The organism is Streptomyces sp. NBC_01463, from assembly GCA_036227345.1.
Taxonomy (GTDB): Bacteria; Actinomycetota; Actinomycetes; order Streptomycetales; family Streptomycetaceae; genus Streptomyces.
Genome location: CP109468.1, coordinates 1555868 through 1612524, shown reverse-complemented (window position 1 = coordinate 1612524; position 56657 = coordinate 1555868). Strand labels below are relative to the sequence as shown.

At 71.7% G+C, this 56657-nt stretch carries 50 protein-coding genes and 1 pseudogene (1 of these 51 cut by a window edge); 28 read left to right on the top strand and 23 right to left on the bottom strand.

Annotation, left to right across the window (positions count from 1 at the left end):
- On the bottom strand, positions 1-66 hold the 5' end (the start) of the coding sequence (locus tag OG521_06960; protein WUW20544.1) for a MarR family winged helix-turn-helix transcriptional regulator. It extends 417 nt beyond the left edge of the window; 66 of the gene's 483 nt are visible here — the first part of the coding sequence; it begins with the start codon at positions 64-66; its stop codon lies off the left edge, out of view.
- Between the two features lie 135 nt (positions 67-201).
- Between OG521_06960 and OG521_06955 the strand changes: the two genes are divergently transcribed.
- The gene (locus OG521_06955) at positions 202-1161 is read left to right on the top strand and encodes a zinc-binding alcohol dehydrogenase family protein (GenBank protein ID WUW20543.1); all 960 of its coding nucleotides are present in this window, start codon (positions 202-204) and stop codon (positions 1159-1161) included.
- A 23-nt stretch (positions 1162-1184) separates the two neighbouring features.
- Here OG521_06955 and OG521_06950 read toward each other — a convergent pair whose 3' ends face one another.
- Entirely contained in the window at positions 1185-2249 is a 1065-nt protein-coding gene (locus OG521_06950; protein ID WUW26597.1) for a lipoate--protein ligase family protein, read from the bottom strand.
- A 508-nt stretch (positions 2250-2757) separates the two neighbouring features.
- Between OG521_06950 and OG521_06945 the strand changes: the two genes are divergently transcribed.
- The 11 genes from OG521_06945 (at position 2758) to OG521_06895 (ending at position 17714) form a co-directional block, all read left to right on the top strand.
- Positions 2758-4041 carry a family 16 glycosylhydrolase gene (locus OG521_06945; protein WUW20542.1) on the top strand — a complete coding sequence of 428 codons (1284 nt, stop codon included), beginning with the start codon at positions 2758-2760 and terminating at the stop codon, positions 4039-4041.
- Complete coding sequence (locus tag OG521_06940) at positions 4041-5438, top strand: ricin-type beta-trefoil lectin domain protein (protein ID WUW20541.1); 1398 nt, start codon at positions 4041-4043, stop codon at positions 5436-5438. The genes OG521_06945 and OG521_06940 overlap by 1 nt, the downstream gene beginning before the upstream one ends.
- A gap of 159 nt (positions 5439-5597) precedes the next feature.
- Positions 5598-7745, top strand: coding sequence for an RICIN domain-containing protein (locus OG521_06935; protein WUW26596.1), 2148 nt, complete (start codon positions 5598-5600; stop codon positions 7743-7745).
- Positions 7746-7836: 91 nt separating this feature from the next.
- Entirely contained in the window at positions 7837-9144 is a 1308-nt protein-coding gene (locus OG521_06930; GenBank protein WUW20540.1) for a ThuA domain-containing protein, read from the top strand.
- Between the two features lie 186 nt (positions 9145-9330).
- Positions 9331-10914 (top strand): ABC transporter substrate-binding protein, encoded by a 1584-nt coding sequence (locus OG521_06925; protein ID WUW20539.1) that lies wholly within the window; start codon positions 9331-9333, stop codon positions 10912-10914.
- The gene (locus tag OG521_06920; GenBank protein WUW20538.1) at positions 10911-11864 is read left to right on the top strand and encodes an ABC transporter permease; all 954 of its coding nucleotides are present in this window, start codon (positions 10911-10913) and stop codon (positions 11862-11864) included. The genes OG521_06925 and OG521_06920 overlap by 4 nt, the downstream gene beginning before the upstream one ends.
- 74 nt (positions 11865-11938) lie before the next feature.
- Positions 11939-12751, top strand: a complete 813-nt coding sequence (locus OG521_06915; GenBank protein WUW26595.1) for an ABC transporter permease — start codon at positions 11939-11941, stop codon at positions 12749-12751.
- On the top strand, positions 12748-13833 hold the full coding sequence (locus OG521_06910; GenBank protein WUW20537.1) for an ABC transporter ATP-binding protein: 1086 nt from the start codon (positions 12748-12750) through the stop codon (positions 13831-13833). The genes OG521_06915 and OG521_06910 overlap by 4 nt, the downstream gene beginning before the upstream one ends.
- 83 nt (positions 13834-13916) lie before the next feature.
- The gene (locus OG521_06905; GenBank protein ID WUW26594.1) at positions 13917-14873 is read left to right on the top strand and encodes an ATP-binding cassette domain-containing protein; all 957 of its coding nucleotides are present in this window, start codon (positions 13917-13919) and stop codon (positions 14871-14873) included.
- 103 nt (positions 14874-14976) lie between these two features.
- Positions 14977-16812, top strand: coding sequence for a gamma-glutamyltransferase (locus OG521_06900; GenBank protein ID WUW20536.1), 1836 nt, complete (start codon positions 14977-14979; stop codon positions 16810-16812).
- A gap of 74 nt (positions 16813-16886) precedes the next feature.
- On the top strand, positions 16887-17714 hold the full coding sequence (locus OG521_06895) for a fructose-bisphosphatase class II (protein ID WUW20535.1): 828 nt from the start codon (positions 16887-16889) through the stop codon (positions 17712-17714).
- Between the two features lie 12 nt (positions 17715-17726).
- Here the strand turns inward: OG521_06895 and OG521_06890 are convergent, their stop codons facing one another.
- Positions 17727-18581, bottom strand: coding sequence for an SDR family NAD(P)-dependent oxidoreductase (locus OG521_06890; GenBank protein WUW20534.1), 855 nt, complete (start codon positions 18579-18581; stop codon positions 17727-17729).
- A 108-nt stretch (positions 18582-18689) separates the two neighbouring features.
- Between OG521_06890 and OG521_06885 the strand changes: the two genes are divergently transcribed.
- Positions 18690-19121 carry a MarR family transcriptional regulator gene (locus OG521_06885; GenBank protein ID WUW20533.1) on the top strand — a complete coding sequence of 144 codons (432 nt, stop codon included), beginning with the start codon at positions 18690-18692 and terminating at the stop codon, positions 19119-19121.
- Between the two features lie 28 nt (positions 19122-19149).
- On the opposite strand, the gene OG521_06880 is transcribed toward OG521_06885, so the two are convergent.
- Positions 19150-19545: a VOC family protein gene (locus OG521_06880; GenBank protein WUW20532.1), complete on the bottom strand. Its 396-nt coding sequence runs from the start codon at positions 19543-19545 to the stop codon at positions 19150-19152.
- A 97-nt stretch (positions 19546-19642) separates the two neighbouring features.
- Positions 19643-20428, bottom strand: coding sequence for a nucleotidyltransferase domain-containing protein (locus tag OG521_06875; protein ID WUW26593.1), 786 nt, complete (start codon positions 20426-20428; stop codon positions 19643-19645).
- A 185-nt stretch (positions 20429-20613) separates the two neighbouring features.
- Here OG521_06875 and OG521_06870 point away from each other — a divergent pair, with 185 nt between their 5' ends.
- Positions 20614-22047 carry an NAD(P)/FAD-dependent oxidoreductase gene (locus OG521_06870; GenBank protein WUW20531.1) on the top strand — a complete coding sequence of 478 codons (1434 nt, stop codon included), beginning with the start codon at positions 20614-20616 and terminating at the stop codon, positions 22045-22047.
- A 58-nt stretch (positions 22048-22105) separates the two neighbouring features.
- Positions 22106-22642 (top strand): O-acetyl-ADP-ribose deacetylase, encoded by a 537-nt coding sequence (locus tag OG521_06865; protein WUW20530.1) that lies wholly within the window; start codon positions 22106-22108, stop codon positions 22640-22642.
- A gap of 16 nt (positions 22643-22658) precedes the next feature.
- Here the strand turns inward: OG521_06865 and OG521_06860 are convergent, their stop codons facing one another.
- Positions 22659-22967: a UBP-type zinc finger domain-containing protein gene (locus OG521_06860; GenBank protein ID WUW20529.1), complete on the bottom strand. Its 309-nt coding sequence runs from the start codon at positions 22965-22967 to the stop codon at positions 22659-22661.
- A 180-nt stretch (positions 22968-23147) separates the two neighbouring features.
- Between OG521_06860 and OG521_06855 the strand changes: the two genes are divergently transcribed.
- Complete coding sequence (locus OG521_06855; protein ID WUW20528.1) at positions 23148-24635, top strand: helix-turn-helix domain-containing protein; 1488 nt, start codon at positions 23148-23150, stop codon at positions 24633-24635.
- A 5-nt stretch (positions 24636-24640) separates the two neighbouring features.
- Positions 24641-25165, top strand: a complete 525-nt coding sequence (locus OG521_06850) for a methylated-DNA--[protein]-cysteine S-methyltransferase (GenBank protein WUW26592.1) — start codon at positions 24641-24643, stop codon at positions 25163-25165.
- Between the two features lie 77 nt (positions 25166-25242).
- Here OG521_06850 and OG521_06845 read toward each other — a convergent pair whose 3' ends face one another.
- Entirely contained in the window at positions 25243-25827 is a 585-nt protein-coding gene (locus OG521_06845) for a TMEM165/GDT1 family protein (GenBank protein WUW20527.1), read from the bottom strand.
- Between the two features lie 236 nt (positions 25828-26063).
- Positions 26064-27008: an alpha/beta hydrolase gene (locus OG521_06840; GenBank protein WUW20526.1), complete on the bottom strand. Its 945-nt coding sequence runs from the start codon at positions 27006-27008 to the stop codon at positions 26064-26066.
- A gap of 86 nt (positions 27009-27094) precedes the next feature.
- On the opposite strand from OG521_06840, the gene OG521_06835 reads away from it, so the two are divergent.
- Positions 27095-27688, top strand: a complete 594-nt coding sequence (locus OG521_06835; protein ID WUW20525.1) for a CGNR zinc finger domain-containing protein — start codon at positions 27095-27097, stop codon at positions 27686-27688.
- 38 nt (positions 27689-27726) lie between these two features.
- Here the strand turns inward: OG521_06835 and OG521_06830 are convergent, their stop codons facing one another.
- Complete coding sequence (locus OG521_06830; protein WUW20524.1) at positions 27727-28218, bottom strand: NUDIX hydrolase; 492 nt, start codon at positions 28216-28218, stop codon at positions 27727-27729.
- 140 nt (positions 28219-28358) lie between these two features.
- Here OG521_06830 and OG521_06825 point away from each other — a divergent pair, with 140 nt between their 5' ends.
- On the top strand, positions 28359-29474 hold the full coding sequence (locus OG521_06825; GenBank protein ID WUW20523.1) for a glycerate kinase: 1116 nt from the start codon (positions 28359-28361) through the stop codon (positions 29472-29474).
- Positions 29475-29567: 93 nt separating this feature from the next.
- On the opposite strand, the gene OG521_06820 is transcribed toward OG521_06825, so the two are convergent.
- On the bottom strand, positions 29568-30293 hold the full coding sequence (locus OG521_06820; GenBank protein WUW20522.1) for a helix-turn-helix domain-containing protein: 726 nt from the start codon (positions 30291-30293) through the stop codon (positions 29568-29570).
- A 346-nt stretch (positions 30294-30639) separates the two neighbouring features.
- Between OG521_06820 and OG521_06815 the strand changes: the two genes are divergently transcribed.
- Genes OG521_06815 through OG521_06795 form a run of 5 tightly spaced genes read left to right on the top strand, consistent with a single transcriptional unit; the run spans position 30640 to position 35464 of the window.
- Positions 30640-31437: an ABC transporter ATP-binding protein gene (locus OG521_06815; protein ID WUW20521.1), complete on the top strand. Its 798-nt coding sequence runs from the start codon at positions 30640-30642 to the stop codon at positions 31435-31437.
- Positions 31434-32237, top strand: coding sequence for an ABC transporter ATP-binding protein (locus OG521_06810; GenBank protein ID WUW20520.1), 804 nt, complete (start codon positions 31434-31436; stop codon positions 32235-32237). The genes OG521_06815 and OG521_06810 overlap by 4 nt, the downstream gene beginning before the upstream one ends.
- Positions 32234-33124 carry a branched-chain amino acid ABC transporter permease gene (locus OG521_06805; GenBank protein WUW20519.1) on the top strand — a complete coding sequence of 297 codons (891 nt, stop codon included), beginning with the start codon at positions 32234-32236 and terminating at the stop codon, positions 33122-33124. The genes OG521_06810 and OG521_06805 overlap by 4 nt, the downstream gene beginning before the upstream one ends.
- Positions 33117-34217 (top strand): branched-chain amino acid ABC transporter permease, encoded by a 1101-nt coding sequence (locus tag OG521_06800; protein WUW20518.1) that lies wholly within the window; start codon positions 33117-33119, stop codon positions 34215-34217. The genes OG521_06805 and OG521_06800 overlap by 8 nt, the downstream gene beginning before the upstream one ends.
- Positions 34214-35464, top strand: a complete 1251-nt coding sequence (locus OG521_06795) for an ABC transporter substrate-binding protein (GenBank protein WUW20517.1) — start codon at positions 34214-34216, stop codon at positions 35462-35464. Before OG521_06800 ends, OG521_06795 begins: the two co-directional genes overlap by 4 nt.
- Before the next feature lie 73 nt (positions 35465-35537).
- On the opposite strand, the gene OG521_06790 is transcribed toward OG521_06795, so the two are convergent.
- From OG521_06790 to OG521_06780, 3 genes and pseudogenes are all read right to left on the bottom strand, one after another.
- Positions 35538-37910: a discoidin domain-containing protein gene (locus tag OG521_06790; protein WUW20516.1), complete on the bottom strand. Its 2373-nt coding sequence runs from the start codon at positions 37908-37910 to the stop codon at positions 35538-35540.
- A 227-nt stretch (positions 37911-38137) separates the two neighbouring features.
- Positions 38138-40285 (bottom strand): bifunctional serine/threonine-protein kinase/ABC transporter substrate-binding protein, encoded by a 2148-nt coding sequence (locus tag OG521_06785; protein ID WUW20515.1) that lies wholly within the window; start codon positions 40283-40285, stop codon positions 38138-38140.
- A 45-nt stretch (positions 40286-40330) separates the two neighbouring features.
- Positions 40331-41170, bottom strand: a pseudogene (locus OG521_06780) (hypothetical protein).
- 274 nt (positions 41171-41444) lie between these two features.
- Here OG521_06780 and OG521_06775 point away from each other — a divergent pair.
- Genes OG521_06775 through OG521_06765 form a run of 3 tightly spaced genes read left to right on the top strand, consistent with a single transcriptional unit; the run spans position 41445 to position 42792 of the window.
- On the top strand, positions 41445-41867 hold the full coding sequence (locus OG521_06775) for a hypothetical protein (protein ID WUW20514.1): 423 nt from the start codon (positions 41445-41447) through the stop codon (positions 41865-41867).
- Complete coding sequence (locus OG521_06770) at positions 41867-42562, top strand: DUF6338 family protein (GenBank protein ID WUW20513.1); 696 nt, start codon at positions 41867-41869, stop codon at positions 42560-42562. The genes OG521_06775 and OG521_06770 overlap by 1 nt, the downstream gene beginning before the upstream one ends.
- Positions 42559-42792, top strand: coding sequence for a hypothetical protein (locus OG521_06765; GenBank protein WUW20512.1), 234 nt, complete (start codon positions 42559-42561; stop codon positions 42790-42792). Before OG521_06770 ends, OG521_06765 begins: the two co-directional genes overlap by 4 nt.
- Before the next feature lie 30 nt (positions 42793-42822).
- On the opposite strand, the gene OG521_06760 is transcribed toward OG521_06765, so the two are convergent.
- From OG521_06760 to OG521_06720, 9 genes are all read right to left on the bottom strand, one after another.
- Positions 42823-45687, bottom strand: coding sequence for a CHAT domain-containing protein (locus OG521_06760; protein ID WUW20511.1), 2865 nt, complete (start codon positions 45685-45687; stop codon positions 42823-42825).
- A 181-nt stretch (positions 45688-45868) separates the two neighbouring features.
- Positions 45869-46687 carry a CDP-diacylglycerol--serine O-phosphatidyltransferase gene (pssA, locus tag OG521_06755; protein ID WUW26591.1) on the bottom strand — a complete coding sequence of 273 codons (819 nt, stop codon included), beginning with the start codon at positions 46685-46687 and terminating at the stop codon, positions 45869-45871.
- 22 nt (positions 46688-46709) lie between these two features.
- A complete protein-coding gene (locus OG521_06750) occupies positions 46710-47357 on the bottom strand; it encodes a phosphatidylserine decarboxylase (GenBank protein ID WUW20510.1) in 648 nt (215 codons plus the stop codon).
- A gap of 180 nt (positions 47358-47537) precedes the next feature.
- Entirely contained in the window at positions 47538-48743 is a 1206-nt protein-coding gene (locus tag OG521_06745) for an acyl-CoA dehydrogenase family protein (protein WUW20509.1), read from the bottom strand.
- A 2-nt stretch (positions 48744-48745) separates the two neighbouring features.
- On the bottom strand, positions 48746-49273 hold the full coding sequence (locus tag OG521_06740) for a MaoC family dehydratase (GenBank protein WUW20508.1): 528 nt from the start codon (positions 49271-49273) through the stop codon (positions 48746-48748).
- A 2-nt stretch (positions 49274-49275) separates the two neighbouring features.
- On the bottom strand, positions 49276-50241 hold the full coding sequence (locus tag OG521_06735) for a CoA ester lyase (GenBank protein WUW20507.1): 966 nt from the start codon (positions 50239-50241) through the stop codon (positions 49276-49278).
- On the bottom strand, positions 50238-52250 hold the full coding sequence (locus tag OG521_06730) for a protein meaA (protein WUW20506.1): 2013 nt from the start codon (positions 52248-52250) through the stop codon (positions 50238-50240). The genes OG521_06735 and OG521_06730 overlap by 4 nt, the downstream gene beginning before the upstream one ends.
- Before the next feature lies 1 nt (position 52251).
- Complete coding sequence (ccrA, locus tag OG521_06725) at positions 52252-53589, bottom strand: crotonyl-CoA carboxylase/reductase (protein ID WUW20505.1); 1338 nt, start codon at positions 53587-53589, stop codon at positions 52252-52254.
- A gap of 377 nt (positions 53590-53966) precedes the next feature.
- Positions 53967-54776, bottom strand: a complete 810-nt coding sequence (locus OG521_06720; protein ID WUW20504.1) for a GNAT family N-acetyltransferase — start codon at positions 54774-54776, stop codon at positions 53967-53969.
- Between the two features lie 129 nt (positions 54777-54905).
- Here OG521_06720 and OG521_06715 point away from each other — a divergent pair, with 129 nt between their 5' ends.
- On the top strand, positions 54906-55724 hold the full coding sequence (locus tag OG521_06715) for a restriction endonuclease (GenBank protein ID WUW20503.1): 819 nt from the start codon (positions 54906-54908) through the stop codon (positions 55722-55724).
- Between the two features lie 91 nt (positions 55725-55815).
- Here the strand turns inward: OG521_06715 and OG521_06710 are convergent, their stop codons facing one another.
- Positions 55816-56631: a TetR family transcriptional regulator gene (locus OG521_06710; protein WUW20502.1), complete on the bottom strand. Its 816-nt coding sequence runs from the start codon at positions 56629-56631 to the stop codon at positions 55816-55818.
- Positions 56632-56657 lie beyond the last annotated feature (26 nt).

Genomic DNA, 56657 nt, shown 5'->3' with positions numbered 1-56657 from the left:
CAGGGCATCCACCGTGTCGAGGGGCTGGTCGTCGGCGAGGCCCGCGGGGGTGGGTTCGGTGGTCATGGAGGCGAGTCTAGTTGACTTGGTACGTGGCGCAAACTACTTTTGAAAGTAGTACGTGCCGCAAACCAGATGGTGGCGGCAGTCGCACCCTCGTGCCCCGGCCCCCAGTGCCGAGGGCCGGACGGGAGAACCCTCATGCATGCCGCAGTCGTCCACTCCTTCGACGCACCGCCCCGCTACGACACCGTCCCCGACCCCGTCGCCTCCGGGGAGCACCAGGTCCTCGTCGACGTGCTGGCGGCGGGACTGCACCCCCGGGTGCGCTCGGCCGCCGACGGCAGCCACTACACCTCCGACGGCACCCTGCCGCTCGTCCCCGGCATCGACGCCGTCGGCCGCACGCCGGACGGTGAACTGCTCTACTTCGTCGCCGCGGACTCCGCGCCGGGCACCATGGCCGAGCGGGCCGTCGTCGACCGGCGCCGGGCCGTCGCCCTGCCGGCCGGAACCGACCCGGCCGCCGTCGCGGCGGCCATGAACCCCGGCATGTCCTCCTGGGTCGCGCTGCGCCGCCGGGTCTCCTTCCGCCCCGGCGGCACCGTCCTGGTCATGGGCGCCACCGGCAACGCCGGACAGCTCGCCGTCCGGATCGCCCGGCACCTCGGCGCCGCCCGCGTCATCGGTGCGGGCCGCGACCCGGGGCGGCTCGCCCTGCTGAAGGGGCTCGGGGCGGACGAGGTGGTCGCGCTCGACGGCGACGACCGGGACGTGGCCGACCGGCTCGGCCGCGCCGCCGCCGATGCCGATGTGGTGCTGGACTACCTGTGGGGTCCGCCCGCGGTCCTGGCCATGACCGCGCTGCTCACCGCCCGGAGCGACCGCGCCAAGGCCCTGGCCTGGATCCAGATCGGCTCCATGGCCGGCCAGGAGATCACCCTGCCGTCGTTCCTGCTGCGCGCGGGGAACCTGAACATCATGGGCAGCGGCCAGGGTTCGCTGACCACCGCCGGCATTCTCGCCGAACTGCCCTCCCTGGCCCAGGAGATCGCCGCCGGAACGCTGGCCGTGGACGTCCTTCCGGTGCCGCTGGACCAGGTCGAACAGGCCTGGAACACCCCGGTCGACCCGGGCCGGCGGGTGGTCCTGACGCCGTAGTGGCCCGGGGCGGACCACCGGTCCTACGGCACCCGGGCGGTCCACTCGGCCGTGCCGAACTTGGTGCGGACGAGCTCCTCGGCCAGGGCCAGCTCCTCAGGGGTCACCGCGCCGCGGCTGAGACCGTGCCGGTTGCGGAACGACTCGATCATCCGCTCGATGACGGTCCGCCGGGGAAGCCCCGTCTGCCGGCGCAGGGGGTCGACGCGCTTCTTGGCGCTCTTCGTGCCCTTGTCGGACATCTTCTCCTTGCCGATGCGCAGGACGTCGAGCATCTTGTCGGCGTCGATGTCGTACGACATCGTCACGTGGTGCAGCACCGCCCCGGGCCCCCCGTCCGGCCCCACCACACGCTTCTGCGCCGCACCGGCGATCTTCCCGACCTCGGTCGCGATGTCGTTCAGGGGCTGGTACCAGGCCTTGATGCCCATGTCGCCCAGCGCTTCCAGCACCCAGTCGTCGAGGTAGGCGTAACTGTCGGCGAAGGACAGCCCGGAGACGAGGGACTGGGGCACCGCCAGCGAGTACGTGATGGTGCTGCTCGGCTCCGCGAACATCGCGCCGCCCCCGGAGACGCGCCGCACCACCGTGACCCCGTGCCGCTCGACTCCGGCCGGGTCGACCTCGTTGCGCAGCGACTGGAAGCTGCCGATGATCACCGCGGGGGAGTCCCACTCCCACACCCGCAGCGTCGGCGGCCGACGGCCCGCGGCGACCTCGGCCGTGATGACCTCGTCGAGAGCCATGTGGAGGGCGGGGGACTGCGGCGCGTCATGGATGAGCTGCCAGTCGTAGTCGCTCCACCCCGTGGCGTGCGCCAGCGCCCGGCGTACGGCGACGGCCACGCCCTCCGAGGTGAGACCCAGCATCACCGTCGAGGCGGGGAGGGCCGCGTCGACCCGGGCCGCCAGCCCCACCGTGTCCGTGGTGGCCGGAGCCCCCTCCAGCGCCGCGTCGATCGCGAGGATCGCCTCGTCCGGCTCCAGGAAGAAGTCGCCCGCCACCCGTACGTCCCGCAGTGCCCCGCCCCGGACATCCAGGTCCACCACGACCAGTTTGCCGCCGGGGACCTTGTACTCACCGTGCACAGCCATGCCTCCAGTTCAGCCCGGTGCCCATGCCTACGAATCGGCTCCGGCCAGTCATAACGTCACCGCCGCGACATTTAGTCCGCCGGCGGCGTGCGGAACGGGGCGTTCCGGCGGTGGCGCCGTCCCGTGGACATTCCGCGAAAGTCTGCAGGCCGGGGCGGCTCCAGCCGGTTCCGTCACTTCGACTCTTGGTCGGTGGGTCCGCCCTCCGGCCGGGTGAAACCGGAGGAGTGCGGGCGTTTTCGCACTCCGGGGGCGCATCTCGGGTGGTCGGCCAGTGGTATGTACCAAGGTCTTGACACCCGCATAGTTCACTTCTTAAATCACGTAGTGAACTAAGCGGCCTCGCCGTCGCACCACCCCGCACGCGTTACTTCACACGGCACCCCCACCTCGGTCGGCGCAGCTCTCGCACGTCCCCCGCGCCCTGTGTCTGTCATGTATGTGGATGTCATATGCATGACAGATTCCCCTTCCTCCCCCTCACGCACCGGAAGGGAGAGTCATGGACTCCCCACGCCGTACGCGGCGCCTGCTGCACTCCGTACTCTCGGTTCTCACCCTCGCCCTGGTCACGACGGCTCTCACGGGCGGCGGCGGTCCGGCTCCCGCCTCCGCCGCCCCGATGTCCGGGACGGCGGCCGCGGCCGCGGTCACGACGTTCTCGGACGAGTTCGACGGCGCCGCCGGTTCGGCGGTGAACGGCAGCAAGTGGCAGACAGAGACCGGCGACAACGTCAACAACCACGAGCGGCAGTACTACACGGCGGGCAACAGCAACGCCGCGCTGGACGGCCAGGGTCACCTGGTCATCACCGCGCGCAAGGAGAACCCGAACAACTACCAGTGCTGGTACGGAAGTTGCCAGTACACCTCGGCCCGCCTGAACACCTCGGGGAAGTTCACCCAGACCTACGGCCATGTCGAGGCGCGGATGAAGATCCCGCGTGGCCAGGGCATGTGGCCGGCGTTCTGGATGCTCGGTGACGACATCGGGCAGGTCGGCTGGCCCAACTCCGGCGAGATCGACATCATGGAGAACGTCGGCTTCGAGCCCTCCACCGTCCACGGCACCCTGCACGGTCCCGGTTACTCCGGATCGGCCGGCATCGGCGCCGGATACACCCTCCCCAGCGGCCAGGCCTTCGCCGACGCCTTCCACACCTTCGCCATCGACTGGGCCCCGAACTCGGTGACCTGGTCCGTCGACGGCAACGTCTACCAGCACCGCACGCCCGCCGACACCGGCGGCAACACCTGGGCCTTCAACAAGCCCTTCTTCCTCATCCTCAACCTCGCGGTCGGCGGCTACTGGCCGGGCGACCCCGACGGCAACACCACCTTCCCCCAGCAGCTCGTCGTCGACCACGTGCGCGTCACCACCAGTGACACGCAGCAGCCCGAGACGGGTGGCCGGATCACCGGTCTGGCCGGCAAGTGCGTGGACGTCGCCGCGGCGAACAGCGCCAACGGCACCCCGGTCCAGCTCTACGACTGCAACGGCAGCAACGCCCAGAAGTGGAGCGTGAACGCGGACGGCACCATCCGGGCGCTCGGCAAGTGCCTCGACGTCGCCTCGGGCGGCACGGCGAACGGCACCACCGTCCAGCTGTGGGACTGCAACGGATCGGCGGCCCAGCGCTGGGCGGTCAGCGGCGCGCGCGACATCGTCAATCCGCAGGCGGACAAGTGCCTGGACGTCGTCGGGAACAGTTCGGCCAACGGAGCGCGGCTGCAGATCTGGACCTGCACCGGCGCCGCCAACCAGAAGTGGACGGTGAGCAACTGATGGGCAGTCACTTCGTACGCAGACACGCACCCGCCCTCCGGGGCGTGCTCGGTGCCGGGGCGGCCGCCGCCCTGCTGGCGGGCCTGACCGGATCACCCGCCCTGGGCGCCGCCGCGGCGACCGGACAGATCACCGGTCTGGCCGGCAAGTGTATGGACGTCGCCGCCGCGAGCAGCGCCAACGGCACCCCGGTGCAGCTCTACGACTGCAACGGCAGCAACGCCCAGAAGTGGGACGTGGGTTCGGACGGGAGCATCAAGGCGCTCGGCAAGTGCCTGGACGTGACCTCGGCCGGTACGGCGAACGGCAGCACGGTCCAGCTGTGGGACTGCAACGGATCGGCGGCCCAGCGCTGGACCGTCACCGCCGCGCGCGACATCGTCAATCCGCAGGCCGACAAGTGCCTGGACGCCACCGGCAACAGCTCCGCCAACGGCACCCGGCTCCAGATCTGGACCTGCACGGGAACCGCCAACCAGAAGTGGACCGCGCCCACCGGCGGGGGAGACCCGACGACGCCGCCCGCCGGGGCGATGGCCGTCGCCCCGTACCTCTACAACGGCTGGGGCAGCCCGCCCAGTCCGACCACCGTCATGAACGCCACCGGCGTCAAGTGGTTCACCCTCGCCTTCGTCCTCAGCAACGGGTACTGCAACCCGCAGTGGGACGGCGGCAGGCCGCTGGCCGGCGGCGTCGACCAGCAGACCATCAACACCGTCCGGGGCGCGGGCGGCGACGTCATCCCGTCCTTCGGCGGCTGGAGCGGCAACAAGCTGGAGAGCTCCTGCTCCAGCGCGGGTGAGCTGGCCGCCGCGTACCAGAAGGTCATCAACGCCTACGGGCTCAAGGCGATCGACATCGACATCGAGGCCGCGGCCTACGACAGCCCGGCCGTCCAGCAGCGCACGGTCGACGCGCTGAAGACGGTCAAGGCCAACAACCCGGGGATCAAGGTGTACGTCACCTTCGGCACCGGGCAGAACGGCCCCGACGACAGCCTGATCCGCAAGGCGTCCGCGTCCGGGCTGACCGTGGACAGCTGGACGATCATGCCGTTCAACTTCGGCGGTGCGGGCCAGAACATGGGCAACCTCACCGTCAGCGCGGCCGAGGGGCTGAAGAACACGGTCAAGAGCGCCTACGGCTACACGGACGACCAGGCGTACCGGCACACCGGCATCTCCTCGATGAACGGCATCACGGACAACAACGAGACCATCACGGTCGCGGACTTCCGCACCATCCTCGGGTACGCGCAGCAGCGGCACCTCGCCCGGCTGACCTTCTGGTCGGTCAACCGCGACCGACCGTGCACCGGCGGCGGCGCCGACACCTGCTCGGGCGTCGCCCAGCAGCCCTGGGACTTCACGAAGGTGTTCGCCCAGTACGCCGGCTGACCGTCCCGCCACCCACCGAGCCGTCTCACCCGCACAGGAGAACCCGTGCTCAGAACTGTCCGAAGAAGACCCAGCGGGGGCCCGTCCGGCTCCTCCCCGAGCCGCCGACGGCGGGCGCTGACCGCGGTGTTCGCGGCCGGCGCCCTCGCCGGGTCGGTCCTGGCCGCCACGCCCGCCCCGGCCGCCACCCCGGCGGCCGCGGCGGCTCCGCGCGCCGCCGCGGCCCTGCCGTCCGGCTGGGCGACCGTCGTCAACAGCGGCAGCGGCAAATGCCTGGACGCCCGGGCCGCCGCGACCGTCAACGGCACCGCCGTCCAGCAGTACACGTGCAACAGCTCCACCGCACAGCAGTGGAGCCTGACCGCCACCAGCGGCGGCTACGTCCGCATCAACAACCGCAACGATCCGGCCCAGGTCGCGGACGTCAGCAACGTGTCCACCGCCGACAGCGCCGCCGTGCACCTGTGGGCGTACGGGGGCGGCACCAACCAGCAGTGGCAGCCCGTCGACGAGGGAGGCGGCGCCTATCACTTCGTCAACCGCAACAGCGGCAAGTGCCTGGACGTGCCCGCCGCCTCCACGGCGGACAGCACCCAGCTGGTCCAGTACACGTGCAACAACTCCGCGGCCCAGCGGTTCCAGGTGACCCCGGTGAGCACCGCGCCGGGCGATGCCGACCTCGGTCCCAACGTGGTGGTCTTCGACCCGTCGATGCCGTCGGCCACCATCCAGGGCCGGCTGGACTCGATCTTCCGGCAGCAGGAGACCAACCAGTTCGGCAGCCAGCGGTACGCGGTGATGTTCAAGCCGGGCACGTACAGCAACGACGTCAACGTGGGCTTCTACACCCAGGTCCTCGGGCTCGGCCAGTCGCCCGACTCGGTGACGATCAACGGCGCCGTGCACGCCGAGGCGGACTGGTTCCCGCCGCAGAACGCCACCCAGAACTTCTGGCGCGGCGCCGAGAACCTCTCGGTGAACCCGACGGGCGGTACCGACCGCTGGGCCGTCTCGCAGGCGGCCCCGTACCGGCGCATGCACGTGCGCGGCAATCTGGCCCTGGACGACGGCGGCTGGGCCAGCGGCGGATTCATGGCCGACACCAAGATCGACGGCCAGGTCCGCTCCGGTACGCAGCAGCAGTGGATCACCCGTAACTCCACCCTCGGCAGCTGGACCGGCTCCAACTGGAACATGGTTTTCGTCGGCAGCCAGGGCGTCCCGGCCACCAGCTTCCCCAACCCTCCCTACACCACGGTGAACCAGGCGCCCGTGGTCCGCGAGAAGCCCTTCCTGTACGTGGACGGCGCCGGCGCCTACCAGGTGTTCGTGCCGTCCGTCCGCAGCAACGCCTCGGGCACCACCTGGGCCGGCGGCAACGCGGCGGGCACCTCGATCGGCATGGACAAGTTCTTCGTCGTGAAGGCGGGAGCCACGGCCGCGCAGATCAACGCCGCCCTCGCCGAGGGCAAGAACCTCCTGGTCACCCCGGGGGTCTACCACCTCGACCAGACCCTGAAGGTGACCAGGCCCGACACCGTCGTCCTGGGCCTCGGCCTCGCCACGTTCATCCCGGACAACGGCGTCACCGCCATGACGGTCGCCGACGTCGACGGGGTCAAGGTCGCGGGCATCCTCTTCGACGCCGGCACGACGAACTCGTCGACCCTGATGGAGGTCGGCCCGGCCGGCTCCGCCGCCTCGCACGCGGCGAACCCGACCTCGCTGCACGACGTCTTCTTCCGGGTCGGCGGCGCCGCCGTGGGACGGGCCACCACGAGCCTGGTGGTCAACAGCGACCACGTCATCGGCGACCACATGTGGATCTGGCGCGGCGACCACGGCAGCGGCATCGGCTGGAACAGCAACCGGGCCGACACCGGACTCGTGGTCAACGGCGACGACGTGACGATGTACGGACTGTTCGTCGAGCACTACCAGAAGCACCAGACGATCTGGAACGGCAACGGCGGGCGCACGTACTTCTACCAGAACGAGATGCCGTACGACGTACCCGACCAGGCGTCCTGGATGAACGGCTCCACCCAGGGCTACGCCGCCTACAAGGTCGCCGACTCGGTCACCAGCCACCAGGCGTACGGACTCGGCAGCTACTGCTTCTTCAGCTCCAACCCGGGCGTGACCGCCGAGCACGCCTTCGAGGTCCCGGACAACCCGAACGTGCGGTTCCAGAGCATGGTGACCGTCTCGCTCGGCGGCACCGGAACCATCCGCCACGTCATCAACGGACGCGGCGGCCCCTCCAACTCCTCGTCGAACGTCGCCAACCTCGTCAGCCACCCCTGACCGGCGCGACCTCACCGGAACACACCGGGCCGGATCAGGCTTCCGCCGGATCCGGCCCGGCCCCCACCCGGTCCGGAAAGGACGGTCCCGCATGACCACGACCAGGACGGGAGCCCCCGTCGCGGGAGGCATCGGCCGGCTCTGCCGGTGGCTGCTCCTGCTGCCCGCCTTACTGCTGGGGCTCACCCCGGCCCCCGCGCACGCCGCCCCGCAGGCCCCCGCCTTCCACGTCATCGCCTTCTACAACGGCACCTGGGACGCGGCCCACATCAGCTTCGTCCAGGAGGCCAACCGCTGGTTCCCCGCCACGGCGGCGGCCAACAACTTCTCCTACACCTCCACCAACGACTGGGGACGGCTCAGCAGCATCACGCCGGACCAGTACCAGGTGGTGCTGTTCCTCGACGACGCCCCGCAGACCGCCTCCCAGCGCACCGGATTCGAGCGCTACATGCGCGCGGGCGGTGCCTGGATGGGCTTCCACGTCTCGGCGTTCACCACCGAGGCCCAGCAATGGCCCTGGTACTACGACGAGTTCCTCGGCAGCGGCAACTTCAGGTCCAACACCTGGGGGCCCACCACCGCGACCCTGCGGACCGAGGACCGCACGCACCCCTCGACCACCTCACTGCCCGCCACCTTCACCTCGTCGGTCAGCGAGTGGTACGCCTGGCAGAACAACCTCCGCGCCGACCCGGACATCAAGGTCCTGGCCTCCGTGGACCCGGTGAGCTTCCCGCTGGGGACGGATCCGAACCAGTCCTGGTACAGCGGCGACTATCCGATCCTGTGGACCAACACCCACTACCGGATGCTCTACGCCAACTTCGGCCACAACGCCATGGACTACGGCTCGGGCACGACCCTGTCCTCGACCTTCGCCAGTGAGACGCAGAACCGGTTCGTGGTGGACGGGCTGAAGTGGCTGGGCGGCGGCGGGGGAGCGCCCGACCCCGAGGACCCGGTCTCCGGCACCTCCGCGTACACGCTCGTCTCCGGGGCGAACGGGAACTGCGCCGACGCGCGCGCCGCCGCCACCGCCAACGGCACGGCGATCCAGCAGTACACCTGTAACGGCACCGCCGCCCAGCGCTACCGGTTCACGGCCGCGGACGGCGGCTACGCCCGGATCTCCCCGGCGGCCGACACCCGCCAGGCGCTCGACGTGGTGGACGTGTCCACCGCCGACGGGGCCCCGGTGCAGCTGTGGGCCTACGGGGGCGGCGCGAACCAGCAGTGGAAGCCGGTACGGGAGGCCTCCGGCCGGTACCACCTCGTCGCCCGGCACAGCGGCAAGTGCCTGAGCACGCCCGCGTCCGCCGCCCCGGGCGTCCAGCTGGTGCAGCGGTCCTGCGACGGCTCGGCGGCGCAGAGTTTCGGACTCGTCGCGCAGAGCTGACCACCGGGGGTGCGGACAGGCGTCTTCACGCCTTCTGCACCCCCGTTATCCGATCGTCAGTAAAAACCGTCCGCTATGTGGGCACCCCTCTTGCCTGCGGACTGTATGCGAAATACGGTCTGCGATATCCCTTGATCACCCCCTGGCGGGAGGTAGGCCCTCGTGCGCCGAAAAGCGGTTGCCCTGGTGGCGGTTGCATTGGTGTCCCTCACCTCGGGCTGCGCGTCGCTGCAGTCCTCGGCGACCGAAGTCGGCGGTGTACGCAAAACCGACGACCGGTCCGTCCGTGACGGCGGGACACTCACCGTCGCCCTCAACTCGGACCCGGACAAACTGGACCCGACGCTCGCCCAGACCCTCGTCGGCCGCACGGTCTTCGCGGGCATGTGCGAGAAGCTCTACGACATCGACGAGGACGGCGTCGTCGTGCCGCAGCTCGCTGCCGCACTGCCCGTCACCTCGGCCGACGGCCGCACGGTCACGCTGAAGGTGCGCCACGGCCTGAAGTTCAGCGACGGCACCCGGCTCGGCGCCGCGGCCGTCGTCACCTCACTGCTGCGCCACCGCGACCTGCCCGGATCCGCCCGCGGCACCGAGCTCGCCCCGGTCACCTCCATCGAGGCCACCGGCCCCGACACGGTACGGATGCGGCTGAAGCAGCCCTACGTACCGCTGACCGGTGTCCTCGCCGACCGGGCCGGGATGGTGATGTCACCGGCCGCGCTCAAGAAGTACGGGAAGAACTTCACCAACCACCCCTCCTGTGTCGGACCCTTCCGCTTCGTCGAGCGGGTCGGCGGCGACCGGATCGTGCTGAAGAAGGACCCGAACTACTACGACGCGGACAAGGTCCACCTCGACGGGGTCGTCTACAAGCCCATCCCCGACGGCAACGTCCGGCTCGCCAACCTGCGCTCCGGCGACCTCCAGGTCGGTGACCAGATGGGCCCCGTCGACGTACAGAGCGCCCTCACCGAGCCGAAACTCCAGCTCTTCAACTCGCCGTCGCTCGGCTACCAGGGCATCGGCCTCAACGTCGGCAACGTGAAGGGCCTCGGTCAGCCGCCCGGCAAGCTCGACACCCCGATCGCCCGGGACGTCCGGGTCCGCGAGGCCTTCGAGCTCGCCATCGACCGCGACACCCTCAACAAGGTCGTCTTCCAGGGCATGTACGAACCGGCCTGCGGCCCCATCTCCCCGCAGTCCGCCATCGCCCCCGGAACCAAGCCCGAGGACTGTCCGAAGCGCGACGTCGCCAAGGCGAGGAAGCTGCTGAAGGAGGCCGGGGTGAAGACCCCGCTGAAGATCGAGCTGAAGACCTCCACCACCCCCGAACAGGGACGGGTCGGCCAGGTCCTCCAGGCCATGGTCAAGGAGGCCGGCTTCGACCTCTCACTGCGGCCCACCGAGTACGCCACCATGCTCTCCGAGACCGACGCCGGGAACTACGACGTCTTCACCAGCGGCTGGTCCGGCCGGCTCGACCCGGACGGCAACGTCTCCAACTTCCTCAAGACCGCCGGCGCCATGAACGCCTACGGCCTCGGCGACCCCGGGATCGACAGGCTCATCGCCGAGGGCCGCACCGTCGCCGACCCGGCCCGGCGCACCGAGATCTACGACGAACTCACCGAACGCGTGCAGGACGCCCACACGATGATCTACCTCTACCGGCAGAAGAACTACGTCGTCGCCACCAAGGACGTCGCGGGCATCCGCGTCTACGGCGACGGACTGGTCCGGGTCACGACTGCGGGGTACACCCGATGACGAAGTACCTCCTGACGCGGCTGCGCCAGTCCCTCATCACGCTCCTCCTGGTCTCCGTCGTGGTGTTCGCCGGCATCCGGGCACTGCCCGGCGACCCGGCGCTCGCCCTGGCCGGCGAGGAGCGCAGCCCCGAGGCGCTCGCCGCGATCCGTGAGGCGTACGGCCTCGACGACAACATCGTCGTGCAGTACGCCCGCTTCATCGGACACGCCCTCACCGGGGACCTCGGCACCTCGTCGCGGACCGGACTGCCGGTCGCCGACGCCATCGGGCAGGCCCTCCCCGTCACCCTGGAACTGGCCGCGCTCTCCCTGCTGCTGGCCGTGGTCCTCGGCATCGGCGCCGGAGTCGTCGCCGCCGTGCGGCGCGGGAAGCCCGAGGAGTGGATCGCCAACGTCATCGCGCTGATCGGGCTCTCCATCCCCACCTTCTGGCTCGGCATCGTGCTGGTCCTCGGATTCGCCATCGCCGTCCCGGTGTTCGCCGCCTCCGGCTACGTACCCTTCGGCACCGACCCGGTCGACAACCTGCGCCGCATGGTGCTCCCCGCGATCGTCCTCGGCTCCGGTCTCGCCGCCGTCGTGATGCGCCAGACCCGGGCCGCGATGCTCGACTCGCTCTCCGCCGACTACGTGCGCACCGCCCGCGCCAAAGGGCTGTCCAAGCGGTCCGTCGTCGGCGGGCACGCCCTGCGGAACTCGCTGGTCACCGTCGTCACCGTACTCGGGCTCCAGCTCGGCCACCTGATCTCCGGCGCCGTCGTCACCGAGCAGATCTTCGTCCTGCCCGGCTTCGGCAAGCTCACCATCGACGCCGTCTTCACCCGTGACTACGCGACGCTCCAGGCCGTGGTGCTCTGCACCTCCGCCGCGTACATCCTCATCAACCTGCTGGTCGACGTGGTCTATTCGGTCATCGACCCGCGCATCCGGCTCGGAGGTGCCCGGTGACCACAGCGACCCCAGCGATCCCCACCGTCCCGCAGACCGCGAAGAGGCGGACCGGCAACGGACGGCTCCGCGCCCTGCGCAGGAACCGGCTGGCCATGACCGGCGGCATCATCGCCGCCGTCTTCATCCTGGTCGCGCTCCTCGCCCCGCTGATCGCCCCGTACGACCCCTCCCGGCCGGACTTCGGGAACGTCCTGGCGGAACCGGGCGCGGCCCACTGGCTCGGCACCGACGACCTGGGACGCGACCAGCTCTCCCGCATCGTGTTCGGGGCGCGCGCCTCCATGCAGGTCGGCCTCGTCGCCGTCGTGCTGGCGTTCGTGATCGGCGTCCCGCTGGGACTGGTCGGCGGCTACTACGGGAAGTTCGCCGACGGCGCCATCTCCCGGCTCACCGACACCATGCTCGCCTTCCCGTTCCTGGTGCTCGCCGTCGGACTGGCCGCGATCCTCGGCCCGTCGCTGACCAACGCGACCATCGCCATCGGGATCTCGCAGATCCCCGCCGTCATCCGCATCACCCGGGCCGAGACGCTGCGGCTCAAGCACGTCGACTACGTCGGCGCGGCGATCGTCAACGGCGGCGGCGACGGCACCGTGCTCTTCCGGCACATCCTGCCCAACGCCACCTCCGCGCTGATCGTCCAGGCGACCGTCGGCATCCCCGCCGCCATCATCGGCGAGGCGCTCCTCAGCTTCCTCGGCCTCGGCGTCCAGCCCCCGGACCCGTCGCTCGGCGTGATGCTCTCCGGCGCCCAGTCCTTCCTGGCCCCCGCGCCCTGGCTCGCCGTCTTCCCCGGCCTGGCGATCGTCGCGGCGACCCTGGCCTTCAACCTGCTCGGCGACGGACTGCGGGACGTCCTCGACCCCCGTGGAGGGACCCGATGACCGAGACCGTGCTCGAATCCGTGCGGGGACCGGTGCGCGAACCCGTCCTCAGCGTCCGCGACCTGTCGGTGTCCTTCCGCTCCGACACCCGCACCGTGCACGCCGTCGACGGCGTCTCCTGGGACCTGTACCCGGGTGAAGTCCTCGCCGTCGTGGGCGAGTCGGGCTGCGGCAAGTCCGTCACCTCGATGGCCGTCATGGGACTGCTCCCGCCCACGGCGCACATCGGCGGCTCCATCGGCCTCGGCGGACGCGAACTGGTCGGCGCACCCGAGAAGGAGCTCCAGAAGATCCGCGGCAAGGACATCGCGATGATCTTCCAGGAGCCGATGACCTCGCTGAACCCGGTCCTGACCATCGGCCGGCAGATCGGTGAGGTGCTGCGCAGGCACCAGGGGCTGAGCCGGAAGGAGGCCAGGGAGCGGTCCGTCGACCTCCTCGACCTCGTCGGAATCCCCGCCCCGCGCAGCCGCATCGACGAGTACCCGCACCAGCTCTCCGGCGGCATGCGCCAGCGCGTGATGATCGCGATCGCCGTGGCCTGCGACCCCTCCGTCCTCATAGCCGACGAACCGACCACCGCGCTCGACGTGACCGTGCAGGCCGGCATCCTGGAGGTCCTCCAGTCCCTGCGCGAACGGCTCGGCACCGCGATCGTCCTGGTCACCCACGACCTCGGCGTCGTCGCCGACGCGGCCGACCGGGTGCTGGTGATGTACGCCGGACGCTCCGTCGAACAGGCCCCCGTCCACGACCTGTTCGCCACCGCCCGGCACCCCTACACCCGCGGCCTGCTCGGCGCCGTCCTGCGCCCCGGCGGCGAGGGCAAGCGGCGGCTCCCCGAGATCCCCGGCCTGGTGCCGAGCCTCGACAGCCAGCCCGACGCCTGCACCTTCGCCCCCCGGTGCGGGCGCGCCGACGACACCTGCACCGGTGGCCGTCCCGGATTCGTCTCCGTCGACCCCGGGACGGGAACGGACGCGGCCCACCGGGCGGCGTGCTGGCACCCGTACGCCGCCGACGAGGCGTCCGACACCCCCGCGGCCCAGCCCGCGCGAGCCGACCAGGAGGCCGGAAAGTGACCGCAGCACAGACCGTCCCCGCCCCGCGCGACAGCGCCCGGGGCGCCGGGGACCCGCAGCCGCCCGTGCTGCGGATCGACTCCATGGAACGGCACTTCGCCGCCTCCGGCGGCGGCACCGTCCGCGCGGTCGACGGGGTGTCGATCACCATCGGACGCGGCGAGGTCGTCGGCCTCGTCGGCGAGTCCGGCAGCGGCAAGTCGACCGTCGGACGCTGCGCCGTCCGCCTCGACGAGCCCACCGGCGGTGCCGTCCACATCAACGGCACCGACATCACCCACCTGTCCCGCCGCGCCCTGCGCCCGCTGCGCAAGGACTTCCACCTGGTCTTCCAGGACCCCTCGTCCTCGCTCGACCCGCGCATGACGATCGGCCAGATCATCGGCGAGCCCCTCAAACTGCACGGCCGGGCCCGCGGCGCAGCCGTCCGCGAACGCGTCGAGGAACTGCTCGCCCAGGTCGGACTGCGCCCCGAGCACGCCGAGCGGCACCCGCACGAGCTCTCCGGAGGCCAGCGCCAGCGCATCTCCATCGCCCGCGCACTCTCCTGCGACCCCGATCTCGTCGTCGCGGACGAGCCGACCTCGGCACTCGACGTCTCCGTGCAGGCCTCCGTCCTCAACCTGCTCGCCGACCTCCAGCGCGACCGCGGCTTCGGCTGCCTGTTCATCACCCACGACCTGGCCGCCGTCGAGTTCCTCGCCGACCGGATCGCCGTGATGTACCTCGGCCAGATCGTCGAACAGGCCCCCACCGCCGAACTGTTCGCCGCCCCCAAGCACCCCTACACCCAGGCGCTGCTCTCCGCCGCGCCCGTCCCCGACCCGGAGCAGCAGCGCTCCCGCGAACGCATCGTGCTCCACGGCGAACTGCCCAGCCCACTGGACCCGCCGCCCGGCTGCCGCTTCCACACCCGCTGCCCGCTCGCCACCGAGCGGTGCCGCACCGAGGTCCCCGTCCTGCGCGAACTGCCCGGCGGCCGGCAGGTCTCCTGCCACCTCGTCGGCGACGACGGAACGGCCCCGGACGCGGCCGCCTGACCCCTCCCGTCCCGGAGTCCGGACCCCGCCCCGGGCGCCCGGCTCCCGTACGTACGATCCACCGACGACGAACAACAGAACGCCGCAGCAAGGAGCCGCACCCGTGTTCACCACCCGGCCCACCCTCCAGGGCACCTTCGGCATGGTGTCGTCCACCCACTGGCTCGCCTCGCAGTCCGCGATGGCGGTCCTGGAGGACGGCGGCAACGCCTATGACGCTGCCGTCGCCGCCGGATTTGTCCTGCACGTCGTCGAACCGCACCTCAACGGTCCGGCCGGCGAGGTGCCGATGATCCTGGCGCCCCGCGACGGCGAGGTGCAGGTCCTCTGCGGCCAGGGCCCCGCCCCCGCCGGAGCCACGGTCGCCCACTACCGCGGACTCGGCCTCGACCTGGTCCCCGGCACCGGACCGCTCGCCGCCGCCGTGCCGGGCGCCTTCGACGCCTGGATGCTGCTCCTGCGCGACCACGGCACCAGGACCGTCGCCCAGGTGCTGCGGTACGCCATCGGCTACGCCGAGGACGGGCACGCACCCGTCGAGCGCGTCGGCCAGACTGTCGAGACCGTCCGCGAGCTCTTCGAGACCGAGTGGCAGTCCTCCGCCGAGGTGTACCTCCCCGGCGGAAAGTCCCCCAGGCCCGGCGAGCTCTTCCGCAACCCGGCACTGGCCGCGACCTGGCGGCGGCTGATCGCCGAGGCCGAGGAGACCGGCGGCGACGACCGCACCGCGCAGATCGAGGCCGCCCGCGCGATCTGGCGCGAGGGCTTCATCGCCGAGGCGATCGTCCGCCAGTCCGCCGTCCCCACCATGGACACCAGCGGCACCCGGCACACCGGCACCCTCACCGCCGCCGACCTGGCCGGCTGGTCCGCGGGGTACGAGGCGCCCGCGACGTACGACTGGAACGGCTGGACGCTCGCCAAGGCCGGCGGCTGGAGCCAGGGCCCCGCCTTCCTCCAGCAGCTCGCCCTGCTCCCCGCCGAACTGCCGCGGTACGGCTCCGCCGAATACGTCCACCTGCTCATCGAGGGCTGCAAGCTCGCCATGGCCGACCGCGAGGCCTGGTACGGCGACGCCGCCGACGTGCCGCTCGGCACGCTGCTCTCCGAGCCGTACAACGCCGCCCGGCGCGCCCTGATCACCGGCGAGGCCTCGCACGAGCTCCGCCCCGGCAGCCCCGACGGCCGCACCCCTGTCCTCAGCGAGCACGCCCACGCCGTCTCCGTCGGTGAGTCCGGCTTCGACGCCATGGGCATACCCGCCGCCGGTGTCGGCGAGCCGACGGTGGCGAAGGACGGTGCGGGCGAGCCGACCGTGGCGAAGGACGGTGCCACCCGCGGTGACACCTGCCACGTCGACGTCGTGGACCGCTGGGGCAACATGGTCTCCGCGACCCCCAGCGGCGGCTGGCTCCAGTCCAACCCGGTCGTGCCCGAGCTCGGCTTCCCGCTCGGCACCCGCCTCCAGATGGCCTGGCTCGACGAGGGCCTGCCGAACTCCCTCACCCCCGGCCGGCGGCCCCGCACCACCCTCACCCCGTCCCTCGCCCTGCGCGACGGCGTCCCGGTGATGGCGTTCGGCACCCCCGGCGGCGACCAGCAGGACCAGTGGCAGCTGCACTTCTTCCTCGCCGTCGCCCTGCGCGCCGAGGTCCGCGGCGGCCTCGACCTCCAGGGCGCCATCGACGCACCGAACTGGCACAACGACAGCTTCCCCGGCTCGTTCTTCCCGCGCGGGATGCGCCCGGGCAGCGTCACCGTCGAAGGGCGGATGGACCCGGAGGTCGTCGGGGAACTGCGCCGGCGCGGTCACGACGTCACGGTCGGCGACGCCTGGTCCGAGGGCCGGATGTGCGCGGTCGCCCGCGACCCGCAGACCGGAGTGCTGTCCGCGGCGGCGAACCCGCGTGGCATGCAGGGGTACGCGGTCGGGCGCTGAGGGCCACCGGGCCGCCACCTCCCCGTCATGACCGGGTCGTCGGCGTCCCGGCCGCCCGTGCTTAGCTGGGGGACATGATCGATGACTTCCTTGCCGGGGACCTGACCGAGGTCGAGGCGGCGGTCCGCGCAGCGGCCGCCGCCGAGATCATGCCGCGCTACCGGCAGCTCGCCGCTCACGAGATCGTCGAGAAGAACGGCCCGCACGACCTCGTCACCACCGCGGACCGGCTCGCCGAGGAACACCTCACCGCCTCCCTGAGCCGGCTGCTGCCCGGTTCCGTGGTCGTCGGCGAGGAGGCGGTCCACGCCGATCCGAAGGTGTACGACGCGCTGGGCGGCGAGGCGCCGGTGTGGATCGTCGACCCGGTCGACGGCACCCGCCAGTTCGTGCGCGGCGAGGCGGGTTTCTGCACCCTGGTCGCGCTGGCGCACCGCGGCGAACTGCTGGCCTCCTGGACGTACGCCGCCGCCCTGGACGAGATGGCCGTCGCCGTCCGCGGCCGGGGTGCCACGCTCGACGGCGCCCCGATACGGGCGGGCTCGCCCGCGCCCGACGCCGTGCTGCGGGTGGCGATGTCGCACCCCGACTACACCACCGAGGCGCAGAAGAAGGCCCTCGTCGGGCTGCGCACCGAAGGCATCGACGCCCGCCCCTGCGGTTCGGCCGGCCTGGAGTACCTCGCCGTCGCCCGCGGCGACCTGGACGCCCTCGCCTTCAACTGGGAGTACGCGTGGGACCACGCGGCGGGGCTTCTCCTGGTCACCGAGGCCGGCGGCACCCAGGCCACGCTGTCCGGTGCGCGGTTCCGCATCACCGGCGGCAACGACCTGCCCTTCACGGCGGCCAGAGACCGTGCGACGGCCGAACGCATCCTGGCCGCGCTGCGCGGCGCGGTCTGACGGGACGGGTCCTCAGGCAAGCAGGGTGCGGGTCAGCGCGGCGAGCCGCTCGCGGGCACGGGGGTCGTACGCCTGCTCATGGGCGGCCGTCTCCGTGAAGCGGTCGAAGTAGCGGCCGCTGACGTCCGCCAGTGCGGGGTCGGTGATCAGCCGTACCGTCGGACGGACTCCCTCCTCCACCGGAACCGCCGGAGTCAGTCCGTACGCCCGCACTCCTTCGGTGTCCATCAGATGGGCCGGGTGCAGGGCGTTGAAGGTGACCCCGCTGCCGGGCGTCTGCGCGGCGGCCAGGTCGAACGTCGACATGATCATCGCGAGTTTGCTCCGGCAGTAGGCCTCCAGCCCCTCGTACCCGCGCTCCATCATGACGTCGTCGAAGTCGACGGGCGACTGCCCCACCGAGGCCACCTGGACGACGCGCGCCGGAGCCGACGCGGTCAGCAGCGGAAGCAGCTCTCTGATCAGCAGGCAGGGTGCCAGATGGTTGACGGCGAAACGGAGTTCATGACCCTGTGCGCTCAACTCGCGGCGCAGGGGCTCGGCGCCCCCACCGGCCACCGCGTTGTTGACCAGCACGTCGAGCCGGGGCTCGGCCGCCCGGACGGCCGCGGCCAGGGACCGGACCTGGTCCAGGTCGGAGAGATCGGCGAGATAGGTGCGAACCTCCGCCCGGCAGGCCGAGACCGCCCGGACTTCGGCGGCGGCCCGGTCGAGCCGTTCCCGGTTCCGGCCGTGCAGAAGCACGGTCGCGCCGCGGCCGGCCAGATCGCGGGCGAGGTGGAGGCCGAGGCCCTGAGTGGCGCCCGTGATGAGGACGGTCCTGTCGAAGGTGGCGGGCGCGGTGCTGTGCACGTCTTGAGTGTTCATTCATTGAGTTATATCAAGACCTTGATTCAAGTTCCATGCTTGTTGACTGCCCGATTCCTGATACCTGTCCGATCCCTGCCGTATGCCCGGGGCTGTACGCTCGCGAGCATGGGAATGACCGCCGGCGACCGCCTCGGCGCGGACATCAAACGTGCAGAGCAAGCCCTCATGGCAGCCAAGAGCGCCGCCCTGAAGGGGGCCGGCCTGAGCGTCGCGCAGTACGCGGCGCTGTTCGCGCTCGCCGACAACCCCGGGATGTCGGGGGCGGCTCTGGCGAGGGCCTGTCTGGTGACACCGCAGGCGATGGCGGCGGTGCTCAAGCACCTGGAGGAACGCGGGCTGATCGCCAGGTCCGTGCATCCGTGGCACCAGAAGATGCTGGAGACCCGTCTGACGGAGGCCGGTACCCAGGTGCTGCGTGAGGCCGACGAGCAGGCGGTGCGGATCGAACGCCGCATCGCGGACGAGTTCACCCCGCAGGAGCGCGACGCCCTGCGCGAGCTGCTCGCCCGCTGCGTCACGGCCATTCAGCGGGACTGAGTTTCCCCTTCGGCCGGACCGGGCCCCTTCAGGAAGGGCCGGCACCGTGCTTGACCAGGCAGAACGGATGTCCGGCCGGATCCGCGTAGATACGCCACGGGCGGTCGGTCCCGGCCCCGTCGTCCAGTGCGGTCGCGCCGGCCGCCAATACCTCCCGCCCGGCCGCGGCCAGGTCGGGCACGCCGAAGTCCAGATGGAACTGCTGGGGGTGCTCCGGATCGGGCCATCGTGGCGGCCGGTGGCCGGCCACCCGCTGGAACGCGAGCACGGGCCCGGCCGCGGTGTGCAGCGTCGCCCAGTCGTCCCCCAAGGCCCACCGGCGGTCCGCCCGGTTCACGTCCCCGCCGAGGAGCGAGCGGTAGAACTCCGCGAGACGCGACGGGTCGGGACAGTCCAGCACCACACACTGCAGTTCGGCGATCATGGCGGGATTCTAGAGCGGGACTCCGGAGCGGGATTCCAGGACGGACTCCAGGATTTCGCGCCCGGAAGCGGAGCATGTCCAGCAGTGGCACCTGCGATCAGGCCGGGCCCTTCCGCAGGACCTCCCGCACGTCCCGTACGACGACCGAGGCCGTCTCCACCGCCGCGGCGTCCAGCCCCGCCAGCGCCTCACCGGCCCGCTCGGCGAAGTCCGCGGGAGTCTCCGGCAGGGCGGCGGCCGCGGCCAGCGCGCCCTTCTCGTTGAGGCACCAGGTGCGGTGGTGGGCGTGCAGCGACTGGGCGAGGATGCCGAACGCCCGGGACAGGCAGAGCGAGACATGGAGCCGGTCGCCGGACGGTGCCGACTTGCGGGCCGAATCGACCGAGAACTCCGCCTCCCAGGCCGCGTCGGCCAGCGCCTTGCGCAGCGGCTCCGGATAGTCGGAGACCTGTTGCTGAAGGTCCGTCAACTCACCGTGCGGATCGGCGATGACACGGGCGAGGGCGACCTCGCCCGGATAGGCCGGGGACCAGAAGCCGAGGGGATGCCCGGGCTGGGTCCCCACCTCGTAGCGGCCCAGCCGGCAGTCGGACCAGACCGCCTCGACCCGGTCCAGATCGCGCAGGATCCAGTCGACGGGGACGCCGTCCACCTTCAGCCAGCCCCCGGCGTTCACCCATGGCCCCCAGCCGCCCGGACCGGTCACCTCGACCGGAGAGCCCTGGAACGCGGACGCCAGCGCGGACAGTGCGGCGACGTCGGGCGTGCCGCGGTAGTAGAGGCCCAGATCCCAGTCGGAGTCCGGACGGTGGGTGCCCCGGGCCCGGCTGCCGCCGAGGGCGACGGCGCGGATGCCGGGCACGGCGGTCAACCGCCGAGCCATCTCGTCGATCCGTCGACCCGGCCCGGAATCGTCCGGGAGCGCGGGAGTGGCGGGCGGCGGGCCGGGGTGCGGCTGCGGGGTGCCGTCGGGAGGAGTCATCGGACGGGGACCCTACCCGGGCCCGGACTGTCGGCGCCTGCGAATATCCTGGTGTTCAGACCGTCGGCTGACAAAGGAGTCCGAAGGTGCCGTCGATGCTCGATGCCGTCGTCGTGGGGGCAGGCCCCAACGGACTGACCGCCGCAGCCGAACTGGCCCGCCGTGGCTTCGCCGTGGAGGTCTTCGAAGCCGGACCGGCCGTCGGCGGCGGAGCCCGTACGGAGGAACTGACCCTGCCGGGCTTCCGGCACGACCCCTGCTCGGCGGTCCACCCGCTGGGCATCGGATCGCCCGCCTTCGACGCGATGCCGCTCGCCCGGCACGGCCTGGAGTGGCTGCAGCCGCGGCTCGCCCTGGCCCACCCCTTCCCGGACGGCTCCGCCGCCGTGCTGGCCACCTCGGTGGGGGAGACGGCGATGGCGCTCGGACCGCAGGACGCGGGGGCCTACCGCAGACTCGTCGCCCCCTTCGTCGGCCACTGGGACAGCCTCGCCCAGGACTTCCTGCGCACCCCGTGGGACGGACTGCCCCGCGACGCGTACCGCTGGGTGCGCTTCGGGCTCGACGCGATCCAGCCCGCCACGCTCCTGTCCCGCCGCTTCCGGAGCGAGAAGGCGCGCGGCCTCTTCGCCGGACTGGCCGCCCACGCCATAGCCCCCACCAGCGGTCTCGCCACGGGCGGAATCGCCCTGCTCTTCGCCCTCGCCGCCCATGAGAAGGGCTGGCCGGTGCCGCGCGGCGGCTCCCAGGCCATCTCCGACGCCCTCGCCTCGTTCCTCCGGGAACAGGGCGGTGTCATCCGGACGGGTACGGAGGTCAAGCGGCTGGACGAGCTGCCGCCCGCCCGCGCCTACGTCTTCGACACCTCACCCACCGCCCTGGCCAGGATCGCCGGGCTGGGCCACGCCTACCGGGGCTACCGGTACGGCGCCTCCTGCTTCAAGATCGACTACGCGCTGTCGGAGCCCGTCCCCTGGACCGCGGAGGAGGCCCGCCGGGCCGGCACGGTCCACATCGGCCCCACGGCCGGTGAGATCGACTCCGCCCTGCGCGCCGCCGTCACGGGCCGTGACCCGGACGTGCCGTTCCTGATCACCGCCCAGCCCAGCCTCACCGACCCCTCCCGCGCCCCCGAGGGCAAGCACGTCTTCTGGGTGTACGGACACGTCCCGGCGGGCTGGGAGGGCGACGCCACCGAGGTCATCGAACGCCAACTGGAGCGCTTCGCCCCCGGGTTCCGTGACGTGGTGCTGGCCCGTGCGGTGTCGGGCCCGCCCCAACTCGCCGTGCGCAACGAGAACTACGTCGACGGCGACATCGCCTGCGGCGCGTTCTCCGGGCTGCAGACCGTGATCCGGCCCAAGCTGGCCCGGGTGCCGTACGCCACCGCTCATCCGTCGGTCTACATCTGCTCGTCGGCGACCCCGCCGGGACCCGGTGTGCACGGCATGTCCGGTCACCATGCGGCGAAGGCCGTATGGCGGCGGCTGCGGGAATCGGGGCCGTCCGGGCGCCGTTGACGCGCGCGGCGCGGGCGTTGGGCCACCCGTGGGCCGCGTGTGACGGCATGATGTCCGCATGCGCACATCTTCCGCCGTCACCGTCACCCTCGTACGGGGCGACATCACCCAGCAGTCCGTCGACGCCGTCGTCAACGCCGCGAACTCCTCGCTGCTCGGCGGCGGCGGGGTCGACGGCGCGATCCACCGCCGGGGCGGACCCGAAATCCTCGCCGCGTGCCGGGAGTTGCGCGCCTCGAAGTACGGCAAGGGACTGCGCACGGGCCAGGCCGTCGCCACCACCGCGGGGAAGCTCGACGCCCGCTGGGTCGTGCACACGGTCGGCCCGGTGTGGAGCAGCGCCGAGGACCGCTCGGCCCTGCTGGAGTCGTGTTACCGCGAAGCCCTGCGGGTGGCGAAGGAGTTGGGGGCGCGCACCATCGCGTTCCCCGCGATCTCCACCGGCATCTACGGATGGCCGATGGACGACGGCGCCCGCATCGCCGTCCGCACGGTCCTCGCCGAGGCCGCCGCGCCCGTCGAGGAGGTGCGGTTCGTGCTGTTCGACGCGCACGCGTACGTGGAGTTCGAGGAGGCGCTGGCGGCGCAGGCCTGATGCTCCGGAGGCGCGCTCAGGCCTCCCGGGCGGGGCCGGCACCGTCGACGTCGAACGTCACCTGGTCCTCGTAGCACCACCACCACGTCTCGCCCGGCTCGTAGGAGCGGATGAGGGGGTGACCCGTGGCGTCACGGTGCGCGGTGGCGTGCCGGTTGCGGGAGGAGTCGCAGCATCCGATGTGGCCGCAGCTCGGGCACTCGCGCAGATGAACCCAGCTGTCACCCTGTGCGACACACTCCGGGCAGGAGTCGGGGCTGGCCGGGGTGACACGCCTGACCTGGTCCAGATGCGAACAGATCGGCGTGGACGACGCATCCGTCATGGCGGCTCTCCCTTGCTCTTCCCTGCCTGCCCTGCGTGGCGAGCTGTCCGGCCATCCAAGCCTCTCACCGCGGCTCCGCATGTCAACTCATGACCCTGAGCCCGCCCGGGCCCAGGCAGCGGAACGCTGATGTCGGATTTCCGCCAGCCCGGCCCTCCTGCCGTGCCCCATGCTTGAACCATGCACACCGACACCGAGCGCTGCGTGCGGGCCGTCAAGTCCAAGGACTCCCGGTTCGACGGCTGGTTCTTCACGGCGGTCCTGACCACCCGGATCTACTGCCGTCCGAGCTGTCCCGTCGTGCCGCCCAAGGTCGAGAACATGACCTTCTACCCGAGCGCCGCGGCCTGTCAGCAGGCCGGCTTCCGGGCCTGCAAGCGGTGCCGGCCCGACACCAGCCCCGGATCGCCCGAGTGGAACGCGCGCGCCGACTCCGTGGCCCGCGCGATGCGCCTCATCCGGGACGGCGTCGTCGACCGGGAGGGCGTCCCGGGCCTCGCCACCCGGCTCGGGTACTCGGCCCGGCAGATCGAGCGGCAGCTGCTCGCCGAGCTGGGCGCCGGGCCCCTCGCGCTGGCCCGGGCGCAGCGGGCGCAGACCGCGCGGGTGCTCATCGAGACGACCGGGCTGCCCATGGCCGAAGTGGCGTTCGCCGCCGGGTTCTCCTCGATCCGCACCTTCAACGACACCGTGCGCGAGGTCTTCGCCCTGGCGCCGGGGGAGCTGCGCAGCCGCGCCGCCCGGTCGGCCCGGCCGCCCGCCACCCCCGGCGTGATAGCGCTGCGGCTGCCGTACCGCGCCCCGCTCAACCCCAGCAACCTCTTCGGGCACCTCGCCGCGACGGCCGTCCCGGGCGTCGAGGAGTGGCGCGACGGGGCCTACCGGCGCACGCTCGACCTGCCGCACGGGCACGGCATCGTCGCCCTCACCCCGCGCCCCGACCACATCGCCTGCCGGCTCTCGCTCACCGACCCGCGTGATCTGACCCTCGCCATCAGCCGCTGCCGCTGGCTGCTGGACCTGGACGCCGACCCGGTCGCCGTCGACGAGCAGCTGCGCTCCGATCCGCTGCTCGCCCCGCTGGTCGACAAGGCGCCGGGGCGCCGGGTGCCGAGGACGGTCGACGGTGCGGAGTTCGCCGTCCGGGCCGTGCTCGGCCAGCAGGTGTCGACGGCCGCGGCCCGGACCCACGCGGCCCGGCTGGTCACCGCCCACGGCACACCCGTCGAGGACCCCGAGGGCGGGCTGACCCATCTCTTCCCGGCCCCGGAGGCGCTGGCCGGACTCGACCCGGAACAGCTGGCCCTGCCCCGCGGCCGCCGCCGGACGCTGACCACGCTCGTCGGGGCGCTGGCGGACGGCTCGCTGCGGCTGGGCACCGACACCGACTGGGAGACGGCGCGGGCCGAACTGGACGCGCTGCCGGGATTCGGTCCCTGGACCGTCGAGGTCATCGCCATGCGGGCGCTCGGCGACCCGGACGCCTTCCTGCCGACCGACCTGGGCATCCGGCGGTCCGCCGAGCAGCTCGGCCTGCCCTCGACCCCCGCCGCGCTCACCGCACGCGCCGCGAGCTGGCGGCCCTGGCGGGCGTACGCCGTCCAGTATCTGTGGACCGTCGACGACCACCCCATCAACCACCTTCCCGCACAAGGAAGTTCCTCGTGACCACGATGCGCACCACCACAGCGGTCCAGCGGTCCCGGCAGCACACCGTGATCGACAGCCCCTACGGCCCGTTGACCCTCGTCGCCACCGACCGGGTTCTCGCCGGCCTGTACATGACCGATCAGCGGCACCGGCCGCCCGAGGAGACCTTCGGCGAGGCCGACCCGGGCCCCTTCGACGAGACCGTCGAGCAGCTGGACGCCTACTTCGCCGGTGAGCTACGGGAGTTCGACCTCCCGTTGCATCTGGACGGCACCCCGTTCCAGCGCAGCGTCTGGGCCGAGCTCCGGCGGATTCCGTACGGCGAGACCCGTTCGTACGGGGAGCTGGCCGAGAACCTCGGCAAGCCCGGCGCCTCCCGCGCGGTGGGCCTGGCCAACGGCAAGAACCCGGTCGGCATCATCGTGCCCTGCCACCGGGTGATCGGGGCCTCGGGGAGCCTCACGGGCTACGGCGGCGGCCTCGACCGCAAGCAGCGCCTGCTGGCCTTCGAGAACGGTACGCAGGACAGTGCTCCGGCACTCTTCTAGGCGGGTACGGCGTACGGGGAGGGGCTCCGCGCAGCTGCGCGGAGCCCCTCCCCGTACGCGTTCCGATCGCGGCCGGATCAGCCGACGAAGATCTCCACGACCGTCCAGACCGCCAGCCCCAGCATGCACAGCCCGCCGATGCGCTGCACCGTCTTGAGCGGCACGCGCTTGGCGATGAAGCGTCCCGCGAGCAGCGCCAGCGCCGATACGGACATCAGGGCGGCGGCGGACCCGATCGCGGTGGACCAGGCGCCGTTGCTCGCGGCCAGGTTGGCCGTCGTGATCTGGGTGAGGTCGCCCCATTCGCTGATGAAGACGGCCATGAAGGCGGTCGAGTACACCGGCCAGAAGCCGGTCACCGTCTTGGGGCCGTCCTCGTCCTCGTCGTCGCCCGCGTCGGCCCGCAGGAGCATGAACGCGCCGAAGGCGAACAGGGCGGCGGAGACGAGCTTGACGATCCAGCCGGGCAGCAGACCGAGCAGGCCGCCCGCCCCGACCGCGATGGCGACATGGACGATGAACGCCGACGACGTGCCGAACCAGACGTAGAGCGGGCGCATGCGCGTGCCCATGGCCAGCGACGCGAACATCGTCTTGTCGGGGAGTTCCGCGAGGAAGATCAGCCCGAAAGCGGTGATGATCGCCAGGGGGTCGAGATGCATTCCGGGTGGCTTTCTGTTGGAGCCGGGCCCCGGATCTTCCGCGAAGTGCCGCTCGGGCTTTTCGGAGGACCACTCGGCCCGGCATGACGGCACCGCCCACGGGGCGTGGGCGTGTCATACCTGACCGAAGGTCTCGCCCGCCCGTCATGATCCACGAGCCCGGCCACCGGGAACCCGGAGGTTCCAGTGTGTCGACGACCGGTTTGCAGGGCTACTCCCCTTCGCAGCCGTCAACGTTACCGCACCCGGATGCCACGTGCTTCTCCGGGCCGGTCCGCCGCCGTCCAGGCGCGGTCCACGAAACCGGCGACGAGCGGTGCGATCTGCGGCAGGTGGTCCTCCAGGGCGAAGTGCCCGGTGCCGAAGAGGTGCAGTTCGGCGTCCGGCAGATCGCGCAGATACGCGCGGGCGCCGGGCTCGGGGAAGAACATGTCGCCCGTGCCCCAGACGATGAGCGCGGGCGGGGTGTGGGTGCGCAGCCACTCCTGCCACCGCGGATAGAGCGCCACGTTGGAGTGGTAGTCGAAGGCCAGGTCCAGCTGCGGCTGCGTACGCCCCGGGAGGTCCAGGAAGTGCTGGTCCAGGGTCCAGCCGTCCGGCGCCATCAGCTCCGGATCGGCGGTCCCGCCCTCGTACTGGCCGCGGGTCGCCGGGAGGGTCAGCAGCGAGCGCACCGTGTCGGCGGCGCCTGGCTGCTCCGGGCGGAGGGCGATGAAGTCGCGGGCCTGCGGCGACAGCCCCTCCTCGTACGCGTTGCCGTTCTGCACCACCAGGCCGGCGATCCACTCCGGGTGGCGGGTGGCGAGCCGGAATCCGACGGGGGCGCCGAAGTCGAACACGTACATCACGAAGCGGGACAGGCCCAGCTGCCGCACGAAGCCCTCGGTGATGTCGGCGAGGCGGTCGAAGGTGTACGTGAACGGGCCGCCGGTGGTCGAGGACCCGGGGACGTCGCTGTGGCCGAAGCCCGGGTAGTCCGGGGCGACGATGCGGAAGTGGGCGCCGAGGGCGTCCATCAGGCGGCGGAACTGGTGCGAGGCCGAGGGGAAGCCGTGCAGGAGCAGCAGCACCGGGGCGTCGTCGCCCCCGACGGCCGGGAGCGACTCGCGGTAGAAGACACGGACGCCGTCGACCTCGGTGTGCCGGTGACGGATGTGCGGAACAACCACCTGAATCGCCATGTTCACATGCCTCCTTGGTGTGCTGATGCATTAGTTCTATGCCAGGGAGATCTAATGCGTCAAGGGTGTGAGTTAGCATTAGTGGCATGAATGGTCTTGAGCCCCTGACCGGTGAACCCCTCGCCCTGGACCTGCTCAACACGCTTCCGTACGCGGCGCAGGGTCCGCCGGTCGATCACCTGGCCGACCCGGCCGGCCTGCGGGCCTGGCTGGCCCTGGAGGGGGAGCGGCTGCCCGGGGCGGCCGGGGAGCAGGCGGTGACCCAGGAGGATGTGGCGGCCGTGCGGGCGGTCCGGGCGCACGCGGCACTCGCCGTCGCGCCGGCCCGCCGGGGCGAGCGCCCCCCGGCATCTGCGCTGCGCGGACTCAACGAGGCGCAGCTCGCCGCCCCCGCCGTGCGGTACGCGGAGTGGGACGGCACCGCGGTCGTGGTGACGCCCCGCCGCACCGGTCCGCTCGGCGTGCGGGTGGCCGCGGCGCTCGCCGAGGACGCGGCCGGGCTGCTGGCGGACCCGGCGATCGGCAGGGTCCGCGAGTGCGAGGCGGCGGACTGCACGATGCTGTTCGTCCCCGCCCACCCGCGCCGCCGCTGGTGCTCGGCCGCACGCTGCGGCAACCGGGCACGGGTGGCCCGCTATTACCAACGCCACAAGGCGGACGGTCCGGACGCCGAGGGGTAGCCGGTCCGGCGGCCACCGGCATCAGCCGCGCCGGCGACTCAGCCGACGGGGCCGCCGTCCACCAGCTCCACCGGGCCCGCTCCGGACTCCAGGGCGCCCAGCGCCGCCCGCACCCGGCCTCCGACCGCGCCGGGCAGATGGCTCTCCAGGTCCGCGGGCTCGACGAGCTTCCACGACAGGAGTTCCTCCTCCTGGATCCGGATCGCCTTCAGCTGCTCCTCGCCCAGGACCCCGCCGTCGAAGATGTACGCCACGATCGGCGGCCGTGCGCTGCCGCGCGTCCAGTCGACCGCGAGCAGCCGGCCCGGCTCCAGGTCGAGACCGATCTCCTCCAGGCACTCGCGCCGGGCGGCCTGCCGGGGGGTCTCGCCGTCCGCCGACTCGATCGTGCCGCCGGGCAGCGTCCAGCCCTCCCGGTAGTTCGGCTCGACGAGCAGTACCCGGCCCCGTCCGTCACGGAAGACGCAGGCCGCGCCGGCCAGGACCTTGGGGAGGCCCGCGATGTATGTGGCGTAGTCGTTGGTGGTCACACCGGGCAGCGTAGTTGCGAGGCGCCGCAGGTCCAGGGCACGGACACCCATGGGCAGGGAGGGGGTGCTGCGGATAGGGTCGGGTCGGCGCGACTGCCTGTTCGAAAGCAAAGGGAATCAAGGTGACGGACGGAGCAGTGATGGAGACCGCACGCGTGCTCGTCGCGGCGGACAAGTTCAAGGGCTCGCTCACGGCCGTACAGGTCGCCGAGCGGGTGACGGCCGGGCTGCGGCGCGTCGCCCCCGAGGTGCGGGTCGAGACCCTGCCGGTGGCGGACGGCGGCGACGGCACGGTGGCGGCCGCGGTGGCCGCCGGATTCGAGCGCCGCGAGGCGCGGGTGACCGGGCCGCTCGGCGACCCCGTGACCGCGGCGTACGCGGTGCGGGACACCACCGCCGTGGTCGAGATGGCCGAGGCCTCCGGCCTCCAGCATCTGCCGGCGGGCGTGTTCGCCCCGCTCACGGCCACCACGTACGGCTCCGGCGAGCTGCTGCTCGCCGCGCTGGAGGCGGGCGCCCGGACCATCGTGTTCGGCGTCGGCGGCAGCGCGACCACGGACGGCGGGGCGGGCATGCTGGCCGCGCTCGGCGCACGGTTCCTGGACGCGGACGGCAAGCCCGTCGGCCCCGGCGGCGGCGGCCTCGCCGACCTGGCCACGGCCGATCTCTCCGGGCTCGACCCGCGGCTCGGCGACATCGACCTGATCCTCGCCAGCGACGTGGACAACCCGCTGACCGGTCCCAAGGGCGCCCCCGAGGTCTACGGGCGTCAGAAGGGCGCGACCGAGGACGACATCGCGGTGCTCGACGCGGCGCTCGCCCACTACGCCTCCGTGCTGGGGCCGGAGCAGGCACAGCAGCCGGGCGCCGGGGCGGCGGGCGGCATCGGGTACGGGGCACTGGTCGCACTCGGTGCGCGGTTCCGGCCAGGGATCGAGGTGATGCTCGACGTCCTCGGCTTCGCACCCGCGCTGGCCAGGGCCACGCTCGTCATCACCGGCGAGGGGTCCCTCGACGAACAGACGCTGCACGGCAAGGCCCCGGCCGGGGTCGCCGCGGCGGCCCGTGCGGCGGGCATCGAGGTCGTCGCGGTCTGCGGCCGCCTGGCGCTGGCACCGGAGGCGCTGGGGCGCGCGGGGATCCGCCGCGCGTACGCGCTCACGGAGCTGGAGCCGGATCCCGCGGTGTGCATGGCCGAGGCGGGGCCGCTGCTGGAGCGGGTGGCGGAGTCCATCGCCAGGGACTTCCTGCGCTGAGGTGAGGTGAGGTGACGGGGCGGGGCCCTTCGGGGGCTCCGCCCCCGGACCCCCGCTCCTCAGTCGCCGGAGGGGCTTGAGGAGCGGGGCTCCTCACAGCGGTGCCGCCCCCGGCAGCAGCCGTACCGCGTCCAGGGCCAGCATCAGTTCCACCAGTTCGCGCGGCCGCGACAGGGACCGTGACGTCAGCTCCTCCAGCCGCCGCAACCGGTTCAGCACCGTGTTCCGGTGGCAGCACAGCCGTACCGCCGTCCGCCCCGCCGACCCCCCGCACTCCAGCCACGCGTCCAGCGTCGACACCAGCAGCGCCCGGTACGCCGGGTCGCGGGCCAGCAGCGGGCCGAAGACGTCCGTGGCCAGATAGGCCGCGAGCTCCGGCTGACCCGCCACCAGGGCCGCCGGGACACGGCCGGCCAGGCAGACGGCCTCGTCCCCGCCCGGACCGCACGTCAGCAGCGCCGCATCGGCCAGCCGCCGGGCCGCGCCCAGCCCGGACAGCCCCTCCACCACCGGGCTGACGCCACCGGGACCCGGACCCCCGTCCCGCAGGAGCGCGGCGACCGCGGCCGGATCCGCGTCACCCAGGACCACCACCGCGATCTCCCGGTCCGGCCGCGACCGCCACAGGAACCGCATCCCCTGCGCGCCGGCGGTCCTGGGGCCGGCGCCCTCGTGCACCGGGACGACGGCCACCGCGTACCGGCCCCGCTCCGGCAGCCCCAGGACCGCGCCGGCCAGCGCGACGAGATCCGGCCCCCGCTCGTCCTCCAGCAGCGCGTCGAGCAGCGCCCACTCCCGCTCGTCCCCGCACTGCCGCATCCCCGCTCCGTTCTCCGCGCGCCCCGGGGCCGCATCCGTGCTCAGGGCCCGGGCCCGGCCCACCGGACCCGTCGTGAGGATGGCACCCGTCCGGCCCCGGGGCGAGCACACCCGGCCCGCCTCTGTGCGCGTGCACAACCAGCGGCCCTCCGCGCGGGGCACCCGCAGCGTTTCGGCCGGTGACCGTGGACGCACGGCCCGGCCCCTGCTGGTCTGTGGCCCCACAGCGCACAGGGCGGGCACAGGCAGGCACAGGCGGAGACCGTCGGCCACGGCCGGGCCGGGGACCCCTGCGCACCACGAATCGACGCGTCGATTCCATGACAAGGCGGAAGGAGGAGGACGCATGGCAACGCTAGAGATCCGCGCGCTGTCCGTGGGCTACGGCCCCGTACGGTCCCTGCGCGACGTCTCCCTCGATGTGCCGGCCGGCGCGATCACCGCCGTACTCGGCGGCAACGGGGCCGGGAAGACCACGCTGCTGCGGGCCATCTCGCGGACCCTCGGCTTCCACCGCGGGACGGGCACGGGCACCGTCAGCTTCGACGGCCGCCGCCTGGACGGGCTGCGCCCCGCCCAGGTGGTGGCCGCCGGAGTGGTCCAAGTGCCGGAAGGCCGACAGGTGTTCGCCCGGATGACGGTGGCCGACAACCTGCGGGCGGGCGCCCTCGGAGCCCGCGGCGGCCGCAAGACGGCGGCCGCCGCGCTGGCCCGCGTGCACGAACTGTTCCCCGTACTGGCGCAGCGCGCGCACCAGCGTGCCGGGCTGCTGTCGGGCGGCGAACAGCAGATGCTGGCGATGGGACGGGCCCTGATGGCCGGGCCGCGGCTGCTGCTCCTCGACGAACCGTCCCTCGGGCTGGCCCCGTTGATGGCGCAGCGCATCGCGGAGACGGTGCAGGAGATCAACGCGTCGGGCACCTCGGTCCTGCTCGTCGAGCAGAACGCCGCGATCGCGCTCAGGCTCGCCTCCACGGCGTACGTCCTGGAGGTCGGCGAGGTCACCCTGGAGGGGCCGGCCGACGAGCTCGCCGCCTCCGACGAGGTGCGCCGCCGCTATCTCGGCGTCGTCGACGAGACGGCCGCCGCCGACGCGGACCGGGCCGCAGGGTCCGTACGCACCCTGAGCAGGTGGTCCGCATGACGACGGCGCAGGAAGCACCCCGCACCGCAACCGCCCCGGCCGCGCTCGCGGTCCGTGACGTCACCGTCCGTTTCGCCGGGCTCACCGCGCTCGACGGCATCTCCTTCACCGTGGAGCCGGGCAGCGTGCACGCCGTCATCGGCCCCAACGGGGCGGGCAAGTCGACCTGCTTCAACGTGCTGTCCGGGGTCTACCGGGCGGCATCCGGCACCGTCCATCTCGGTACCACCCAGCTCACCGGACTGGCCCCGCACAAGATCGCCCAACTCGGCGTCGCCCGTACCTTCCAGAACCTCGCGCTGCCCCCGCACGCCACCGTCGCCGACAGCCTGCTGCTCGGCCGGCACCGGCTCACCCGCGCCGGGTTCCTCGCCAGCGGGCTGCGGCTGCCGTCAGCCGCCCGCGAGGCCAGGCGTCATCTGGACCGGGTCCGCGAGATCGCCGAATTCATCGGACTGGAGAAGGAACTGGACCGGCCCGCCGGGGCGCTTCCCTACGGGCAGCAGAAGCTCGTCGAGCTCGGCCGGGCGCTCTGCATGGAGCCGCAGGTCCTCCTCCTGGACGAACCCGTCGCCGGCATGACCGCCGACGAACGGCGGCGCACCGCAGCGGTCGTGGCCGGGGTGCGCGACAGCCTCGGCATCTCGATCGTGCTCGTCGAACACGACATGGGCGTGGTCATGAGGCTCGCGGACGCCGTGACCGTACTCGACTTCGGACGCAGGATCGCGGACGGCACCCCCGCCGAGGTCCAGAACGATCCGGCCGTCGTCCAGGCCTACTTGGGGGCACAGGAATGACCACCTTCATCGAACTCCTCCTCGGCGGCCTCTCCATCGGCTCGGTCTACGCGCTGATCGCGCTCGGCTTCGTCGTCATCTTCAAGGCCACCGAGGTCGTCAACTTCGCCCACGCCTCCCTGCTGCTCGCGGGCGGCTACGTGACCGCCGTGCTCCACGACGACATCGGCTTCTGGCCGGCGCTCGCCGTCGGCATCGCGGGCGCCGCCGTCGTCGGAGCGGCCATCGAGTTCCTGGTGATGCGCCGCTACCGGGGCAGCGACCACAGCGTCCTGGCCATCGTCACCATCGGCGTCGACATCCTCCTCACCACCGAACTCACCCGCCGCATGGGCACGGAGGTGCTCTCGCTCGGCGACCCCTGGGGCGACCGCGTCATCACCATCGGCGACGTCACCCTCGCCCAGACCCGGGTCGCGGCCTTCGTCGCCGCCGCCCTCCTCATCACGGTGTTCCTGCTCGCCTTCCGGTTCACCTCCTGGGGGGTGTCGATGCGGGCCGCCGCGGAGAACCCGCAGACCGCCGCCCTGATGGGGATCAAACTCGGCCGGGTCTCCCTCGCCGCGTGGGCGGTGGCCGGGGCGCTCGCCGCGGTCGCCGCGCTCTTCCTCACCGTCTTCCCCACACCCGGCCTGGAACGGGCCACCTCACTCGCCGCCCTCAAGGCCTTCCCCGCCGCCATCCTCGGCGGACTCGACTCGACGACCGGGGCCCTGGCCGGCGGACTCATCGTCGGCGTCACCGAATCGCTCGCCACCGGCTACCAGAGCGACCTCTCCTTCCTGGGCCGCGGCATCGGCGACCTCGCCCCGTACCTGGTGATGGTGATCGTGCTGCTCCTGCGGCCCGCGGGACTCTTCGGTACGAAGGAGCTCGCCCGTGTCTGAGACCACGACCGCACCGCCCGCGACGGCCGCCGCACTCGCCGCCCGGCTGCGCCACCCCCGTACCTACCTCTGGGCCGTCGGCTCGGTGCTGCTGCTCGCGTTCCCGTTCTACCTGGACCGCTTCTGGCTCCAGGCCGGACTCTTCGCCATGGCGGCCGCCATCGGCGCCATCGGCCTCAACCTCCTCACCGGCGCGACCGGCCAGCTCTCCATGGGGCACGCCTTCTTCCTCGCCGTCGGCGCGTACGGGTACTGCGTACTGGCCGGCGAGAGCAGTACGGAGAACGGGCACGAGCTCTCCGGGCTCGGCCTGCCCAGCTGGCTCGCCGCCGTCCTCGCCGTGCTCCTCGCGGGAGCCGCCGGCGGACTGTTCAGCCCCATCGCGAGCCGGCTGCGCGGCGCCTACCTCGGCATCGCCACGCTGGCGCTGATCTTCATCGGCCAGCACGTGCTGTTCAACGCGGGCTCGCTCACCGGCGGCTTCAACGGCCGTGCCGTGCCGCCCCTTTCGCTCTTCGGCTTCGACTTCGACGACACCGAGGTGATGGTGGCCGCGGTGCCGTTCCAGTCCTCCGAGAAGCTCTGGTACGCGGCGCTGCTCGCCCTGCTCCTGAGCGGCCTGTTCGCCCGCGGAGTGCTGCGCGGGCGGCCGGGCCGGGCGCTCAACGCCATCCGCGACCACCGCATCGCGGCCGGGGTGATGGGCGTACCCGTCGCCCGCTACCGGGCCGGCGTCTTCGTCCTGTCCTCCATGTACGCGGGCCTCGCCGGCGTCCTGCTCGCGCTGGTCTTCCAGCGGACCGTGCCCGAGTACTTCGGCATGGTCCTGTCCCTCGAATACCTCGCCATGATCGTCATCGGCGGGCTCGGCACCGTGGCGGGAGCGGTCGTCGGGGCCGCGTTCGTCTCGCTTCTGCCGCAGCTGCTCACCCACTACAGCGACTCCCTGCCCCTGGTCTCCGCCCCCGGTACGGGCGGTCTGGCACCGGGCGAGGCGTCGCGCTACCTGTACGGCGCCGCGGTGGTCGCGGCTGTTCTGTTCCTGCCCGGCGGCCTGACACGTCTGATGAAGAATTCAGGGGAGAAGAAATGAAACTGCGTGTGTTCGGGGCCGTGTGCGCGGCCCTCACCCTCACCCTCGTGGGCTGCAGCGAGAAGGCCAAGTCCTCCGACGAGGGAGCCCAGGACAAGGGCGGTGTGAAGACCGGCGTGGGCGTCACCGACTCGGTGATCTCGCTGGGCGCGCTCACCGACATGACCGGGGTCTACGCCTCGCTCGGCAAGAGCGTCACCCAGGCCCAGCAGCTCTGGGTCAAGCAGACCAACGCCGCGGGCGGCATCTGCAAGCGCAAGGTCGAACTGACCGTGCGCGACCACGGATACGATCCGCAGAAGGCCATCGCCGGGTACACCGAGCTGGCGCCGAAGGTGCTGGGCTTCGTCCAGTTCATCGGCTCGCCGTTCGTGGCGGCGGTCGAGCAGCGCATCGACGGCCAGGACAAGGGGCTCGTCCTGCCGCAGGCCTGGTCGGCGAATCTGCTCGGCAGCAAGTACGTCCGCGTCATCGGTGCCACGTACGACGTCGAGACGATCAACGCGATCGACTACCTGCTCGCCGAGAAGCGCATCGCCAAGGGCGACAAGATCGGGCACGTCTACTTCGAGGGCGACTACGGCGAGAACGCGCTCGCGGGCTCGAAGTACGCGGCGCAGCAGGCGGGTCTCACCGTCGTCGAGCAGAAGATCAAGCCCACCGACAACGACATGACCGCGCAGGTCGCCGCGCTGAAGCAGGCGGGCGTCAAGGCCGTCGTCATCAGCGCCGGCCCGCGCCAGGCGGCCTCGCTCGTCGGTGTCGCCGCGGCCACCGGCTTCAAGGTCCCGGTCGTCGGCAACAACTCGGCGTACGCACCGCAGCTGCTGAAGACGCAGGCGGGACCGGCCCTGACGAAGGACTACTACGTCGCCGCGTCCACCCTCCCGATCGGTGACCCGGGCGCCGGCCCGGCGAAGCTCGCCAAGGAGTACGGGGCCGCGTACCCGAAGGACGGCCTCGACAACGGCGTCATCGCGGGCTACAACGCGGCGAGCCTGTTCGGTGAGGCGCTGAAGAAGGCCTGCACCTCCAAGGACCTCACCCGTGAGGGCATCGACAAGGCGCTGCTGACGATCACGGACTTCGGCAGCGACTTCGGGATGTCGCACAACTTCTCCGACCCGGCCGCGCCCTCCACCCGGGAGAGCGTGATCATGAAGCCGGACGCCAAGACCCCCGGCGGCCTCAAGGTCGTCCGGCCGGCCCAGGCGGCACCGGCGGCGAAGTCCTACACGCTGAAGTAGCCACGGCACGAAGGCCGAAGCCGCCGGGCGGCACGCGTCACGCGTGCCGCCCGGCGGTCTGTCATCCGTGCCGTCAGCTGGTGTAGGCCTCCACTTCGGAGAGCTGGGCGGCGGGCCATCCGGTGTTGCCGGTGAACGTCAGCCGCAGATAGCGGGCCGAGGTACCGGGCAGGGTGACCGTCGCCCGGTTTCCGCTCGACGGATCAAAGGTGTAACCCGCCGACGCCTTGAGCGAGTTGAACGTGTTGTTGTCGGTGCTGCCCGACACGCTCAGCGTCTGCGTGCGGGTGGACCAGGCGGCCGCCGGCGGCAGCTTCAGGACCAGCCGCTTGACGGCCTTCGCGGCGCCCAGATCCACGGTGATGGTCTGCGGGAAGGCGTGGTTGGTGCTCTCCCAGTAGCTGTTCGCGTCGCCGTCCACGGCACGGGACGCGCTGTACACGTCCGCGTGACCGGATTCGGTGACGTTACGGCCCTGGGCGAGGTTGCCCGTCTCGGCGGGCGGGTCGGTCGGCGGGTCGGTCGGGTCCGTCGGCGGGTCCGTGGGCGGGTCCGTCGGGCCGCTGCCGCCGCCCGGCACACCGCCGTTGGTCCACACCGGGGTCGGCCAGGTGCCGGTGCAGGCCGGCGGGTCCGCGTACCAGCCGGAGTTGCCGGATCCGCGGGTGATCTCGAAGCCGCTGCCCACGCAGTTGTGGATCGGGTTGGACTGCGCGATGTGCGTGGCCACCACGTTGTTGAAGGTGGCCTTGCCCGGCGACTGGATCTGGAGGGCGTAGGTGCCGGCGCCGTCGATCTTGATGTTGTCGAAGTGCAGCCCGTTCGTCGCACCCTCGATGAGGTGGATCGCGGCGTAGGAGCTGTCCAGGATCTCGCTGTCGGAGATGTTGATGGTGGCGTTGATCGGCTCGTTGAGTCCGCTGAACCAGATCGCTCCGACGCCGAACTGCCAGTTGTAGTCGTTGTTCCCGGTACGGATCAGGGTGTTGCGCGCCGCCGTGGTGACACCGGAGACGGCCGTGCCCTGACCGGAGTTGACGCCCGGGTAGCGGTTGGCGATGTGCAGCCCGCCGCCGTTGGAGATGGTGTCCGACATGACGTTGTCGGAGATGGTGATGTCCTTGCCGCCGTACGTGACGATGTTGTTGGCGAGGATCGGCAGGATCACGGTGTTGAACGTGAACTTGTTCTTCACGTTCGGGATGTTCTCCGCCCACATCGCCAGACCGTCGTCACCGGTGTTGCGGACGAAGGTGTTGGTGACCGTGGAGTTGGTGACTCCGTAGTGGAAGTTCACCCCGTCCGCGGTCTGGTCCAGGATGCGGCTGTTCTTGATGGTGAAGTTGTCCATCGGGCCGTCCATCCAGGCGCCGCACTTGGTGTGCTGCATCCAGACGTTGTCGACCGTCGAGTTCGACAGGGCGCCGCCGATGGCGTTGACCTGGTCGTCGTCCACGCGCTCCCGGATGTCGCCGATGATGGCGAAGTCCTTCAGCGTCACATTGCTGCTGCCGCCGTCCCGGGCGTACTTGCCGTAGACGCCGACCGCCTTGCTCCGGTTCACCGGGTCGCGTCCCGTCAGCACGGAGTACCAGGGCCCGGCGCCGCGCAGCGTCACCTTGTCCACCACGATGTGGTCGCGGACCTGGAAGGTGCCCTGCGGGATGTACACCTCCTTGCCCTGTGCCTTGCCCGCGTCCACGGCCGCCTGGATCTTGGCGGTCGAGTCGGCGGTCCCGGTCGGGTCGGCACCGAAGTCGGCGACGACGTCGAGCGCGCCCGAGGGCTTGGCGGTGGGCGCGGCCACCTGCTCGAAGTCCGCCAGGTCGATGGTGAACGACGGTGAGGCGGCGGTGGACGAGACCTGCAGCCGGACCTTCGTGCCGGCGGCGAGGGTCGACCCGAACATGGTCCGGGCCTCGTCGTAGAAGTGGTGCGGGTTGGTGTCGCCCGGGTTGTTGTTGAAGGGGTAACCGCCGTAGTACCAGCCGTACTTCGATGTGACGGGCACCGCCTTGGGCGATGCTCCGTTCACCGTCACGTCGATCGAGGCGTCCCGGCCCGATCCGGCGGCGTTGTCCGGCAGCGAGTACCGGAAGGACATGGCGTTCGCGGGTGCGGTGAGCGTGAACTCCACGTACTCACCGACCGCGTCGAGGGTCACGGCCTGCCGGCCCGAAGCCTCGGAGGGCAGCGTGCCGTACAGCCGGTTCGGGCCGATCAGGGTGCCGTTGGTGGCGGCGTACTCGGCTTCCTGCTCCTTGAACGGAACGGTCGCACCGCGACCGGGGACCGCCACGGGGGAGGGGGCGGGAACTCCCGCCGCCTGGGCGGCCGGAGCACTGGACAGGACCACGGCGGCGGCGGTGCCGAACGCGGCGACCGCCAGCGCGAGAGAGGCGGACACGGATCGTCTGAGCAGGGGGCGTCTGGGTGGTGGCGTCACGAGGATGTCGTCCTTGCGGCTCGCGGGGGGCTCTTCGGACGCCCCACAGGCTAGGAGTACCTCCGCAAGGAAGTCCACGGCGCTGCGCAAGATTCCGCTCTCGCAGCTAAAATTTGTGACGTAAACCTGTCAGGAATGCGTGAAGTGCGGGGATTGGGCGGGAAATCCGCGCGACGGACCACAGGCTCGGTGCAAGTGGTTTGCGGGTCGCGGAGAGTGACGGCCGGTCAGACCTTCCGGCCGTCCATGCCCAGAAAGCCGAACCGGCCCCGCTCCACCCGGTAGATGAACACGCCCGTCCCGGCGTACATCCCGTTCGCCGGTTCGAAGGCATAGCTCCTGGACACACCCTTGAACGTGTTGGTCCGCAGCACCGGCAGCAGGTCCTGCCGCGTCACCCGGTCCCGCCCCAGCCCTCCGGCGCACGCGGAGATCAGCCCCACCGCGTCGTACGCCTCCGCGGCGAACAGCGGCGGAGCCGCACCGAACCGTTTGCGGAACGCCGTCGCGAACCGGCGCACCGAGGGCACCGTCGCCGGATCGGCCGAGGTGGACACCACCAGCCAGCCCTCTGCCGCCGCCTTGGCCTCCCGCACGAACCGCGGATCGTGCACCGCCTGGGTGGCGATCCGGGGCCCCCGGTACCCCGCGGCCGACAGCGCCCGCGCGAACCGTGCCGCGTCCTGCCAGTCACCGCCGTGCACCACCGCCCCGGGCCGGCCCGCCGCGATCCGCGCCGCGACCGCGCCGACGTCCCGCGCGTCCGTGCGCACCGTCTCCGCGCGCACCGTACGGCCGTTGCCCCGCAACGCCTCACTCAGGAACCGGGTGGTCTGTCTGCCGTACTCCGTCCCGTTGTCCACCAGCGCGATGTCGTCCAGGCCGTGCGCGCCGAGGTACTGGGACACCGGCAGCATCTGCATCGCGTCGTTGGGACGGGCGCAGAGGAAGATCCGGCTGAGATGGCGGGTGTCGCCGTCGACCACACTGATGACCGGCAGCCCGGCCTCGTCGTACGCGGTCAGCGCCTCCTGCGCCGCGGACGTCCCGGTGGCCCCCAGCACCGCGATCGTCCGGGAATCGGCGGCCAGTTGCCGCACGGCCGCCGTCGCCCGGGCCTCCTGCCCCCGGTCGTCGACCGGCGTCAGCTCCAGGACGAACGGCGCGTCCTCGCGGGCGTTGTACTCCTCGACCGCCAGCCGCGCCCCCTGCTCCTGGCCCTTGCCGCGCGCCGCCGACGGCCCGGTGAGGTCCGCCTGCAGGCCGATGTGCAGCTCGGGCCGGGCCGCCGCCGGGCTCCCGCCGTCTCCCTCGCCGTCCCCCTTCGAGCCGTCGCCGCCGGAGGACGAGAGCCACGCCGCGACCGATCCGCCGGCCGCGACGACGACGCCCCCGGCCGCGTACGCCAGGAACCGCCGGCGCGGCTGCGGCTGCGGCACCCGGGCGGTGGTGTGCGGGGCGTCCTCGGTACGGGCGTCCAGCCGGGTCGCCTCGATGTCGGGCAGGCCCAGCATCCGCGCCGAGCGCTCGGCGATCAGATGGGTGACCGGCGCGGGCAGCCAGCTGCCGCCCCGCGCGTCCTGCGCCAGCGCCTGCCGGATCGCCGACGCGTCCGGGCGGTGCGCCGGGTCCTTGGCCAGGCACGCCTCGGCCAGCGGCAGCAGACCGGCGGGCAGCCCCGTCAGATCCGCCGGGTCGTGGACCGAACGGAACAGCATCGCCTCGGCGGGACCGCTGCCGAACGGCCGCCGCCCGGTCGCCGCGTACACCAGCACACAGCCCAGCGAGAAGATGTCGCTCGGCGGCCCGATCCGGCGTCCCTGGGCCTGCTCGGGCGAGAGGAAGCCCGGCGAGCCGACGATCGCGTCGGTCGCCGTCAGCACGGTGTCGTCCAGGGCGCGGGCGATCCCGAAGTCGATCAGCCGGGGACCGTCCAGCCCGAGCAGTACGTTGCCGGGCTTGACGTCCCGGTGCACGAGCCCCGCCGCGTGGACCGCCTCCAGCGCCTCCGCCAGCATGGCGCCGAGCGCCCGCACACTGCGCTCCGGAAGCGGCGCCCCGGCCCCCACCGCCTCACTGAGCGAGGGCCCCGGCACGAACTCGGTCGCCAGCCAGGGCGACGCGGCCTCGGTGTCCGCGTCGACCACGGGCACCGCCCAGCGGTTGCTGACCTGCCGGGCGATGGACACCTCGCGGCGGAACCGGGTACGGAACCCGGTGTCGTCCGCGTACTCGGCACGGATCACCTTGATCGCGGCCAGCGAACCGCCCGGCGAGCGGCCGAGCACGACGACACCCATGCCGCCGGCGCCGAGCCGGCCGAGGATGCGGTACCCGGCGATACGCGCCGGGTCCGTGGAGCGCAACGGTTCCATCAGCGGGAAAGCCCCAGAGTCTCGAGTGCGGTCACTTGACTGCGGTCACTTCAGCGCCAGTTCGATCCGGTAGAGGATCTTCGCCGCGCCCTCCGCCGCGATCCGCAGCAGGTCGGTGTTCTCGTAGCCCTTCGCGCCCTTGACCGAGACGGCCGCGGTGACCGTGCCGATACGGGACTTGCTTCAGACGTAGTGCTGCCTGCCGTTCGAGCCCGGCCCCTCGTACTTCCCCGCCTCGAACAGCGAGGCGTCCGCGTTGCGCACGTCCTTCCGGTCCATCTGGAGCGACATCAGCCCGCTGAGCCGCTGGCCGCCGCCCAGCTCCTGGTCCGGGCAGCGGAAGCTCTCCTGCACGGTGTCCTCGATCTCCCGGTCGGCGTCCGCGACCGTCCGGTGCACGGTGACCGTCATCGCCCCCTGCACCCGACCCCTGCCGTCCGCCGCGGGCACGTCGAGCCGCCGGGTGAAGCTGTCCAGGACGTGGTCCGGCAGACCGGCGCGGCTCCAGACGCACGAGTCCTCCAGCACCGTCCAGGTGCCGCTGCTCTCGTACGGCCGGTGCACGGCCATGCCGGCGGTCCAGTCGTCCGGTCCCAGCACCGCCCGGCGCGTCAGTGTCCGGGCCTGCGGAGCCGACTTGGGCACCCTGGCCGGGTCGGGCGTGAAGTCGTACGCGTCCGGCAGCTCGCCGGGCTTGGTCGTCGGACCGGAACCGGGTGTGCCGGACGGCCCCGGCGACTCCTTCCCGCTCACCGGCGCGGACGTCCTCGGCGCCGGGGCGCCCTCCGTCCCGGCCTGCTTCTCCGCGCATCCCGTCAGCAGCGCGGCCGCCACCGAGATCACCGCCAATGCCCCCGTGCGCCGTCTTCCCGTCGCATGCGCCATCTCATGGACCCCCGTCCCCCCGAACCGGCAAGTGCCGTGATTCTAGGAGCCGGGACGTACCGGGGGAGTGGGTACACGTACTCACTCCGTGCTCCCGGCCACCCGGTCGGTACGGAGCACGCGCCCCCTGGTCACGACCGCGCACACCGGCTCCCGTACCCGTGCTCGGTATTCACCCGAATGAGCGACCGCGATGGAGCGGTGGCACGACTAGCCTTGTCCGTAAGGCAATTGACCGCCGATCGACTACGGACAGCGGGGGGAGGCACGGATCATGCATGTTCCGGAGCAGGTGGTGTACGGGCTGGTGCTCGCGCTCGTCGTCCTGTCGCCCCTCATCGGATTCGGCCGGACCAAGTGGCTTGCCGTGTTCACGCTGCTGAACATCGGTGAGTACCGAGTGCTCCTCGGCGAGGACCCGTTCACGATGGCGGTCGCCGTGACGGCCCTGCTCGGCGCCCTGCTGCTGCTCCTGGAGATGACGGCCTCCCATGTGATGTCCGGCGTCCTCTGGATGGTCTGCGGGGTGCTGGTGGCCCTGGCCTTCGCCAACAAGGAGGTCACCGCCGACTGGATCGTGGCGGCGAGACCCTGGGTGGCGATCTCGACCGGGGTGGCGGCCGCGGTCCTGGCCGTCCGGGCGCGCCGGGCCCGGCTGATCGCGCACGATCCCTCCGAGGGGCTGCGGGGCATGTGATGGGACAGTCCCCCTCCACCGTGCTCCAGGTCATGCTGCTGGTGCTCGTCGTCCTGCCGGGCGTCACCTACCAGTTTCTCCGCGAGCGCCTTCGCGGCCCGGTCCCGGGCGAACGGGACCTGGGGGAGCGGGTGCTGCGGGCCGTGGCGGCCTCCGTCGTCCTCGACACCCTGTATCTGGTCGCGGCGGGGCCGCAGCTGGTCCGGTTCGCCCGGCACTCCGGCGCGGGCGGCTGGGAGGCCGTCGCCCGGCAGCCCCGGCCGGCCGGACTGCTCGGACTCGCCCTGTTCGTCGTCGTACCGGCCGCCGCGGCCGGGGGCGTCACCTGGTGGCAGCGCCGTCTGCGGCCCGCGCGCTACGGCTCGACGCCCACCGCGTGGGACCACCTGTTCCGCGACGCGGGACCCTGCTTCGTCCGCATGCGGATGCGGGACGGGGCCTGGGTGGGCGGCTGGTACGGGAACAGCTCCTACGCCACCTCGTATCCGCAGCCCCCCGAGATCCACCTCGAATCGGCCTGGCTGATGAGGGCGGACGGCAGCTTCGTCCGGCCCGTCCGGGACAGCGCCGGTCTGCACATACGCGCGGCGGACACCGACGTACTGGAACTTCTCCACCGGCCCGCCGCCGCACCGCCGCCCGGCACCACGACGACGGCCGTCCCGGCCGTCCGATCCGGCGAGGAGCCGACATGACCGCGTCCCGTCCCGACGAACCCGAACTCACCGCCTTCGAGAAGGCACTGGCCGCGCGGGGCGAGGGGGACCACCGGGGCTACACCCCCAGCGCCACCGTGGCCGAACCCACCCGGGGCCCCTCGGACCCGGCCGGAGTCTCCGTCCCCCGGCAGGACACCGGCCCGGCCCCCGAGCCCCCGGAGCCGGCACCGCAGCCCGGGACGAGCGGCGCCGACGCCTCCGGGTAGCCCGCGGGCCCGCCTCGGCCCGAGCCGGCCTCAGCACCCCACGTGCAGATAGCTGGCCCAGAACTGCGGACGGTTCGGGCACAGTTCGCGGACCGCCAGGGTCGCGCGGTGCACGGCGGCCGCCGCGTCGACCGGGGCGCCGGAGCGTACCGCGCCCGCGAGTTCCGTGTAGACCCGTTCGGCGAAGACCGAGCCGACCTCGTCCCGGACCGGCCAGAGCGTGGCGACGACCTGGCGGTAGCCCGCCAGCTGGAACGCCGTGGCCAGGTGGATCGCCTCGTCCGCATGCCGGGGTGCTGTGCGTGCCGTCTCGCACGAGGACAGATACGCGAGCTCGGGATGTCCCAGGTCGAGCCCCGACACGTCCTCGACGGTCAGCGGACTCCGCAGGTGGTCGTGGAGGAGCAGCCCGCCGCGCGAGGGGACGTCGCGGTCGGCCACCGCGTGACAGGCGAAATGGGCCCAGGCGTGGTGCGGGAGTTCCCGCAGTACCCGCTCCCGCGTCGCGTCCTCGTCGGTGAGCCGCACGGTGTCCGGGAAGAGGCCGCACACCATGCGCGCCTCCGCCTCGGCGCCGGCCAGCGGCGCGGCGTCCGGAGTGCGGGACATCGTGACGGCGAGGGGCCCCGGGAGGCCGACGGGGGCGGCGCGCGCGGCGCGGGCCGTGGCCAGCGACCGTACCGTCGGGGTGTAGGACGAGATCACCCGGTCCAGCAGGGAGCGCGAGCCGTCGCGATGCCCCGCCGCGTGCACCGGCAGCAGCGCGAGGGTGCCGGTCGGCACCCACCACACCCGGGGCAGCCCCGGCCCGCCGTGCGCGGCGTGCAGGTCTTTCAGCGCACCGAGCACCGGCTCGGCCACGGCGTCCCACAGCCAGCCCAGCACCTCGTGCACGGCCGCGGCCCTCTCCCCCTCGGCGGTGGAGCGCCGGCGGTCCAGCGCGGCGTCCAGGGCCCGCTGCCGGTGCCCCGCGTCGTCCGGGGTGACCCGCAGGGGGACGGACCGGATGCCGTCGGGCGCGATGATCACGGCGTCGGAGCGGTACCGGCTCACGTTCAGATAGACGACGGCCCCCTCCGCGGCCCCGGCGACCAGCCGCTGCGGGGAGGGCGGCCCCGCGAACTCCGCGAGCCCGTCGAGCGCACGGATCTCCCGCAGCAGCTCGTCCCAGCGCTCGCCCTGCGCACGGCGCCGGGAGCGGAGACCGGCGGAGGACGCGGCCGGGGACGCGGCGGGTGCGCCGGCCGGCGGCCGCCCGCCGTGCCCCTCGGCCAGTGCCGCCCGCAGCTCCTCGAACTCGTCCGCCAGCCGGGGATCGCGGGCCCGCAGCTCCCGGATGTCGGCCCGCAGATCCAGTTCCCGCGACAGCAGCACGCCGCGCCCCTGTTCGAGCAGCGCGACCGCCTGCTCCGGTGCGCCCTCGGCGAGGGCACACGCCGCGGCGTCCGCCGCGATGCCGGTGTGGCGGCCGAGCCGGTCCTCCTGGTCGGCGCGGCGCAGCTCCCGGCCGGCCAGCCGCGGCAGCAGCGCGATCACGGTCTCGAACGCCGTCACCGCGTCCCGGTACCGGCCCGCCGAGGCCGCGATGTCGCTCCACAGCAGCCCGGCCCGCAGCCGCGTCGGCACGTCCGCCCGCGTGTGCAGTGCCGCCGCCCGCGCCGCGGCGAGGGCCGCGCCCAGCCTTCCGTCCCCGTCGGGCCCGCGGTCCCGGTCCGTGTCGTACCGGGCACGGTCCCGCAGGGCCAGGGCCGCGACGACCTGGAACACCGCCTGCTCGGGGGCGTCCGCCGGGGCCGTGCGCAGAGCGCGGCCGCTCAGGTCGACCGCCTCGTCCAGATCGGCCGTGGACGGCGAAGGACCGGTGCCGGACGCGCCCGGCCCCATGGCGTTGCGGGTGCGGAGTGCCAGGCCGAGATTACTCAGGGACGTCGCGTACAGCGCCTCGCCCGGCTCGGTGCTCTCCAGCGCCTCCCGTCCCAGCTTCACGGCCCGGTCGAGGTCGCCGATGCCGCCGGTCCGCTGCCCCCGCTGCACCAGGAGATGGCACAGCGTGGCCCGGTCCGCCGCGCGCCGGTAGCCGCGCCCGTCGGCCCACTTCACCGCCGCCGACACCTGGGTCACGGCCTCCTCCAGGACGTCGAGGTCATCGGTGCGCAGGAAGTCGCTGTGCAGCGAGGCGCCGAGGTGGCCGCAGGTGCCGGGGTAGTACGGGCTGCGCGGCGGGACCAGCCCGACGGCCTCCCGGCCGGCGGCGACGGCCCGGGCCAGATCGTCCGCCGCGCCGAGGTGGTCGTAGCGCAGCCGCAGAGCGGTACCGAGCTGGGAGAGCAGCCGGGCCCGGACCGCCCGTCGCGCCCTGGCCGGATCGGCCCCCTCGCCGGCGCCGACGGCCTCGTCGAGGTCCTGGATCCGGCCGAGCCGTTCGTAGCGCATCCGCAGGGCCTTGACGAGCTCGGTGACGTAACCGGGGTGGGAGCCGTGTCCCAGGCTCTTGCGGACGGCGGTGCGCAGACCGTCGACTGCGTGGTCCAGGACGGTCAGGTCGTCGGACGCGGCGTACTCCCGCAGCCGCTCCCGGCCCCGGGCCGCCTGTTCGGACGCCCCCAGCGGGTCGTGGTCCGGGTTGGCCCGCTGCTGGGGACTGCTGGGGGCCATGCGCAGCAGGGAGGCCGCGCCGGACACCGTCGCCGCCACATAGGTCGACGGTCCGTACCAGGAGGGGGTGGCGCCGGGGAAGACCCACACGCCCTGCTCCACCAGCTGCGAGACGACGAACCCCAGCATGCCCCAGGGCATCCGGCCGCCCGCGACGGCGACGAACCGGTCACCGGCGCAGAAGTAGAACAGCATCGTCAGTGTGGAGAGCACACCGATCGCCAGTGGCCAGTCCGACATCCGCGGCGGTACCCCTCCCCGGGCCCGCCACGTCCCGGCCGGCCCCCTCGGCACCGTACCGCCGGGTCCGGCACGGCAGGGGAGAAGTTCCCGTACGGGTGGATGCGGGGAGCCGGTTCCGGACGCACGAGGGCCCGGATGCCGGGGAGCATCCGGGCCCTCGTCCTGCTGTGCTGTGCGGCTACGGCAGCTGTGCTGCCCGTGCCTCGCGCCGGTTGTCGCGGAAGCTGTTCACCCGGCGGGCGGTCGCGAAGAGCGGGATGACCGCTCCCAGGACCACCTGGAGCGCGCAGCCGGTCTGGAGGAGCAGCTGACCGCCGGGGGCGTCGAAGGCCCATCCGGCCAGCAGCCCCATCGCGGCCACGATCCAGCCGAGCATCGCCACCGCGAGGACACCTCGCGGCTTGGGGTACTCGACCCGGCTGACCATCAGCCACGCCACTCCGATGATCGCGAGCAGCGTCGGCACGAAGGGCAGCTCCAGGAGCACGATCGAGATGACCGTGAGCGCTCCGAAGGGGCTCGGCATGCCCTGGAACATGCCGTCCTTCAAGGTCACGCAGGAGAATCTCGCCAGCCTGAGGACCACCGCCAGCAGGACCACGATCGCGGCGAGCGCCGAGACCCGCTGGTGTGCGTCGTCCGCGACCATGCCGTAGACGAGCACGAAGTAGGCCGGGGCGAGCCCGAAGCTGACCAGGTCCGAGAGGTTGTCCAGCTCGGCACCCATCGGCGACGAGCGCAGTTTGCGGGCCACGAGTCCGTCGAACAGGTCGAAGATGGCGGCCATGAGCATGAGGATCACGGCGGTGGCCGCGGAGTGCCGGGCCATGCCGCTCTCGTCGCTGCCCGTCAGGTGCGGGATGAGGATTCCGGTGGTGGTGAAGTACACCGCCATGAATCCGCACGTGGCGTTACCGAGGGTGAGGGTGTCCGCTATCGACAGCCGCATGGAGAGCGGCATGTCCTCGGCGTCGTCCTCCGCCTCGGCCTCCGGCACCCAGCCGGCCTGTGTATCGGGATCAATCACGGTCAATGCGAGTCACCCCCGCGGTGGTGGCCTGGCCGACCTCGACCGCGACGTCCACACCTTCCGGAAGGTAGATGTCGACACGCGAGCCGAAGCGGATCAGACCGATGCGTTCGCCCTGCGCGACCTTCGTCCCCTGCGGAAGGTAGGGAACGATGCGGCGGGCGACGGCTCCGGCGATCTGCACCATCTCGATGTCCCCGAGCTCGGTGTCGAAGTGCCAGACAACGCGCTCGTTGTTCTCGCTCTCCTTGTTGAACGCCGGGACGAACCCACCGGGGATGTGCTCGACCGACGTCACGGTGCCGGCCAGGGGGGCGCGGTTCACGTGGACGTTCAGCGGGCTCATGAAGATCGCGACGCGGGTACGCCCGTCCTTCCACGGCATGATGCTCTGCACCACGCCGTCGGCCGGTGAGATGACGCGACCCTGGGTGATCTCGCGCTCGGGGTCGCGGAAAAACCACAGCATGCCCGCCGCGAGCGCGGTGGTGGGCACGGCTACCGCCGCCCAGCGCCCGGACCTGCGGGCCCGGGTCAGGCTGAGTGCGGCGGTGGCGACGGTCGGCAGGAGCCACGGCGAAGCTCCGCGTGCGATGCGGACCCCGCCGCGTGTGGCAGAGGTATGGCTGTCGGGCATGGATGACCTTCGTAGCGGATGAGGCCGCGCTGGCAACGGGGGACGGCGGCTTTCCGGCGATGTTATCGGTTGCGGACCGCAACTGGGCAAGCCAGCAGCCGAGTCGGACGTCTGGAAGGCACCGGATGAGGATGACAGGGTGTGATCTTCTTCGCGGTAAAATCACCTCGAAAGGGACAATCAACCCTGGAAACGGTACTCCTCAAGCAGTCGGCGCCCGATGATCATTTTCTGGATCTCGGCGGTACCTTCACCGATCAGCAGCATCGGGGCCTCGCGGTAGAGGCGCTCGATCTCGTACTCCTTGGAGAAGCCGTAACCGCCGTGGATACGGAAGGCGTCCTCGACGACTTCCTTGCAGTACTCGGAGGCGAGGTACTTCGCCATCCCTGCCTCCAGGTCGTTTCGTTCCCCGGAGTCCTTTTTGCGCGCTGCATTTACCATCATCGCATGGGCGGCCTCGACCTTGGTGGCCATTTCGGCCAGCTTGAACTGGATGGCCTGGTGCTGGGCGATCGGCTTTCCGAAGGTGTGGCGCTGCTGTGCGTAGGAAACGCCCAGTTCGAATGCACGCTGTGCGACGCCGCAGCCACGCGCAGCCACATTTACCCGGCCGACCTCCACTCCGTCCATCATTTGGTAAAACCCTCGGCCCGTGGTGCCGCCCAGGACACGATTGGCCGGAATGCGCAGTCCGTCCATGATGAGCTCGGTGGTGTCGACCCCCTTGTAGCCCATCTTGTCGATCTTCCCGGGGATGGTGAGGCCCGGCCGCACCTCGCCGAATCCGGGCTCCTTCTCCACCAGGAAGGTCGTCATCGACTTGTGCGGGGGTGTGCCCTCGGGGTGGCCTTCGTCACTCCGGCACAGAACGGCGACGAGGGTGGACGTGCCACCGTTGGTCAGCCACATCTTCTGGCCGTTCAGGACGTACTCGTCGCCGTCCTTCACGCCCTTGGAGGTGATCGCCGCGACGTCGGAGCCCAGTGCCGGCTCGGACATCGAGAACGCGCCGCGCACCTCACCCAGCGCCATCCGCGGCAGGAAGGTGTCCTTCTGCTCCTGCGTGCCGTGCTGCTTGAGCATGTACGCCACGATGAAGTGCGTGTTGATGATTCCCGACACGCTCATCCAGCCGCGGGCGATTTCCTCCACGCACAGCGCGTATGTGAGAAGCGACTCACCCAGGCCCCCGTACTCCTCGGGAATCATCAGCCCGAACAGGCCGAGTTCCTTGAGTCCCTCGACGATCTCCGCCGGGTACTCGTCGCGGTGCTCCAGCTGCGTCGCGACCGGAATGATCTCCTTGTCGACGAAATCCCGGACCGTGGAGAGGATTTCCTGCTGGACGTCGTTGAGTCCGGCCGTCTGGGCGAGTCGCGTCATGGCTACTTCTCCACGTTCTTCTGCGAAGGCTGCTTCAGCTCCGGGCGGCCGGGCTGCTCGCCGCCGCGCTGCTTGATGTACGTCTCCGTGGGGACCATGACCTTGCGGCGGAACACGCAGATCAGCGTGCCGTCCTGCTTGTAACCCTTGGTCTCCACATAAACGATTCCGCGGTCGCTCTTGGACTTTGACGGGGTCTTGTCCAGAACGGTCGTCTCGCCGTAGACGGTGTCGCCGTGGAAGGTCGGCGCCACGTGCTTCAGCGACTCGACCTCCAGGTTGGCGATCGCCTTTCCGGAGACGTCCGGCACCGACATCCCGAGCAGCAGCGAGTAGATGTAGTTGCCGACGACGACGTTCTTGCCGAAGTCGGTCGTCTTCTCCGCGTAGTTGCTGTCCATGTGCAGCGGGTGATGATTCATGGTCAGCAGGCAGAAGAGGTGGTCGTCGTATTCGGTGACGGTCTTCCCGGGCCAGTGCTTGTAGACGGCACCGATCTCGAATTCCTCGTACGTGCGTCCGAACTGCATGATCAGGCCTCCGGGGCTTCGAACTTGGAGGTGCGCTGCATGCCGGCCGCGCGCCCCTTGCCCGCGATGACCAGGGCCATCTTGCGGCTGGCCTCGTCGATCATCTCGTCGCCGAGCATCGCGGAGCCCTTCTTGCCGCCCTCCTCGGAGGTGCACCAGTCGTACGCGTCGAGGATGAGTTCGGCGTGGTCGTAGTCCTCCTGCGAGGGCGAGAACACCTCGTTGGCCGCGTCGACCTGACCGGGGTGCAGCACCCACTTGCCGTCGAAGCCGAGCGCCGCGGCACGGCCGGCGACCTCGCGGTACGCGTCCACGTCGCGGATCTGGAGGAACGGTCCGTCGATCGCCTGGAGGTCGTGCGTACGGGCCGCCATCAGGATGCGCATCAGGATGTAGTGGTACGCGTCCGCGCCGTAGCCGGGCGGCTGCTGGCCGACGACCAGGGTCTTCATGTTGATCGAGGCCATGAAGTCGGCCGGGCCGAAGATCAGGGTCTCCAGGCGCGGCGAGGCGGCCGCGATGTCGTCGATGTTGACGAGGCCCTTGGCGTTCTCGATCTGCGCCTCGATGCCGATCTTCCCGACCTCGAAGCCCATCGTCTTCTCGATCTGGGTGAGCAGCAGGTCCAGCGCGACGACCTGCTGGGCGTCCTGGACCTTCGGCAGCATGATGCAGTCGAGGTTGGGCCCCGCGCCCTCGACGACCGTGATGACGTCGCGGTACGTCCAGTGCGTCGTCCAGTCGTTGACCCGCACGACCCGGGTCTTGCCCGTCCAGTCGCCGTTGTTCAGCGCGTCGACGATGTGGTGCCGGGCGCCCTCCTTGGCGAGCGGCGCGCAGGCGTCCTCCAGGTCGAGGAAGACCTGGTCGGCCGGGAGGCCCTGGGCCTTCTCCAGGAACCGCGGGTTGGACCCGGGCACAGCCAGACAGGAGCGACGGGGACGCAGGCGGTTCACGGGCGTGGTCATGCGGGGACCTCCAGAGGGTCGAGCTTGTTCGCTTTCCGGATCTCGTCGACGATACGGCCGATGATCTCCGTGATACCGAAGTCCTTCGGGGTGAATACGGCGGCGACACCGGCCTTGATCAGGGCCTCGGCGTCGGCGGGCGGAATGATCCCGCCCGCGATCACCGGGATGTCGCCGGCGCCGGTGCGGCGCAGGCGGGTCAGTACGTCCGGGACCAGCTCGGCGTGCGAACCGGACAGGATCGACAGGCCGACGCAGTGCACGTCCTCGGCGACGGCGGCCGAGACGATCTGCTCGGGCGTCAGGCGGATGCCCTGGTAGACGACCTCGAAGCCGGCGTCGCGCGCGCGCACGGCGATCTGCTCGGCGCCGTTGGAGTGCCCGTCCAGGCCGGGCTTGCCGACCAGCAGCCGCAGCCGGCCCGCGCCCAGGTCCTCGGCGGTCCTGGCGACCTTCTCGCGGACGAGCGCCAGCGGGGTGCCCGCCTCGGCCGTCACCGCGACCGGGGCCGATGAGACCCCGGTCGGTGCCCGGAACTCGCCGAAGACGTCGCGCAGCGCCCAGGACCACTCGCCGGTGGTGACACCCGCGCGGGCGCACTCGACGGTGGCCTCCATCATGTTCTCGGTGCCCGCGGCGGCCTTCTTCAGCGCGGCCAGAGCCTCGGTGGCGCGGGGCTCGTCGCGGTTGTCGCGCCACTCGTGGAGCGCGGCGACGACCTTGGCCTCGTTCGCCGGGTCGACCGTCATGATCGCGCCGTCGAGGTCGGCCGTGAGCGGGTTGGGCTCGGTCGTCCCGTAGATGTTGACGCCGACGATCTTCTCCTCGCCGCCCTCGATCCGGGCGCGCCGGGCGGCGTGCGAGGAGACCAGCTCGGACTTCAGGTAGCCGGACTCGACGGCCGCCATCGCGCCGCCCATCTGCTCGATCCGGTCCATCTCGGCGAGCGAGTCGGTGATCAGCTCGTCGACCTTGGCCTCGATGACGTGGGACCCGGCGAAGATGTCCTCGTACTCCAGCAGGTCGCTCTCGTGGGCGAGGACCTGCTGGATGCGCAGCGACCACTGCTGGTCCCAGGGCCGGGGGAGCCCCAGCGCCTCGTTCCAGGCGGGCAGCTGCACGGCGCGGGCGCGGGCGTCCTTGGAGAGGGTGACGGCCAGCATCTCCAGCACGATGCGCTGGACGTTGTTCTCCGGCTGCGCCTCGGTCAGCCCGAGCGAGTTGACCTGCACGCCGTAGCGGAAGCGCCGCTGCTTGGCGTTCGTGATGCCGTAGCGCTCGCGGGTGACGCGGTCCCAGATGCGGCCGAAGGCGCGCATCTTGCACATCTCCTCGATGAAGCGGACACCCGCGTTCACGAAGAAGGAGATCCGTGCGACCACGTCGCCGAACTTCTCCTCGGGCACCTGTCCGGAGTCGCGGACCGCGTCGAGCACGGCGATGGCCGTCGACATGGCGTACGCGATCTCCTGGACCGGAGTGGCCCCGGCCTCCTGCAGGTGATAGCTGCAGATGTTGATCGGGTTCCACTTCGGGATGCGGTTGACCGTGTACGTGATCATGTCGGTGGTCAGCCGCAGCGAGGGCCCCGGCGGGAAGACGTGCGTCCCGCGCGAGAGGTACTCCTTGACGATGTCGTTCTGCGTGGTGCCCTGCAGCTTGTCCGCGTCGGCGCCCTGCTCCTCCGCGACCACCTGGTACAGCGCCAGCAGCCACATCGCGGTGGCGTTGATCGTCATCGAGGTGTTCATCTGCTCCAGGGGGATGTCCTGGAACAGCCGGCGCATGTCGCCGAGGTGCGAGACGGGCACGCCGACCCGGCCGACCTCGCCGCGGGCGAGGATGTGGTCGGGGTCGTAACCGGTCTGGGTCGGAAGGTCGAAGGCGACCGAGAGACCGGTCTGGCCCTTGGCGAGGTTGCGCCGGTAGAGCTCGTTGGACGCCTCGGCGGTCGAGTGACCGGCGTACGTCCGCATGAGCCAGGGGCGGTCCTTCTGACGGCCGGTCATGTCAGATGTCCCGGAAGCGGTTGATGGCGTCGATGTGCTGCTCGCGCAGCTCCGCGTCGCGCACGCCCAGGCCCTCGGCGGGCGCCAGCGCCAGGACGCCGACCTTGCCCTGGTGGCGGTTGCGGTGCACGTCGTACGCGGCCTGGCCGGTGTCCTCCAGGGAGTAGACCTTCGACAGCGTCGGGTGGATCTTCCCCTTGGCGACCAGGCGGTTGGCCTCCCACGCCTCGCGGTAGTTGGCGAAGTGCGAGCCGATGATGCGCTTGAGCGACATCCACAGGTAGCGGTTGTCGTACTCGTGGGTGTAGCCCGAGGTCGAGGCGCAGGTGACGATCGTGCCGCCCTTGCGGGTCACGTAGACACTGGCGCCGAAGGTCTCGCGGCCCGGGTGCTCGAAGACGATGTCCACGTCCTCGCCGCCGGTCAGTTCGCGGATGCGCTTGCCGAAGCGCTTCCACTCGCGCGGGTCCTGGTTGTGCTCGTCCTGCCAGAACTTGTAGCCCTCGGCGTTGCGGTCGATGATCGCCTCGGCGCCCATCTTCCGGCAGATCTCCGCCTTCTGGTCGCTGGAGACGACACAGATCGGGTTGGCACCGCCGGCCAGCGCGAACTGCGTGGCGTAGGAGCCGAGTCCGCCGCTCGCGCCCCAGATCAGGACGTTGTCGCCCTGCTTCATGCCGGCGCCGTTGCGGGAGACGAGCTGGCGGTACGCGGTGGAGTTGACCAGTCCGGGCGCGGCCGCCTCCTCCCAGCTGAGGTGGTCCGGCTTCGGCATCAGCTGGTTGGACTTGACGAGGGCGATCTCCGCCAGCCCGCCGAAGTTGGTCTCGAAGCCCCAGATGCGCTGCTCGGGGTCGAGCATCGTGTCGTTGTGGCCGTCCGAGGACTCCAGCTCGACCGAGAGGCAGTGCGCGACGACCTCGTCACCGGGCTTCCAGGCGTTGACGCCCGGGCCGGTGCGCAGGACGACGCCCGCCAGGTCGGAGCCGATGACGTGGTACGGCAGGTCGTGGCGCTTGCTGAGGTCGCTGAGCTTTCCGTACCGCTCCAGGAAGCCGAAGGTCGAGACGGGCTCGAAGATCGACGTCCACACGGAGTTGTAGTTGACCGAGCTGGCCATGACCGCCACCAGCGCCTCGCCCGGGCCGAGCTCGGGCACCGGCACGTCCTCGATGTGGAGGGACTTGCGGGGGTCCTTGTCGCGGCTGGCGACGCCGGAGAACATCTCGGCCTCGTCCTTGTGCACGGTCACCGCGCGGTACGACTCGGGGATGGACAGTGCCGCGAAGTCTGCGGCGGTGCTGTCCTGCGACTGGATCGCGTCCAGGATTTCCTTCACGGTGTGCCTCCGGCGGTGCGGCGTTGAGGGAACGCTTCAGGGGTCCCTGAGAACAGGGGTGACGGGTGTGGAGGTGTGCCGTCGGTTCGGCGGGCGGTGCTTCGGCTGCTTGCTCTGTGGAGCAGAAGGGTTTGCCTGTGACGCAGGCGTCCGGGCGCGCAGGCACGTGGCTTGCGGGGACAGCCGGCGTACGAAAGGTCTCTCAGCACGCCGGCCGCCCGGACGACTTCAACGTATGGCACTCCGTGACAGCTGGCAAGGCACTGGGTGCCAGCAATTTCCCTCAATTGTCATCCGGGTGCCACGCATGAGCAACACGAGGGGCGTTTTGCCGCCATGTGCCCCGTGATAGGTGGTTGGCAGGGCTGCCGGCCGGGTCAGGAGACGGGGCGGTAGACGTACGGCGTCGTCGTGCTCAGGGCCGTGAACCCGAGGCGCTGGAGGATCGGGCGGCTGTCCTCGGTGGCGTCGACCTGGAGGTACCGGTAGCCGCGCTCGGCCGCGATCCCCGCCCGGAAGGCGATCAGGGCCCGGTAGACGCCCCGCCCGCGCCACGCCTCGACCGTGCCGCCGCCCCACAGCCCGGCGAAGCCGGTGCCGGGGTACAGCTCCATCCGGGCCGAACTCACCGGCTCGTCGCCCGCCAGGGCCAGCACCCCGACGAAGTGGTCCGGATCCTCCTTCAGCCGGGCCAGCACCTGGTGCCGCAGCCGCGACCAGTCCGAACCGAACGCCTGCCCATGGGCCCGGGCCATCAGCTCCACATCGGCCTCGTCACGCACCGTGCGCAGCCGGACGCCGTCCGGGAGCCGGACCTCGGTGGACAGGTCCGCGACCGGCGCCACGAGCAGGGTCTCCGGCTCCTCCGGCTCGAAACCGGCCGCCAGCAGCCGCGCCCCCAGATCGGCCGGCCGGTCGTGCGCGTACAGCTTCCACTCGAACTCGTCGTACCCGAGCTCCGTCCAGTGGGCCACCTGCGCGGCGATGGCCGCGTCCGCCCGGGCGGCGTCCAGGCCGGGTGACGACCAGACGACGCCGTTCCAGTCGTGGGGCGCCCCGACCTGCCGTACGACGTCGCCGGCACGCTCGACGCGGACACCGGGGCCGTCGGGCCGGGCGTGTTCGCGCATCTCCCGGTCGAAGACGGCCAGCAGGCTTTCGCGGTGTGGGGTCGTCCGTTCGCTCATCCGCACACCACAGCATCAAGCCGAGGCACCGGCAACCGATTTCACGGCCGTTGGATCACGCGGGTCTGGGCAGACGGCAGAGATGAATGATCTTGGAAGACTCATATCGGCACGGGCGGGGCGGCGTGCATGACGGCACCGATACGAGAGCGGTGCCCCGAGGGGTACACGAAGGCCTTCAGCGTGCGCAGGACTGCTTTCGGCTTCGGTGCCGTAGCCCTGCTGATCTGCGGTGGATGGCTGGCGGTGCGCACCGCGTGGGAGGGGGCGTGCAGGCATCCGGCAGCCGTGGTGCCGGTCGTGGCCCTCGTCGCGGCGGGCGTCCTGTTCCTCCACCTCCGCAGGCCGGGCCCCGCGCCGCGCGGAGGTCGCGGCCCGCTCTCCGAGGCCGTGCAAGAGCTCTTCGACCCGCCCCAGGAGCTGTTCGACCCCCCTCAGGAGCCGTCCGAACCGGTCAGCGAGCCGTACGGTCACCCTTACGAGGACGACGTCGCCCGTACGGCTGTCCTGACCGGACCGGAGTCGGAACCGGTGGATTCCGAGGAGGAACTCGCGGGCTACGCGGCCCTGGACGCCGACGCCTTCGAGGATGCCGTCGCCGCGCTCTGCGAGCGGGACGGCTGCTCCGACGTGGAAGTCGTGGGCGGTGCGGGTGATCTGGGGGCGGACGTGATCGCGACCGCCCCGGACGGGCGGCGCCTGGTCGTCCAGTGCAAGTGCTACGGCCCCGCCACCAAGGTCGGTTCCCAGGACCTTCAGAGATTCGGCGGAACCTGCTACGCCGTTCACGAGGCGGAGATCGCCGTCTGCGTCACCACCAGCGCCTACACGAGCCCCGCTCTGGACTACGCGGACCAGTGCGGGATCCAGTGCCTGGACGGCGAGGCCCTCGCGGCCTGGAGTGAGGGTTCCGCGCCGCCGCCGTGGCAGACCGACGAGGGACTCTGACGCTCCGGCCGGGCGCGCCGGGCGCGCCGGGCGCGCCGGGCGCGCCGGGCGCGCCGGGCGGGGCGGGCAGCCGGGAGCCGCACGGCCCCGCTCAGCGCTCCTTGAGCGCCTGCTGGATCGTGCGCATCACTTCGTCCAGCGGGGCGTCGGTACGCGCCACGGCGACCAGCACCTCACCCTCCGTGCTCACCGAGGCGGCCGGCGGTCCCGCCGGCTCGGTCCCGGCGGTCCGGCCCGCGCCGATCCCGGTCCCGAAGGTGTCGCGGACGATGGCGAACGCCTGGTCGAGCTGGGCCTCCACATCGCCCTGGCCGTCCGCCCGCAGCCAGCGCCGCAGCACGTGGTTGTGCGCCGTGACGACGGCGGACGCCGCGACCTCCGCCAGCAGCGGGTCGTCGTTGCCCGCCTGGTGGTCGCGCTCGTCGAAGTGGCCCAGCAGATAGCGGGTGAACAGCCGCTCGTAGCGGGCCACCGAGGCGATCTCGGCCTGCCGCAGGGTGGGCACCTCGCGGGTCAGCTTGTAACGGGCCACGGAGACCGCGGGCTTCGCCGCGTACATCCGCATGACTTCCTTGATGCCGCGGCACACCGTGTCGAGCGGGTGCTCGTGCGCGGGGGCGGCGTTGAGCACGGCCTCGGCCCGGACGAGGGTGTCGTCGTGGTCCGGGAAGATCGCCTCCTCCTTGGACCGGAAGTGCCGGAAGAAGGTCCGCCGGGCGACGCCCGCGGCGCCCGCGATCTCGTCGACCGTGGTCGCCTCGTACCCCTTCGTGGCGAAGAGCTCCATCGCCGCCGCGGCCAGTTCGCGGCGCATTTTGAGCCTCTGGGCGGCGGCGCGGGTGCCTGCGGCACTCTCCGGGACGTCGGGCGCGGCGGACACACGGGGGGACCTGGCGGGCTGGGACATGGTGTGAACGTACTGCATCGGTGCAG

What these genes read in the sequence shown, in the direction of transcription:
- OG521_06955 (WUW20543.1), top strand. Translation starts at nt 202, where the DNA reads ATGCATGCCGCAGTCGTCCACTCCTTCGACGCACCGCCCCGCTACGAC.
- OG521_06945 (WUW20542.1), top strand. Translation starts at nt 2,758, where the DNA reads ATGGACTCCCCACGCCGTACGCGGCGCCTGCTGCACTCCGTACTCTCG.
- OG521_06940 (WUW20541.1), top strand. Translation starts at nt 4,041, where the DNA reads ATGGGCAGTCACTTCGTACGCAGACACGCACCCGCCCTCCGGGGCGTG.
- OG521_06930 (WUW20540.1), top strand. Translation starts at nt 7,837, where the DNA reads ATGACCACGACCAGGACGGGAGCCCCCGTCGCGGGAGGCATCGGCCGG.
- OG521_06920 (WUW20538.1), top strand. Translation starts at nt 10,911, where the DNA reads ATGACGAAGTACCTCCTGACGCGGCTGCGCCAGTCCCTCATCACGCTC.
- OG521_06910 (WUW20537.1), top strand. Translation starts at nt 12,748, where the DNA reads ATGACCGAGACCGTGCTCGAATCCGTGCGGGGACCGGTGCGCGAACCC.
- OG521_06905 (WUW26594.1), top strand. Translation starts at nt 13,917, where the DNA reads ATGGAACGGCACTTCGCCGCCTCCGGCGGCGGCACCGTCCGCGCGGTC.
- OG521_06895 (WUW20535.1), top strand. Translation starts at nt 16,887, where the DNA reads ATGATCGATGACTTCCTTGCCGGGGACCTGACCGAGGTCGAGGCGGCG.
- OG521_06890 (WUW20534.1), bottom strand. Translation starts at nt 18,581, where the DNA reads ATGAACACTCAAGACGTGCACAGCACCGCGCCCGCCACCTTCGACAGG.
- OG521_06885 (WUW20533.1), top strand. Translation starts at nt 18,690, where the DNA reads ATGGGAATGACCGCCGGCGACCGCCTCGGCGCGGACATCAAACGTGCA.
- OG521_06880 (WUW20532.1), bottom strand. Translation starts at nt 19,545, where the DNA reads ATGATCGCCGAACTGCAGTGTGTGGTGCTGGACTGTCCCGACCCGTCG.
- OG521_06875 (WUW26593.1), bottom strand. Translation starts at nt 20,428, where the DNA reads ATGGCTCGGCGGTTGACCGCCGTGCCCGGCATCCGCGCCGTCGCCCTC.
- OG521_06865 (WUW20530.1), top strand. Translation starts at nt 22,106, where the DNA reads ATGCGCACATCTTCCGCCGTCACCGTCACCCTCGTACGGGGCGACATC.
- OG521_06860 (WUW20529.1), bottom strand. Translation starts at nt 22,967, where the DNA reads ATGACGGATGCGTCGTCCACGCCGATCTGTTCGCATCTGGACCAGGTC.
- OG521_06855 (WUW20528.1), top strand. Translation starts at nt 23,148, where the DNA reads ATGCACACCGACACCGAGCGCTGCGTGCGGGCCGTCAAGTCCAAGGAC.
- OG521_06850 (WUW26592.1), top strand. Translation starts at nt 24,641, where the DNA reads ATGCGCACCACCACAGCGGTCCAGCGGTCCCGGCAGCACACCGTGATC.
- OG521_06845 (WUW20527.1), bottom strand. Translation starts at nt 25,827, where the DNA reads ATGCATCTCGACCCCCTGGCGATCATCACCGCTTTCGGGCTGATCTTC.
- OG521_06840 (WUW20526.1), bottom strand. Translation starts at nt 27,008, where the DNA reads ATGGCGATTCAGGTGGTTGTTCCGCACATCCGTCACCGGCACACCGAG.
- OG521_06835 (WUW20525.1), top strand. Translation starts at nt 27,095, where the DNA reads ATGAATGGTCTTGAGCCCCTGACCGGTGAACCCCTCGCCCTGGACCTG.
- OG521_06825 (WUW20523.1), top strand. Translation starts at nt 28,359, where the DNA reads ATGGAGACCGCACGCGTGCTCGTCGCGGCGGACAAGTTCAAGGGCTCG.
- OG521_06820 (WUW20522.1), bottom strand. Translation starts at nt 30,293, where the DNA reads ATGCGGCAGTGCGGGGACGAGCGGGAGTGGGCGCTGCTCGACGCGCTG.
- OG521_06815 (WUW20521.1), top strand. Translation starts at nt 30,640, where the DNA reads ATGGCAACGCTAGAGATCCGCGCGCTGTCCGTGGGCTACGGCCCCGTA.
- OG521_06810 (WUW20520.1), top strand. Translation starts at nt 31,434, where the DNA reads ATGACGACGGCGCAGGAAGCACCCCGCACCGCAACCGCCCCGGCCGCG.
- OG521_06805 (WUW20519.1), top strand. Translation starts at nt 32,234, where the DNA reads ATGACCACCTTCATCGAACTCCTCCTCGGCGGCCTCTCCATCGGCTCG.
- OG521_06795 (WUW20517.1), top strand. Translation starts at nt 34,214, where the DNA reads ATGAAACTGCGTGTGTTCGGGGCCGTGTGCGCGGCCCTCACCCTCACC.
- OG521_06785 (WUW20515.1), bottom strand. Translation starts at nt 40,285, where the DNA reads ATGGAACCGTTGCGCTCCACGGACCCGGCGCGTATCGCCGGGTACCGC.
- OG521_06775 (WUW20514.1), top strand. Translation starts at nt 41,445, where the DNA reads ATGCATGTTCCGGAGCAGGTGGTGTACGGGCTGGTGCTCGCGCTCGTC.
- OG521_06770 (WUW20513.1), top strand. Translation starts at nt 41,867, where the DNA reads ATGGGACAGTCCCCCTCCACCGTGCTCCAGGTCATGCTGCTGGTGCTC.
- OG521_06765 (WUW20512.1), top strand. Translation starts at nt 42,559, where the DNA reads ATGACCGCGTCCCGTCCCGACGAACCCGAACTCACCGCCTTCGAGAAG.
- OG521_06760 (WUW20511.1), bottom strand. Translation starts at nt 45,687, where the DNA reads ATGTCGGACTGGCCACTGGCGATCGGTGTGCTCTCCACACTGACGATG.
- OG521_06750 (WUW20510.1), bottom strand. Translation starts at nt 47,357, where the DNA reads ATGCCCGACAGCCATACCTCTGCCACACGCGGCGGGGTCCGCATCGCA.
- OG521_06745 (WUW20509.1), bottom strand. Translation starts at nt 48,743, where the DNA reads ATGACGCGACTCGCCCAGACGGCCGGACTCAACGACGTCCAGCAGGAA.
- OG521_06740 (WUW20508.1), bottom strand. Translation starts at nt 49,273, where the DNA reads ATGCAGTTCGGACGCACGTACGAGGAATTCGAGATCGGTGCCGTCTAC.
- OG521_06735 (WUW20507.1), bottom strand. Translation starts at nt 50,241, where the DNA reads ATGACCACGCCCGTGAACCGCCTGCGTCCCCGTCGCTCCTGTCTGGCT.
- OG521_06730 (WUW20506.1), bottom strand. Translation starts at nt 52,250, where the DNA reads ATGACCGGCCGTCAGAAGGACCGCCCCTGGCTCATGCGGACGTACGCC.
- OG521_06720 (WUW20504.1), bottom strand. Translation starts at nt 54,776, where the DNA reads ATGAGCGAACGGACGACCCCACACCGCGAAAGCCTGCTGGCCGTCTTC.
- OG521_06715 (WUW20503.1), top strand. Translation starts at nt 54,906, where the DNA reads ATGACGGCACCGATACGAGAGCGGTGCCCCGAGGGGTACACGAAGGCC.
- OG521_06710 (WUW20502.1), bottom strand. Translation starts at nt 56,631, where the DNA reads ATGTCCCAGCCCGCCAGGTCCCCCCGTGTGTCCGCCGCGCCCGACGTC.